We start from the raw sequence: 51,994 nt of genomic DNA, 5'->3' as shown, positions 1-51,994 counted from the left end.
ATGCGCTCGGTCAGGTCCTTGATCGCCGTGGGCTGGTCGCCCGACGGCCGGTACTCGCTGACGACCTCAAAGCGCCCCTCGGCGCGGGGAATATCAGGTGCTCCGCCCCGACGAACCGCGAACCGCGAACCGCGAACCGCGAACCGCGAACCGCGAACCGCGAACCGCGAACCGCGGGCGAAGCCCGCGGTGCGACCAATTCGGACATCCGGGCCGCCCCGTGACCGGGGGGTTCGCGGGGCGGGACGCGTTGGTCACACTCCGGGGTGTCGCGGGCCCGCGGGGTGTCGCGGCGGGGCGGGGGTGTCTACACTCGCGCCATGGAGAAACACACCTCTTCACCTGCGCAGGCGCCCGCGACCCGGTCGCCCGGCCGCCGTACCTACCTCATGTGCCGCCCCGCCTATTACGCGGTCGAGTACGCCATCAACCCCTGGATGGACACCACCACCCCCGTCGACGCCACCCTCGCCTGCGCGCAGTGGGAGGAGCTGGTCGACGTCTTCACCGGCCTCGGCCACGACGTCGTCCGCATCGAGCCCGAGCCGGGCCTGCCCGACATGGTCTACGCGGCCAACGGGGCGTTCGTCGTCGACGGCATCGCCTACGGCGCGAGCTTCCGCTACCCCGAGCGCCGCCCCGAGGCCGACGCCCACGAGAAGTGGTACCGCACCAGCGGCTGGACCTACGCCAAGCCCGAGTTCATCAACGAAGGCGAAGGCGACTTCACCTACCTCCCCGGCCGCGAGCTCATCCTCGCCGGGTGGGGTTTCCGCACCGACGCGCGCGCCCACGCCGAGGCCGCCGACGTGTTCGGCCGCCAGGTCGTCTCCCTGCGCCTGGTCGACCCCAGCTACTACCACCTCGACACCGCGCTCGCGGTCCTCGACGACCACCGCATCGCCTACTTCCCGGGCGCCTTCGCCCCCGGCAGCCGCCTCCTGTTGGAGCGGCTCTTCCCCGACGCGGTGATCGCCGACGCCGATGACGCCGCCGCGTTCGGCCTCAACTTCGTGTCCGACGGGCGCAACGTGGTGGTCAACGCCGAGGCCACCGGCATGGTCGCGAAGCTCAGCGACGCCGGGTACGAGCCGGTCCCGGTCGACCTCTCCGAGCTGAAGAAGGGCGGCGGCTCGGTGAAGTGCTGCACCGCCGAACTGCGTCGCTAGGGCGTGCCCGACGGCCGTTATCGGGCCCATTCGCCCGCTCGCTTCGTTGTCGGCCTTCCCGATACAGCACCGGTATCGGGAAGGCCTTCCGCGGCCTCGGCGACGCTTGCGAGCCGTAAATGAGCCCAGCGAGCGAACGAATGGACTCCGATACCGACTCGCCGCGAGTTCCCAAGCACGCCCTAGGCGGACACAGACAAAGGGCCGGTGCCGAGCATTGCTCGGCACCGGCCCCTTTGCATCGACCGCGGGTCGTCTTCGAAGGCGCGGGCCGCGTCCTGCCAAGGTCAGCGCCGCAGCGGTCCGCGCCCTGCGCTCCCGCCCGGCCGCGGCCCGGCGGTTCCGGGCTTACGCGGCGGCGAGTGTCGGCTCGAAGCCGGTGGGCGCCGCTATGGGGAGCGGCCGGTCCGCGTGGCGCGGCGGCTGCTGGGCGGGGACGGGGACCGTCGGTCGATCGGCCGACGGCAGCGCGCGGTGCGCGCCGCCGCGGGACGCGGCTGGGTTGATCGGGGCATCGGGAACGTGCGGGGCCACGGCCAGCGCGCGGTGTGCACCGGCGTCCGGGGCGGACGCGGTGAGCGCATCGGGCCGCGGCGGCATCGGGCTCGCCGGGTGCGTCTGGTTCGAAGGAAGCACCTGGTTCGAGGAGATCGAGGGGCGCGGACTCGCCGGAAGCGCCACCGAAGGGAACACCGAGGCCGCCGCCGGGATCGCGACCACTGGGAAGACCTCGCTGCGGGGATTGAGCGCTCGGCGGGCCGGGCGCGGGGTGGCCGAAGGCCGCCGGAACGTGCGCGCGAGCAGGGCGTCGACCCGCCATACCCGCTTGGCGTGGCTGGCCGGGAGCCAGAAGTGCCACCGGTGCGGTTCGCTCGCGCCCGAGCCTTCCAGGACCGTGAAGTTGAGTTCGACGCCGGGCCCGGCCGGGTCGGCCGACCAGCGCAGTTTCTCGATCGCCTCCACCGGGGCGTCGAGGCAGAGGCGGACGCGGCCAAGCAGGCGCGACTGCCGGGTGACGACCATCCGGGTGCCGGTGAGCATGAGGACGTAGTCCCCGCTCCCGAGCCCGTCGGAGCCGACGCAGCGGCTCAGCAGGGACACCTGGTCGCCGGGAAGGATGTTGCGGCGCAGCAGCGGCACGTGCCGCGACAGCGCCGTCGTGGTCAGGCCCGCCTCGGCCGAACAGGCGAGCATGCTGCGAGAGAAGAGATCCATTTGCTACCCCACCTAGATCCGTGTGCATTCGTCGCTCGGCGACGCGCTCTCAGTAGGGCTAACGGCAATCCGCATGTGCAGGTTACGGCTGCGGGGTGTCCTTCCCCACAACTCACTCCTTCGGGCGAGGGAGTGTCGGGGTAGCGGGGGCGGGGTGTTATTGAGGGGCTTTCACATCGGGTTCGGGGCGGTCATTCGGGGAGCGGGAGTTCGATCAGGTCCTCTGGGGTGAGGTCGCCCGGATGCTCGGAGTCGGACCGGTGGTCCTCGTGGCTCCAGTCCCAGTCCCAATCGCCGTGCCATCCGTGACCTGGGTGTTCGCCCCCGTCCTCGGGAGGCGGAGCGGGCGTCTCGTCCTCGTCCGGAACCTCCTCCTCGGGAGGCGGAGCGGGCGTCTCGTCCTCGCTCGGAACCCCGTCCTCGGCGGGCGGCACCGGGACCAGGTCCCCGCCCGGAGTCTCGCCGCATTCGGGACCGGACTCCTCGATCGGGACCAGCCTTGGCGGGTCCTCGACTTCCTCGAGTTCCTCGCCGCGCTCCTCCTCGCGCTCGGCCGGAGGCGGCGGTGCCGCGACCGGCTCGAGCACCGGGTCCTCGCGCACCGGCTCCGAGCGGGGCTCGACGGTCCCCGGACCTGCGATCGGCTCGGTCTCCGGTCCGGTCGGGACCGGCCCGGGCGGGTCCTCGCCGCTGGTCGCGGCCGATTCGTCGGCCTCGATGACGACCGTGCCCGGCTCCACGTTCGGCGGCAGGGCCGTCGCGGGCTCGTCCTCGTAGAGGCCGCTGGTGAAGGTCCACCCGACCGCCGCGAACGACGCCACGGTCCCCGCGCTCATCCCCACCAGCGCGAACCACAGCCCCACCGGCCAGCGTCCCCCCTGGTCGCTGCCTTCGACGCGCACCATGTGCTCCTTCCCGCCACCCCCGTGCGACGAAACGGCCGTTCAGGACCGATGATGTCGAATGCTCGACGGTACGACCCCGATCCGCCGCGTCACCGAGGCAGGTCGGCTACTAAGCGTCAGACTTCAGCCCCGAATAGTAATGGGGTGGGAGGTGTGACGCGCACCGCCCGGGTCTTTGGGATGCTTGGATACACCGGAATACGAATATGAGGAGGCAACTATGGGCGACACACAGCGTCCTGCCAAGAAGACGGCCAAGAGCCGTCCGAAACCCGCCTCAACGAACGAACCAGAGTTCGTGCAACTGCTGACTCCGGAGGGTCAGCGCGTCAAGCATCCCGACTACGACATCGACCTGACCGACGAGGAGTACCGCGGCCTGTACCGCGATCTCGTCGTCACCCGAGAACTGGACGCGCAGGGCACCGCCCTCCAGCGTCAGGGCCAGCTCGGCCTGTGGCCGAGCCTGCTGGGCCAGGAGGCCGCGCAGATCGGCTCGGGCCGGGCCCTCAAGGCCAACGACACGGTCTTCCCGGCCTACCGGGAGCTGGGGGTCCAGTGGGCCCGCGGCATCGACCTCATCTCGTCGTTCGCGCTCTTCCGCGGGACCGACCTGGGCGGCCGCGACGTGGCCGCCGACCGCTTCAACATGTACGCGATCGTGATCGCCACCCAGACCCTCCACGCCGCCGGCTACGCGATGGGCGTGGCCATGGACGGCGCGGTGGGCACCGAGGACGGCGAGGCCGTCATCGCCTACCACGGCGACGGCGCGACCAGCGAAGGCGACTTCAACGAGGCCCTGGTGTGGGCCGGGGTGTTCAACGCCCCGCTGGTGCTGTTCTGCCAGAACAACCAGTACGCGATCTCCGAGACCAACGCCCGCCAGTTCCGGCTGCCGCCGCACCGCCGCGCCGAGGGCTTCGGCGTGCCCGGGATCCTCGTGGACGGCAACGACGTCCTGGCGACCCTCGCGGTCACCAGGGCCGCGCTCGACCGCGCCCGCAAGGGCGAGGGCCCGAGCCTGGTCGAGGCCTACACCTACCGGATGCAGCCGCACACGACCTCCGACGACGCCACCCGCTACCGGGACGAGGCCGAGCTGGACTTCTGGCGCGCGAAGGACCCGATCGTGCGCTACCGCAAGTGGCTGACCGCCGAGAAGCTGGCCGACGAGGCCTACTTCGCGTCGGTCGACACCGAGGCCGGTGAGCTGGTGCGCGAGCTGCGCGCCCGCGTGATGGCGCTGACCGACCCGGAGGTCACCGAGATGTTCGACAACGTGTACGCCCAGATGCCGCCCGGCATCGCCGCCCAGCGGGCCGAAGCGCTCGACTTCCAGGCTTCTCTCGAGGAAGGGAGCGAGGTCCGATGACCACGATGACGATGGTGAAGGCCCTGAACGAAGGCCTGCGGCGGGTCCTGGAGGACCAGCCGAAATCCCTCATCATGGGCGAGGACGTGGGCCGCCTCGGCGGCGTCTTCCGCGTCACCGACGGCCTCCAGAAGGACTTCGGGTCCGACCGGATCATCGACACGCCCCTGGCGGAGTCGGGCATCATCGGCACCGCGATCGGCCTGGCGCTGCGCGGGTACCGGCCCATCTGCGAGATCCAGTTCGACGGGTTCGTCTACCCGGCGTTCGACCAGCTCGTGTCCCAGCTCGCGAAGCTCCCCAACCGCTCCGGCGGCCGCGTGCGCCTGCCCGTGGTCGTCCGCATCCCCTACGGCGGCGGCATCGGCGCGATCGAGCACCACTCGGAGTCGCCCGAGGCGTACTTCGCGCACACCGCGGGCCTGAAGGTCGTCACCTGCTCCAACCCCTCGGACGCCTACTGGATGATCCAGCAGGCCGCCGCCGGGGACGACCCGGTGATCTTCTTCGAGCCCAAGCGCCGCTACCACGCCCGCGGCGAGGTCGACACCGCAGCGCCCGAGCGGGACCTCTACCGGTCCCGGACCGTGCGCGAGGGCCGCACCGCGACCCTCATCGCCTACGGCCCCACCGTGGACGTGGCCGAGAACGCCGCCGCCGCGGCCGCCGAAGAGGGCCTGGACCTGGAGGTCGTCGACCTGCGGGCCCTGTCCCCGATCGACTGGGAGCCGCTGTTCGCGTCGGTCCGCAAGACCGGCCGGGCCGTCGTCGTCCACGAGGCCCCCGGCGAGGTGGGCATCGGCGCCGAGATCACCGCGCGATTGACCGAGGAGTGCTTCCACTCCCTGGAGGCCCCGGTGCTGCGCGTGACCGGCTATGACGTCCCTTATCCCGCGAGCCGTCTCGAAGACGACTACCTTCCGAACCTGGACCGGGTGCTCGACGCCGTCGACCGGTCCCTCGAGTACTGAGGAGCGGGACATGGGTCAGAGGATCACGTTCAACCTGCCCGACCTCGGTGAAGGACTCACCGAGGGCGAAGTCGCCGCGTGGCTCATCGAGCCCGGCGGCGAGGTCAAGCTCAACCAGCCGTTCGTGGAGGTCGAGACCGCCAAGGCCCTCGTGGAGGTCCCCAGCCCCTACGACGGGGTGCTCGCCGAGCACCACGCCGTCGCGGGCGAGACCGTCGACGTGGGCAAGCCCCTCGCCAGCTTCGAGGTCGAGGGCGCTGAAGCGCCCGAGCCGAAGAAGAAGGAGGAGCGCACCCCCAACCTCGTGGGATACGGGGCCCGCGAGGCCGGATCGAAGCGTCGCAAGCGGCGCGGCGGTGCCCCTGAGGCTCCTGCTCCGGTCGCCGCTCCGGCTCCGGTAGCGTCGCCTCCGGCTCCGGTAGCGCCCCCCGCTCCGGCCGCCCCGGCGGTGCCCGAGCGCACCGGTCCGGTGCTCGCCAAGCCCCCGGTCCGCAAGCTCGCCAAGGACCTCGGCATCGACCTCGCGTCGGTCACCCCCACCGGTCCCGGCGGCATCGTCACCCGCGCCGACGTCGAGGCGCACACGGCGGCCCCCGCCGCTGCCGCCCCGGTGAAGGTCGCAGCCTCGGCCGAGGACCAGCGCCTGCCCATCAAGGGCGTGCGCAAGCTGACCGCGCAGAACATGGTGGCCTCGGCGTTCACCGCGCCGCACGTCACGGTGTTCCTCACCTGCGACGTGACCGGCCTGATGGAGACGGTCAAGGAGTTCAAGGGCCGCAAGGAATTCGCCGACGTCAAGGTCACGCCGCTGCTGTTCGTGGCCAAGGCGGTCCTGCTGGCCGCCCGCCGCCACCCGATGATCAACGCGCGGTGGGACGAGGCGGCCCAGGAGATCGTCGTCAAGCACGACGTGAACCTCGGGATCGCCGCGGCCACCCCGCGGGGCCTGGTGGTGCCGAACATCAAGGCCGCGCAGGACCTGACGCTGGTCGAGCTGGCCGAGGCCATCGGTTCGCTCGCCCGCACCGCCAGGGACGGCAAGACCACCCCGGCCGACATGGCCGGCGGCACGGTCTCGATCACCAACGTGGGCGTCTTCGGCGTCGACACCGGCACGCCGATCCTGCCTCCGGGCGAGTCGGCGATCCTGGTGTTCGGCGCGGTCCGGCCCCAGCCGTGGGTACACGAGGGCGAGATCGCGGTCCGTCAGGTCACCACGCTCGGGCTCTCGTTCGACCACCGGTTGATCGACGGCGAGCAGGGTTCGAAGTTCCTCGCGGACGTGGGCGCGTTCCTGCAACACCCTGGGGAAACACTGCTCGCCTGGACGTGATCAAGCGCACCAGCGATTCGTTGGCGGATCTTGGTGTTCGGTGTTGTAATTGAGGCACGGAAACAACGGAGAAACATCACTTCGAAGTTTCCGATCGTCTCAGTGAACTGAGACCGCGAACTTTTCTCCTCCAACTGGTGGAGCGGACAGCGCCGAGTCCGCACACCGCGGAGACCCTCTCCAGGGGGTTCTCACACCGGCCGGGCGCCGCGTTTGCCATGAGGGGTGGGCAACCGCAGCGCCCGGCCTTTTTCTGTGCCCTCTTGCGCGTGCGCGGGGTTTTTCTTGCGGCTCTTTTTAACCCTGTCGAGTGATCGTTGGCGTCGCTGCGGTACCGTGTTGCCGTCTGGCGTGCCCCCAAGACGCCAGGCCGGAAGCAGCATTGAGGAGCAGCCGTGACCTCCGAGCAAGGCAACCCGCCAGCCAAGGGCGAGGCCCCTGACGACCAGAACGAGGTCGTTTCGAACGACGCCGCGCCCGCCGCGGACGCCGCCGCCCCCGAGGCCGAACCGGTCCCCGAACCGGAGGCGGCTCCCAGTCCCGCCGAGCCGGCGCCCACCCCCGAGGCGGCCCAGGAGCCTGCTCCCGAACCCGAACCCGAGGCCCCTGCCGCTCCCGCCGAGATCGAGGTCCAGGTCTCCCCGCCCGCCGCCGAGCCGAGCCCGCCCCCCGCGGCCGAACCGACGCCGCCGCCCGCGCCCGAACCCACCCCGCCGCCCGCGATCGACGAGGGCGCCACCCAGGCCATGCCGACTGCCGGCGCCGGTTTCGACGCCCCGCCCGCTCCGGCCGCCGACGCGCCCGCGCAGCAGCCGCCGGCCGCGTTCGAGCCCCCCGCCGCGCCGCAGGGCCCCACCGCCGGGCCCCAGTTCGACGACGAGGGCACCCAGATCCTGCGCCTGGGCCCGCAGTCCTCGCCCCCGGCCGCGCCGTCGGTGGACGAGAACACCCAGGTGCTGCCGCCGCAGGGCGTCTCGGGCTTCAACGCCCCCGCGCCCCACGGCGACCCGGCCGCCCAGCCGCAGAACCCGGCCTGGCCCTCGCCGCCGCCGAACCCTCTCGCCAACCAGGGCCAGCAGCCCCCGCCGCCTCCGGCCGCGCCTTACGGGCAGCAGCCGCCGCAGGCGCAGCCCCAGCAACCGCCGCAGCCGCCGTCGGCCTACCCGTCCGGTCCGCCGGTCCAGTCCGACGACACCCAGAAGCTGATCATCGGCGCGCACAACCCCTACAGCGAGCCGCCCGCCGCCCCGGCCTCGGCGTACCAGTCCGCGCCGCAGCAGCCGACGCAGGCCCAGTACACCCAGCCGCCGCAGGCGCAGTACACGCAGCCGACCGCGCCGGCCGGCCAGTTCCCGCCCCAGGTCCCGCCGGGCGGCAAGGACGGCAAGAAGAAGCCGCTCGTGCCGATCCTCGCCGGGGTCGCGGCCCTGGTGGTCATCGCCGCGGCCGTCGGCGTCTACTTCCTCATGTTCGGTCCCGCGAAGTTCGAGGAGGGCGGCTGCGTCCGCCACACCAGCGGCGACCAGGCCGAGGCCATCGACTGCGAGGACGCCGTCGACGGCGAGGACTACGAGATCGTCGAGAAGGTCGACAACGGCGAGAAGTGCGCCGAGGCCCAGCGCGAGACCCTCACCGTGGGCGAGGACGTCTACTGCCTGGCCCTTCGCGGCGAGCCCGCCGACGAAGGCGCCGACGAGGGCGCCGAAGAAGAGACCACCGAATAGACCGAGGCGGCCCGGGCCCGGAGAGTTCGCTCACCGGACCCGGGCCTCTTCTATGTCGTAGCAGCTCACCGGCAGTGAGCGAACGCTTCCACGCGTGCGCCCGAGCTAGGCTCGCTGCGTGACACAGGAGCAGACGGGGCAATCGCGGGTGCGCGCGGCGCGGCTCGAAGGGCGCGGCTGGTTGAACACCGGCGGGCGGACCCTCGACCTGGACTCCCTCAAGGGCAAAGTGGTCGTGCTCGACTTCTGGACGTTCTGCTGCATCAACTGCCTGCACGTCCTCGACGAGCTGCGCCCGCTCGAAGAGAAGTACGGCGACGCCCTGGTCGTCATCGGCGTCCACTCCCCGAAGTTCGAGCACGAGAGGGACCCCGAGGCTCTCGCCGCGGCCGTGGAGCGCTACGGCGTCGAGCACCCGGTCCTGGACGACCCCGACCTCAAGACCTGGGACGCCTACGCCGCCCGCGCCTGGCCCACCCTCGTCGTCCTCGACCCCGAGGGCTACGTGGTGTCCACCATGGCCGGTGAAGGCCACGTGCAGGCCCTCGACTCGATCATCGGCGGCCTTGTCGCGACCCACACCGCCAAGGGCACGCTCGAACCCGAAGGCAGCCCGTACGTGGCCGCACCCACGCCTGAGACCGCGCTTCGCTTCCCCGGCAAGGCCCTCGCCCTGCCCGGCGGCGACGTCCTGGTGAGCGACTCGGCCCGCCACCGCCTCGTGCGCCTCGCCCCCGACCTGGAGACCGTCGTCTCGGTGATCGGCACCGGGCGGCGCGGGCGCGCCGACGGCACCGAGCCCGAGTTCAACGAACCGCAGGGCCTCGCGCTGCTGCCCGAGGCCGTCGCCGCCGAAGTCGGCTACGACCTGGTCGTGGCCGACACCGTCAACCACCTCCTGCGGGGCGTGCGCCTGTCCGACGGCGCGGTGACCACCGTGGCCGGAACCGGCGACCAGTGGCGCAGCGACAACGGCACCGACAAGGCCTCGGGCGTCGACCTCTCCTCGCCGTGGGACCTCGCCTGGTTCGACGGGAAGCTCATCGTGGCCATGGCCGGGATCCACCAGCTCTGGTACTTCGACCCGCTCGCCGAGACCGCCGGGGTCTTCGCCGGGACCACCGTCGAGAGCCTCAAGGACGGGCCTCTGGAGCAGACCTGGATGGCCCAGCCGTCCGGGCTCGCCGCCGACGGCGACCGGCTCTGGCTGGTCGACTCCGAGACCTCCGCGCTCCGCTGGATCGAAGGCGGCGACATGCGCACCGCGGTCGGGCAGGGCCTGTTCGACTTCGGGCACGTCGACGGCCCCGCCGCCGACGCCCTCATGCAGCACCCGCTCGGCCTCACCGTGCTCGCCGACGGCCGCGTCGCGGTCGCCGACACCTACAACGGGGCCCTGCGCGCCTACGACCGGCGCACCGGCGAGGTCACGACCCTCGCGTCCGCCCTCGCCGAACCCAGCGACGTCCTCGTCCTCGAAGGCCGTGTGGCCGTGGTCGAGTCGGCCGCGCACCGCCTGACCGTCCCCGACCTGAGCGAGGCCGCCGTGGCCGGGCAGCACCACCGGGTCACCCGCAAGCGCACCAAGGTCGCGCCCGGGGCGCTGCGCCTGGACGTGCTCTTCGCGCCCGCCGAGGGCCAGAAACTCGACTACACGTTCGGGTCCCCGATCCAGGTCACCGTCTCGGCCGACCCGCCGCAGCTCCTCGCCCAAGGCGCGGGCCGCGGTGAGGAACTCGGGCGGGACCTCGTGCTCGCCGAAGGGATCGACCGCGGCGTGCTCCAGGTCGTGGCCCAGGCCGCGACCTGCGACGCCGAGGCCGAGCACCCCGCGTGCCACCTCACCCGCCAGGACTGGGGCGTGCCGATCGAGATCACCGAGGACGGCGTGCCGTCGCTGCGCCTGGTGCTTCGCGACTGACCCGGAAGTGTGACCGGTTGTTCACCAAGGGTGCGTGTCGCGAATCCGTGCAGCGCTCACGGAGGACTACGTTGTTCGAGTCGCACTCGATTCTGTTCCGATCAACCCATCGCAGGGAGGCAACGCTGTGACCGCCGAGGCACAGGTCAACGAACGCTACGCGGAGTACGAGCACTGGCTGGTGCTCAACGCCGCCGACCAGATCGTCACCGTCGGCAAACTGCTCGAACAGCAGGTCCGCACCCTCGAATACCTCACGCCGGAGTACGCGGGCGGCCTGGCCGCCTTCGAGCCCGACCTCACCGTCCTGACCGCGAACCGGTAGCGATCCGGCCGGGCGGCGCCCGCACGGCAGGCGCCGCCCGGCCCCGCCGCTACGCTGAAAGCGAAGTAGCGCCACAGCGGCTCGGCCCCTTGCGCCCGCGCTGATACCGTCGATGGGTGGAATTCTTCGAGAGGCCGTTCGGCGACGAGTCCGGCCCGGTCCAAGCCCCGATGCACCCCGCGTGGATCCGCATCATGCCGTGCAGCATCGAGTTGTTCCGCACCGTCCCCTCCGTGAACCCGTTCCCCGCGAGCTGGTGGGCCGACGCCTTCCCCGAGGACGACATCTGGAACGAGCCGGTCTGGTGCGATCCGGGCGACGTCGACGACTGGATCGCCGAGGCCTCCGAGCACCACCTCGGCGCCTCCCAGGAGGTCATCGAGAAGGAGGCCCGCGAGGAGTACGACCGAGCCACCGCCGAGCGAAGCGAGCGCATCGACACCTTCACCACCCACTGCCGGCGCGCCGGGCTCCCCGTCCCGCACACCGTGAGGGACCTCCTCGAATTCCTGCTCGCCCTGGGCCTGTACCGCTCCGAGACGCGCGAGGGCAAGCTCCACGTCGCCCCGCAGCTGTACATCAACCCGTTCGATGTGCTCGCCTTCGACAAGCTCGAAGCCATCGAAGAGGCCGCCGACCAGCGGGGCGATCTCGAAGAGCTCACCGCGATCGCGATCAGGCGCGTCGGCGGGGTCGACTACGAGTTCGACGAGGAGGGCCGCTTCACCCTCCCGGGGAACGCGAAGTCGGCCACGGTCCCGGTGAGCTTGGAGGCGCTCGCCGAGGACGCGGGCGTGCCCGCGCCGGTGATCCGCGGCATGCTCATGGAACTGGCCGAGGACGGCGACGTGATCGCCTCGGTCGAGCTCGGCTCGGTCCCGGTGGCCGAGGAGTTCACGCTCACCGCCTCCGACGACCTGCTCGGCGGCTACCCGAACGACGAGCTGCTGCCGCCTGAGCACGCCTGAGGGCCGTGACCGGGCCCGCAGCCCATTCACCGTCAGTTCACCTGAGTGTCCCCTGTCGTGCACCTCGATCGCGTTCGATGAGGACAGGACACGTTAACGGCGGTTGACATTCGGTGATAGGAGCTCGCGTGACCGTGAACGAGACTGGCCCCCGCACCCAGGCCCCCATCGGCGCGCTCGCGCCGCAGGGCCGCTCGGGCGGTTCCACCGCGACTGAGACCGTCATCGAGCTGCAAGGCGTGGGCATCCACTACGGGAAGGCGCACGCGGTCCGCGACGTCTCCCTCCCGGTGGCCAAGAACCAGATCACCGCCATGATCGGCCCCTCGGGCTGCGGCAAGTCGACGGTGCTGCGCTCGATCAACCGCATGAACGACCTGATCCCGGGCGCGAAGGTCTCCGGGAAGGTCACCTACCACGGCGAGGACATCTACGGCTCTGCCGTCGACCCGATCGCGGTGCGCCGCCACATCGGCATGGTGTTCCAGAAGGCGAACCCGTTCCCCAAGTCGATCTTCGACAACGTCGCCTACGGCCTTCGCATCAACGGCATGAAGGACGACCTCGCCGACCGGGTCGAGCAGGCCTTGAGGGGCGCGGCCCTGTGGGACGAGGTCAAGGACAACCTGAAGAAGAGCGCCCTGGCGCTCTCGGGCGGCCAGCAGCAGCGCCTGTGCATCGCGCGCGCGATCGCGGTGCAGCCGGAGGTCCTGCTCATGGACGAGCCGTGCTCGGCGCTCGACCCGATCGCGACCGCGCGCATCGAGGAGCTCATGAACGAGCTGGTGCGCGACTACACGATCGTGATCGTCACGCACAACATGCAGCAGGCCGCGCGCGTCTCCGACGCGACGGCGTTCTACTCCGCCGAGATCGACGACGCGGGCGAGCGGTACGGATTCCTGGTGGAGTTCGACGAGACGCAGCGCCTGTTCTCCAACCCCTCGGACCAGCGCACCGAGGACTACATCACCGGCCGTTTCGGCTAGGCGAACGTGAAAGCGGCGGGCGGCCTGAGGGCCGCCCGCCGCTGTTCGCTCGTCTTTAGACCTCTTCGGCGCAGATGATCGCCGAGGTCCGGCCCTGGGTGTCGGTGATCTGCCAGTACCAGCTGCCGCCGCAGGTCGCGGCCGTCTTGGCCTCCTCCTCGTCCATGGTCACCGGCTCGTCGAACACCACGGTGTCGACGACCTTGTAGGTGGCCAGGTCGGAGGAGCAGTCGACGCTCCACCACTCGGTGGCCTCGTCGAAGCAGGAGCCGGTGTCGGGCGTGTACGGCAGGTGCTCGGGCTCGGCGGGGTCGGCCGCGCCGGTGGCCTGGATGCAGTACAGCGAGTCGGTCGAACCGGACGAGTACACGTAGTGCCAGTTCGTCCACAGTTCGCCGAGGTAGTTGATGCCCCAGTCCTCGCCGCACAGTTCGAGCGCGGGCCCGGGGTCGGTGAGCTTGCCTTCGTCGTCGACGCCGATGGAGACGTCGTAGGACTGGGCGGTGATCTCCCAGAACGCGGTCGACGCGGAGCAGTCGACCAGTTCGAGGCCGTCGCCGTAGCCGTCGTCGGTGATGACCGGCTCGTAGGGCAGGCACTGGCCGACCTCGGAGTTCGCCTCGGTCTCGGAGGTGACCTCGTCGTCGGGGGTGGTCACGTCCTCGGACGCGGACTCGGATTCGGAGGTCTCCTCACCGGCGAGGTCGCCCTCGTCGTCCTTGTTGAGGTTCATGAACACCAGGAGGGTCGCGCCGAGCACGAGCACGGTGACGCCGACGATGATGCCGCCGATGAGCGCGAGGTTGCGCCTGGGCGGCTCGGGCGGCAGGCCCGGTGCGCCGTAGGCGGGGGGCTGCTGGCCGGGTGGCTGCTGGCCGAACTGCGGCGCGCCGTAGGGCTGCTGCGGCTGGCTCCCGTACGGATTCTGGCCGCCGTTCGAAGGCTGCCCGAACCCGTAGCCGGGCGTGTTCGGCTGGTCCGGAGGACCGTAGTTGGGAGGGACCGTCATAAGGCCACGCTATAGCGGGCCGTCAACCGCGATCAGAGAAAGCCTCGGATTCGATGGGGGAAATCGCAGTTGACAGGCCCGGTGCGGCTCCGATTGCCCCGGCTTGTCACGGGTGCGGCAGTGACGCACGCGACCTTTCAGAATCCCACCGGTGTGGTCAGAGGGTGTCGGGCAGGACCAGCACGCGCTCGACGGTGTAGTCGAGCATCGCCGAGCGGACCCCTTCGCGGCCCACGCCGGAGGCCTTGACGCCGCCGTAGGGCATCTGGTCGGCGCGGAAGGAGGGCACGTCGCCGATGATCACGCCGCCGACGTCGAGCGTGCGGTGGGCGAGCATCGCCTGCGGCAGCGACTCGGTGAACACGCCCGCCTGGAGCCCGTACCGGGAGTCGTTGATCGCAGCGAGGCCTTCTTCGAAGCTCTCGACGCTGGCCAGGACCAGCACCGGTCCGAAGACCTCTTCGCGCAGGACCTTCGCGTCGGCGCGCACGTCGGTGAGCACGGTCGGCTCGATGGAGGCCCCGTCGCGCGGGCCGCCGCCGCACAGGACCTTCGCGCCCTCGTCCACGGCCTCCTCGATCCAGGATTCGACCCGGGCGGCCGCGTCGGCGCTGATGAGCGGTCCGACCTTGCACGCAGGGTCGTTCGGGTCGCCCGAAGGGAGCGCCTTGACGCGTTCGACGATCCGGTTCGCCATGTCGGCGAACGCGGGGGCCTCGATGAACACCCGCTGCACCGCGATGCACGACTGTCCGGCCTGGTAGTTGCCGAACATCGCGATCCGCTCGGCGGCCCAGTCCCGGCCGGGGTAGTCGGCGGCCACCAGTGCCGCGGCGTTGCCGCCCAGTTCGAGTGTGACGTGCTTGCCGGGGATGCGCCGCAGGATCTGCTGGCCCACCGGCCCTGAGCCGGTGAACGAGACGACCGGCAGGCGCGGGTCGTCCACGAGCTGCTCGGCCCGGTGGTTGGGCACCGGCAGCACCGAGAGCATCGCGCCGGGCAGGTCGGTCTCGGAGAACAAAGCGCCCAGGTGCAGGGCCGACAGGGGCGTGGCCGGGGCCGGTTTGAGCACGATCGGGCAGCCCGAGGCGATCGCCGGGGCCACCTTGTGGGCGACCAGGTTGAGCGGGAAGTTGAACGGGGTGATCCCCAGGACCGGGCCGCGGGGGAAGCGCCGGATGAGGGCCATGCGCCCGTCGGCGGCCGGGTCGGTGTCGAGCCGTTGCGCCTCGCCGCCGAAGCGGCGGGCCTCCTCGGCGGCCCAGCGGAACGTCGAGACCGCCCGCTTGACCTCCACGCGCGCCCACGAGATCGGTTTGCCCGACTCGGCGGTGATGAGCTCGGCGCACGTCTCGGCCTCTTCGTCGAGGCGGCGGCGCACGTGTTCGAGCGCCTCGGCCCGCACATGCGCGGGCAGCGCCGCGCTTTCGGCCGCGATCGACTTCGCGGCGGCCATCGCGGCCTCCACCTGCCCGGCGGTGGCCCACGAGGTCGCGCCCACCGGCGACTCGTCGAACGGATGGGTGACGAAGAACTCCTCCTCGCCGTGCTGAGGGCGGCCTGCCACCCAGATCGGCGAAACGGGACGGAGACGTTGCGACATGGCTCCAGCCTACGGGTTGGGGGCCGATCGCCGCTGCCGTTGGGTGGCGCGAATCCGTCCGCGCGAACGCGATCGCCCCTCCCGCACCGGATCCCTGGTGGGAAGGGCCCGAACGGGGTGAGCGCCGCACAACCCGGATGCGCCCGTTTGCCCGTCCAAGGCATGATGAGGGCATGAGTGAACAGCAATCAGGTGCGGGGTATCCGCAGCAGCCCAGTCAGCCCCAGCAGGCCTATCAGCAGCAGGCCTACGCCTCGCCCCAGGCGCAGTACCAGGCCCAGCAGCAGTACGCGTACGCGCAGCCGGCCGGCCCGTCGCTGTTCGACAAGCTCGGCGTCCCCGCCGTCCCGGCGATCCTCGGCCTCTCGGGCCTGGCCGCGCTGATCCTCGCCGGTCTCATCGGCGGCACCAGCTCCGGCAGCGCCGACACCGCCGAATGGGCGGACCTGGACACGTCCGACCTGTCGAGCTATGTGCTCGGCCAGATCAGCGTCGACCTGCTCTCGATCCTCGCGGCGGTGATCGGCGGTTTCGCGCTCGTCCTGTTCACCGGTGAGAAGCTGCGGAACCTGTGGAAGGTCGTCGTCCTCGCGGGCGCCTCGCTCTTCGTGGCGAAGACCCTGTTCTACGTCCTGGCCCTGCCCGACCGCGACTCGGCCTCCGACGCCTCGGCCTGGATCGCCCTGCTCCTCCTCGTCGGTGCGTACGGCCTGTTCACCGCCGGCGCGCTCTTGGTACCCGGGAAGGGCGGCGAGGCTCCGCAGCCCGCGCAGCCGCAGGGGTACCCGACCGGTCAGCAGCCCGCGGTCCAGCCGCAGGCCCCGCAGGCGCCCCAGGCCCAGCAGCAGCAGTGGCCCCAGGCGCCCCAGCAGTAACCGCGCTCCGGGGTGCGTCCGGTGCACCGGACGCACCCCAGGCAGCCGAAACGGCGGCGAGACCTCATCGGTCTCGCCGCCGTCTCTTGTCCGTGGCTGGTGGTCCGTGCGGGAAGCCTGCGCGCCCGGCCTCCGCGTCAGCGTCCTCGCGCGAGCGCGAAACGCACAGGCGCCTCGAAAGGCACCTGTGCACGCTGGATGTGGAGGTTGCGCGGGTGGATCGGCGATGCGGCCCGCCTGGCTCACGATCGGGCCTGGAACGGTGCGCGAGCACCGTTCGCAAGCGCCGTCAGCCGGCTAACTGCTTCTTGTTCGGCGGGAGCCAGTCATCCTCGCGGAGATCGTCTTCGCCTCCGTCGTACCGATCGGCGTAAGCGTCATAGGGGTCCGGCTCCTCTTCAGGAGGCTCAACGTCGACCTCTACCTCGCGACCACTGGAAAGCTCGCGCTCGAGCGCGCGAATGTCAGTGTTCGGAGTGTGGTACTTGAGCTTACGGGCCACTTTGGTCTGCTTAGCCTTAGCTCGGCCTCGCCCCATACGGCTCGACCCCCTCGCACAGAAATCATCGGGGCGGCCATTGAGGCGCCCCGGAATGCTTGTAATCTCTTCGTGGGTCCTACGGTACAACCTCGCGGCGTCAGACCGCATCCCGGCCCATGAGTTGGGTGCCACAGATTACCGGCGATGACCACCAGATCGGGACGAACGTCCGGACTATTCGTGAGATTCGTTCTCACTGTCCGGATCGTAACGACCACTTTAAGTGAGCGCGGCGGACGGCTCCCGAGCCGCCCGCCCACGCGTACGTCTAGCGGAAGGTCCGCACCCGCTGGAGGCGGCCGATCGCGGCCATGCGCTCCTCGGCGAGCGCGTCGGCCGCGGCCACCGGCGTCACGCCCTCGCCCTTGGCCCGCTCCAGGATCCGAGCGGTGGTCGCGAAGATCCCCGCGGTGCGCCGCTCGGCCCGCTTGAAGTCGAACGCGCCGTCGTACTCGTCGGCGACCTGGATGACCCCGCCGGAGTTCACCACGTAGTCGGGGCAGTAGAGGATGCCCGAGCGCTCCAGCTCGTCCGCGATCCCCGGCTCGGCGAGCTGGTTGTTCGCCGCCCCGCACACGATCTCGGCGTCAAGGGTCTTGAGCGAGGCCTCGTTGAGCACCCCGCCGAGCGCGCACGGCGCGTACACGTCGATCCCGGCGCCGATGAGCTCGTCGGTGCCGTCCACGAGCCGCACCTGCGGGTGGTTGGCCGCGGCCCACGAGAGCGCGGCCGGGTCCACGTCGCACGCCACGACGTCGGCACCGGCTTCGAGCAGGTGCGGGATGAGGTGGCGCCCGACCTTGCCGAGCCCGGCCACGCCCACGGTGCGACCGGTCAGGTCGACCGCTCCCCAGCGGTGCTGCGCGGCCGCGCGCATCGCCTGGAACACCCCGAACGCGGTCAGGATCGAGGAGTCCCCGGCCCCGCCGGACTCGGGGCTGCGGCCCGAGACGTGGCGCGTCTCCCGGGCGATGTGGTCCATGTCCTCGACATAGGTCCCGACGTCGCACGCGGTCACGTACCGCCCGCCCAGCGACTCCACGAAGCGCCCGTAAGCCCGCAGCAGCGCCTCGGACTTGTCGACGCCCGGGTCGCCCCAGATGACGGCCTTGCCGCCGCCGTGGTCGAGCCCGGCGATCGCGTTCTTGTACGACATCCCCTCCGACAGGTGCAACACGTCGGTCAGGGCCTCCTCCTCGGAGGCGTACGGGTAGAAGCGGGTCCCGCCCAGGGCCGGACCGAGCGCAGTGGAGTGGATCGCGATGATCGCTCGCAGACCCGAATCGGGGTCGTGGCAGAAGACGACCTGTTCGTGGCCGCTGGCGTCGAAGATGCTCATGGCTTGCTCTCCAGTTCGTGTCACGGGGGATCGGCCCCGGAGATTGGCCGGGGCCCCGCCCCGAGGGGGCGGCCGGGTCTCGGCCGACTCGTCTCGCGTAGCGCGGGTATGCCTACGCCCCCAGCATAGGACTATGGAAGTATCTGCCTCGTGTACGCACCGAACGCGTCCTATCTGCGCGTCTACGAGCCCGCGGCGGCGCTGCCCGACGCCGATTACTGGCGCGCGTACACCGCCTCGGGCCGCGCGGTCGACCCGCTCGAAGGCCCCCGGCTGCGCCGCGAGGCCCTGTACGAGCGCATCGGCTGGCCCTGGCGCGGGGTGCCGAGTTTCCCCCGCGAGGCGTACGTCATCGACCGCGGGCCCGAACTCGACCCGCTCGTGTGCCCCTGGAACCTGCGCTACCGGATCGCCTCGGCCGCTTTGGAAGTCAAGCGGCTCACCCCCGAGGCGGTCGCCGAGGCGCTGTTCCCCCCGGAGTTCCTCGCCTCCGCCGAGGAGGTCGTGGCCCTCGACGAGGGCGCCGACCGGCACGAGGCCCCCGCCGACGCGCACGAGCACGTCGCGTCCTGGTCGGTGCCGCTGCGCTGGTTCGCGTGCGTGCGGCCAGAGGACCGCGAGCTGGTGATCGGGCCCGGCCACGTCCAGTTGCGCTACCGGACCCCGATCGCGCGCTCGCGCACCGACCTCGTGGTGGCCCGCAACCTGGTCCGCGCCGAGTTCGGGGAGGCCGACTTGGCCGAGGCGCTCGCCGAGACCGGGCGCTGGCTCGACGGGTTCCACCGCGACTCGGTCGTCGAGCTCGACTACGGCGGGCTGGTCTCGCGCCTGAGCGAGGACGAGCTGCGCGACGAGGACTCGGTGGACGTCACGTGGCAGGCCCTGGATCATCTCCGCGACTCCGAGCCCGAGGAGGCGCAGGAGTGCTACGCGCGCCTCATCGACCGCTGGCGTGATCGTCGTCTCGCCGAACGGTTGAACTGACCCGGTTCCGGTCCTTCGCCGCGCCAAGGCTTCTGCCTGGGGTTTCGCTTGTGGACTGATCACTCGGCTGAGTGAACCGAGCGGAAAGTCCAAGCAAAATCGGCCGTTCGGCCTATGTCGGACACCTAGGACAAGCCGGACGATTGGAGAAGGAACGAATCAAGGCTCGGCGCCGGTGATTCGCAGCCCGTGTGTGGAGGAGAAGAACGATGACGACAGACCTCAACCTTCCGGTGGAATCCGAGGCCCTGCTGACCCCCTCTGAGGTCGCCGCGATGTTCCGCGTCGACCCCAAGACCGTCACCCGCTGGGCCAAGGCCGGCAAGATCTCGGCCATCCGGACCCTGGGCGGCCACCGCCGTTACCGCGAGTCGGAGATCCGCTCGCTCATCAACGGCGACATCCCCGCTCAGCGCGAAGCCGCGGAGTAGCACCCGGCCCTCGCGGGCCGAAGGAACACCACCGAGGACGGCGCCGCCGAACAGGCGCCGTCGCGAGGAAACACCAGTGGAAACCGGCCGGACCACCCTTCCGGCCACCGACAGATCGAAGCCGCGGACGTCGGCGCCGCGGCGATGCCGATCACAGTGGAAGCGGGCCCTCCCTCAGGGCCCGCCCCCATGTCCAAGGCCCGCAGAGCGATCGGCCCGCTGCGAAATCCCGCCCCTGCACGAGCCGTACCCCGCGCTCGGGCGTGTCGCCACGCAAGCCCCCCCCGGTTCAAATGATCCCGCGAGCCACCGACACTCGCCGCCGCCGACCGCCCCGGTCCTCGCCCCCATGTGCGAGTGTCGCTCGCTTCGGGGCGATGTCGTACCTTCGCGCGATCATTGCAATCGGGGGCAGTCGAGTTGCGACACGCCCGACCGCAGGGACCAACCCCCGCACCCGGGCGTGTCGCCACGCAAGCCCCCCCCGGTTCAAATGATCGCGTGAGCCACCGACACCCCGCCGCCCGCGAGTGTCGCTCGCTTCGCGGCGATGTCGTAGCTTCGCGCGATCATTGCAGTCGGGGGCAGTCGAGTTGCGACACGCCCGACCGCAGGGACCAACCCCCGCACCCGGGCGTGTCGCCACGCAAGCGCCCCCGAATCAATCATCGCGCGAGCCACCGACATCCCGCCGCCCGCCCGTCGGCTCGGAACCCGCCCCGCTTCCGTCCGCTTCGCGTTTGCGAATCGCGGGCGGTTGGTTCGTCCGGCCGATTGGGCGACGTTCCCGATGCGTCCGCGCGGACGGCATGCCACGCTTGAGGCGTGACCCGCACTAGAAGCCTCGCCGTCGCCGCCGCGGTGTTCGCCGTGGTCGTGTTGTTCGCCCTCGGCGTGCCGCTGCTCAACAAGGCCGTGTCGCCCACGATCGACGTGGGCGGCGAGACGTTCGACCTGGCCGGAGTCACCATCGTCGCCCCCGAACAGACCCTCATGCGCCCCGGCTTCTACCAGCCCGGTTCGGGCCGGATCGAGTTCCTCGTGGGCGACGCCGAAGTGGACATCGCCGTCGCCGGTCCTTACGACTTCGACGCCGAGTACCTGGCCGAGGAGATGGCCCGCCTCCTCGAGACCCAACCGGGCGTGCGGCTCACCGACCCGCGCGCGTGCGACGCCGACGGCGTCGAGGGCGCGGGCCGCAGCTTCGTCACCGAGACCGGCGCGGGCTTCGCGTGCGCGTTCGTCCACGGCGACATCCGCGCCGAGGTCACCGCCACCGTCTCCTCGATCGGCTCCGGTTCGGGCGTCGCCGCGTCCCTCAGCTCCCGCACCGCCGAACGCGTCGACGAGCTCATCGCCCAGCTCGACTTCGAGACCGCCTGATGCGCCCCGACCCCACCTCCCCCACCCAGTGGACGGCCGCGCTGCTCATCGGCGCGGCCCTGATCCTGCTGCTCTACAACACCCTCCCGGTCGCCCTGGCCTACCCCAAAGCGGGCACCGCGGCCCTGGTCCTGTTCGCGCTCTTCGCGGTCCCGTTCTGGTGGCTGCGCGGCCGCCTCGCCGACCACCTCACCCTCCCCGCCGCCGCCCCGCTGCTCGGCCTCGCCTGGGGCGCCACGGTGGCGGTCATGACCTCCCTGTTCGGTTCCCGGGCCCTCTACGGGCTCTTCGCGACCGCTTGGGGCCCTTCGTGGGCCGAGCGGTGGTCGCCGGTCCTGGCCGCGCCCGTGGTCGAGGAGATCGTCAAGACCGCCGGGGTGGTCCTGGTGGTCGCGATCTTCTGGGGAAGGGTCCACGGGGTGCTCGACGGCGTGGTCCTGGGCGCGTTCTGCGGCGTGGGCTTCCAGATCGTGGAGGGCTACGCGTTCGCCATGTCGAGCACGGTCCTCAACCGCGCCGGGGACGTGGTCGAACCGGTCATCGCGGTGTTCATCGTGCGCGGCGTGCTCGCCGGGCTGTGGAGCCACGCGATCTTCACCGCCATCGCCGGGGCCGGCGTGGCCTACGCGGCCACCAGGCGCACCCCGCGCTCGGTCGGGGTCGCGGCCCTCGCGCTCGCGGGCGTCACGTTCCTGCACGCGGTCTGGAACTCGCCCCTCCTGCGCGACGGCCTGGGCCTGGGCGCGCTCGGCGTCCTCGCGGGCGTCCTGCTCAAGGGCCTGCCCGCGGTACTGGTGCTCTGGTGGATCGTGCGCTGGGCCCGCAGGAACGAGCCCCCGGTCGCCGAGGCGAGCCTTCGTGAGGCCGAGGAGCACGAAACCCCCGGCCGCCGGGGCGGCCGAGGGTTACCCGGTGGCGGTGCGGGAGTGCACCGCCGCCTTCTCACGCGTAGCAATGCCGCCGAGATCTGAGCGCGCGGTACCCCGGCGGCATTGCAGTTGCCCGGTCGCGTGCGCCGCAGCGCCCGCTCACGCCGGCCCGCTTCGTGCGGTCGGTCCGCGGTCGACGCGACGGTAGTTGGCGCGAGCCGCGTCGTCGTGTTCCGGCCGACCGCTCGGGGGCGGCCCGCGGTAGGCGATCCGGTCCCGGCACCGGTGGTGAGCCGGACCCGAGGGTCCGCCCGATGCCTCGCTCGGTGACGGAGCGAGGTTCGACCCGGGACCGCCGATCCGAGGATCGGCGCCGACCGAGCATCATCAAGATCAGCGCTTCAACGCATGACCACTGGATGCTTCATGAAGTTCTCTCAAATCCCACGCTAGCAGCGGCCGGACCGTTTGTCACCGACTCGGGAGTTCGAACCGCCCCGATTCGTCGGTGCCGATCAGACCCTCCGCGAGCAGCTGCGCGACCGCCTCGGCCCGCATCCGCTCGTCGGGCCACACCGCGTCGACCCTCGCCTGCTCGACCGGCCCGTCGGCGTCCCTGAGCAGGGCCATCACCTCGCCCCTCACGTGGCGGTTGGTGCCCTTGTAGCGCTGGCGTTTCCGGCTGGGGCCCTCGGGGATCTCCTGCCCGGAGAACGCGCACGCGTCCGAGACCGGGCAGGCCCCGCACTCGGCCTTGCGGGCGGTGCACAGCAGCGCGCCGAGCTCCATGAGCGCGAGCGAGAGCCGCGCCGCGGTCGGCGCGTCGGCGGGCAGCACCGCTTCGGCCGCGACGAGGTCGGCCTTGGTGGTGGCCGCCCCGGCGTCGCTGCGCCCGCCGAGACGGGCCACGACGCGGCGCACGTTGGTGTCCACCACCGCATGACGCCCGCCGTAGTGGAAGACCGCCACGGCCGCGGCCGTGTAGTTCCCGATCCCCGGCAGTTTTTCGAGTTCGACCGGGTCGGAGGGCACGACCCCGCCGTGCTTCTCGGCCACGATCGCGGCGCACTCCTGGAGGCGCAGTGCTCGCCTGGGGTAGCCCATGCGGCCCCACATCCGCAGCACCTCGGCGGTGGGCGCGGCGGCGAGGTCGGCGGGCGTGGGCCACTTCGCCATCCAGGCCTCCCACACCGGCGCGGCCCGCGCGACTTGGGTCTGCTGGCTCATGACCTCGGAGACGAGCACGCCCCACGCGGTGGTGCCGGGCCTGCGCCAGGGCAGCTCCGTGCGGTTGTTGGCATCGAACCAGGGGAGCAGGCGTTCGGCGAGGAGTTCGGGGGAGGGAAGCCCCTCGGGTGCGGCGCGCATGCACCCATTGTGGGGTGCGGGTCCGACACGACCCCCGCGGGGGCGAATCCTATAGGATATATCCTATAGGATCTGGATTTGTGGCAGCGCTGCGCGGAGTCCGGAGCGATGGGCCCCCGGTAAATACCCTGACATGGGGGTCCGACATCGAACGGTGCCGAGGAATGTTCGCGAGGCGAGGTCGGTGGGGTGAGGAGCGCTCGGGGGATGCTTCGCGTGTAATTCCCCTCGCGGAGCGTCCGGCTGCGTTAGCGTCCCGGCGTGCAGGGTTTCAAGGGCAAGTTCGTGAAGGGCAGCGAGCCCGAGTCGGTGTACTGGAAGCGGCGGGCCATCGTGGCCGCGGCCGTGCTCGCTGTGGTGCTGGTGATCGTGTTGGGGCTCAGCGCCCTCGGCGGCGGCGACGAGGAGAGCCCGCAGGGCACCGAGGCCGCCGCGACCGCCGGGGAGTGGGAGGCCCCCTCGCCGACTTCCACGATCCAGCGGCCCTACATCCCCGAGACCCCCACCGCCGAGCCCACGAGCGAATCGCCCTCGCCCACCGAGCCGGAGGTGGTCGCGTGCGAGCCGGGCGAGCTCATGCTCCAGGTCGTGGCCGCGTTCGACGAGGTCCGCTCAGGCGCCCAGGTCCCGGTGAGCGTCCTGGTCGCCTCGAGTGCCGACACGCCCTGCCTGGCCGACCTCAAACAGGTCGCCGTCGAACTCGCCTCCGGCAAGGACGTGGTCTACTCCAGCGCCCACTGCGAGACCCCCAAGGGCGAGGAGGTCGAGCTCAGCGGCGGCCAGGGCCAGACCGTGGAGATCACCGTCGACGGCCTCGCCTCCGAGGCCGCGTGCGAAGGCGCCCGCCGCGAACTGCCCGCCGGGGACTACGAACTCACCGCCCGCCTCGGCGACGCCGTTTCCTCGCCCACGGCCCTCAAACTCACCTGAACGCGCTCCTAGGGGGTGTTCACGAACCCCCACCGGCCGCTAGCGGGCCCATTCGCCCGCTCGCTTCGTTGTCGGCCTTCCCGATCCCGGTGTTGGATCGGGAAGGCCTTCGGCCTCCCGAGCGAACGAATGGACTCCGATACCGACTCGCCGCGAGTTCCCAAACACCCCCTAGAGGGCATCGAGCCTGGCGCGGACGGCGTCGGCGTCGGGATGGTCGAGTTCGTCGAAGAGCTCCAGCGCCCGCAGCCATGAGCGCCGGGCCCCGGCCAGGTCGCCGATCGCTCGCTGCGCCTCGGCGAGGCCGTCGAGGATGGTCGCCTTCTGCGCGGGGAGGTCGAGGTCGCCGAGCAGGTCGAGGGCGAGCCGGTAGCGGGCGACGGCCTCGTCGTGGCGCCCCAGGCGCCGCAGCGCGTAGCCGAGGCTGTCGAGCGTGGCGATCTCGCCGAAGCGGTCGCCGACCTCGGCCATGAGGACCAGTGCCCGTTCGCAGTGGTCGAGCGCCTGAGGGTACTCGCCCAGGAGGGCGTGGAACCATCCGATCGAGTTGAGTGCGCTGGCCTCGCAGGCGCGTTCGCCCGCGGCCGCGTAGAGCGCGAGCGCGCGGCGATTGCAGTCGAGCGCTTCGGCGTACCGTTCCTGGCTCTGGTGGACGTGGCCGCGTCCGCGGAGGGCGTGGGCCTGTCCGACCAGGTCGCCCAGTCGCGCGGTGTCTTCCATCGCCCGGTCGAGGTGGGCGTGCGCGTCCGCGAAGCGGCCCAGCCGGGTGCAGGCGTAGCCGAGGAAGCGGTGTCCGCTCGCCTGGGCCGCGAGGTCGCCGGCTCGGCGGGTCGCCGCGAGCGCGGTCTCCCAGACCGCGGCCAGGTCGTGCCAGCGGCCGTGCCGGTCGAGGTGGGTGGGCAGGCCCCACGCCAGCCGCCAGCATTGGCGGTCGAAGCCGTGCGCGGCGGCGTGCTCGACGGCGGCGAGGAGCACCTCGAGTTCGGCGGCGAACCAGTCCTGGGCCGCTTCGGCGTCCGGGGGCGTCGCGGGGGCGACGTCGGTGGGGTCGAGGTCGAGCGGTGTGCGGGAGGGGTCGAGCCGCCGGTCGGCGGCGTGGGCGGAGTGCACGTAGTAGTCGAGCATCCGGTGGCGCGCTCGGCGGCGGTCCTCGTGGTCGTCGTGGGCCTCGGCGAGTTCGGCGGCGTAGGCGCGCAGCAGGTCGTGGAAGGCGTATCGCCGCGGTCGCGATTCGATCAGGAGCACCGCGTCGGCCAGTTCGGTCAGCAGCGCGGTGGTCTGGGGGAGCGGGAGGCCGGCGAGCGCGGCGGCGGCGTCGGGGGTGAGGTCCGGTCCCGGGTGGAGCCCGAGGAGCCGGAACAGCCGGGCGGCTTCGGGGCTGAGCGCCTGGTACGACCAGGAGAACACGGCGCGGACGTCGACGGCGGGGTCGGGGTCGGCGAGCGCGTCGAGCCGGGTGTCGACGTCGTGCAGGTCCTTCGCCACGGCGGTGAGTGGGAATTCAGGTCGGGCGGCGGCGCGCGAGGCGGCGACGGCGAGGGCCAGGGGCAGGCCCGCGCAGGTGTCGATGATCTGCCGCAGCGCCGCGGGTTCGGCGAGCGCGCGTTCCTCGCCCAGCCTGAGGGCGAGGAGGCGCTCGGCTTCGGCGGGGGTGAGCAGGTCGAGCGTGATCGGTTGCGCGCCTTGGACGAGGAGGCCGGAGAGCCGGGCCCGGCTCGCGGCGATGACGAGGTTGCCGGGGCCGCCGGGGAGCAGGGGGCGGACCTGGTCGGCGTCGCGGGCGTTGTCGAGCACGAGGAGCGCGCGCCGCCGCGCCATGAGGCTGCGGTATAGGCCCGCCTGGGCTTCGCCGTCGGCCGGGATGCGCGAGTGCGGGACGCCGAGGGCGGTGAGGAGTGTGCGCAGGGCCTCGGTCGGTCGCACGGGCCGGTGGGTGGGGTCGAAGCCGCGCAGGTCGAGGAAGAGCTGGCCGTCGGGGAAGCGGTCGGCGACGCGATGGGCCCAGCGGACGGTCAGCGCGGTCTTCCCGATCCCGGCGGTCCCGGTGAGGACGGCGACGGGGACGACGCCGGGGTGTGCGGCGGTGTGCCCCGACAGCAGCTCGTCGAGTCGGGCCAGTTGCGGTGCGCGGCCGGTGAAGTGGCCGGGTGCGGCGGGGAGCTGTCGGGGCACGACGCCGAGGTCCGGCGGGGGTTGAAGCGCTCCCAGCGCATGGGGGCGCGTGCCGGTCGGCTCGCTGGCGGGCTGGGGGTCGGCCGATCGCGCGGCTTCGCGGCGGGCGGTGGGGGTGTTCGCGACGGCGTCGTCTTGGCGGAGGATCCGGCCGTGCAGTTCCTTGAGTCCGGGTCCGGGTTCGACGCCCAGTTCGTCGGCGAGGCCGCGCCGGGTCCGGTCGTAGACGGCGAGGGCGGCGGCGGGGTTGCCGGACCGGCACAGGGCGAGCATCCACAGCCGTACGAGGTTCTCGGCGAACGGGTGCTCGGCGACCGCCGCGGCCAGTGGCCCCGTGGCCGCTTCGTGGCGGCCGAGCCGCAGTTCGGTCGCGAACAGCTCGGCGAGGATCGTCACGCGTTCCTCGCGCAGCGCTCGGCGCTGGCGTTGGGCCCAGTCGCCGGGCAGGCCCGCCAGCGGCTCGGCCGTCCACAGTGCGGCGGCTTCGCGCAGGAGCGGGGCCGAGCGCGCCGGGTCGGCGGGGCGGCCCGGGAGCGGCCGGGCGCGCTCGGCGAGGGCGCGCGCCCGGTGGAGGTCGATCGTGTCGGGGTCGACGTCGAGCAGGTAGCCGCCGTGGGCGCGGCGCAGCGGCTGGTCGGCCGGGCCCGCTTGGAGGGGCCGCAGGCGGGCGCGCAGTCGCGAGACGAGGCTGTACAGGGTGGCGCGGACGTTGTCGGGCGGCTGTTCGCCCCAGACGCGGTCGATGAGGGTGTCGCTGCCGACGGGGCGTCCGACGTCGACTGCGAGGGCGGCCAGGACGGCCCGCTGCCGGGGTGGTCCGAGGTCGATCCGGGCCGGTCCGCGGCGCAGCTCGACCGGGCCCAGGATGCGCAGTTCGGGCATGGCGTCTCCAGTGTGCGGCCGCGTGGTCTGATCGATTGCGGCGCATGGTGGGTCGTAGTCTCAAACATACGGTGCGCCGTGCGGGCCGGGGAGGGGGCGCAGCATTCGTCAAGGTTTCGGTCAAGGCGCCTCGCTTAGCGTGGGGGCGGCCCGCGGCCGAGGTGCGGTCGCGGTGGCCGACAAGGAGAACCATGCGAAACCCCTCAGCGCGGCGAGCGCTGCGCCACGTCGTCGTGCTCGTGGCCGCCTTCATGCTCGTGGTCGGCGCGGCCCCGAGCTCGGCTCATGCCGCGAACAACTACAAGGCCTGGGTCTGGGCGCAGAACCCTCAGGGCACCTACAACGCCGGGCTCGCCCAGACCTGGAGCCAAGGCGAGAACATCCTGCTCGAAGACTTCCACGCCGACGGGTGGGGCGTCCGCGCCCAGTTGCAGACCCTCGAATGGGACCCCGCGGGCTACCGGTACTGGAAGAACCACGGCGGGGTGTGCTTCGACGACACCAGCACCTCGAACGCGCCGGGCGGGCGGACCCTGTGCGACCGCAACGTGGCCGAGGGCAAGGAGTACCGGATTCACATCTGGGCGTCCAAGAGCGGTGCGACCAAGTGGCACAACTACAGTCCGGGCATCCCCGCTTAAGACCCGTCGAGAAGTCCCCGTGGACCTGCGGGCGCGCCCGTCGCGGCGCGTTCGCAGGCCGCGGTCGTCGGGCTCAGAGGTACCGGTCGAGGATCGAGACTTCCGCGAGGCGCGTGAGCGATTCGCGGATGCTCTGCGCCCTGCCCGGGCCCACCCCGTCCACGTCCTGCAACTGCTCGACCGTGACGCCCAGCAGTTCCGGCAGGGCCCCGAAATGGCCCACGACCCGTTCGATCACGGCTTCGGGCAGGCGCGGCACCTTCGCGAGCATCCGGTACCCGCGCGGGCTCACCCGCCGGTCGAGCACGTCCGGGGAGTACGGGTACCCCAGCGACCGCGCGACCGCGACCAGGTCGAGCAGCTCGGGCGAGCCCATCTCGTCCACGGCGTGCAGCGCCTTGCGGTGGTCGCCGCCTTCGGGCAGGTAGTCGCGGACGATGAGCTCGCGGTCGGCGTCGACCCCGGCCATGAGCTCGTCCAGTTGCAGCGCGAGCAGCCGCCCGTCGGTGCCCAGCTCGATCACGTGGCCCTCGACCTCGTCGGCGATGTGCCGGGCCATCTCCAGCCGCTGGAGCACCGTGACCGCGTCCCGCACGGTCACCAGGTCCTCGATCTCCAGGCTCGACAGGTTCCCCGCGACCTCGTCGAGCCGCAGCTTGTACCGCTCCAGGGTCGCCAAAGCCTGGTTGGCGCGCGAGAGGATCTGCGTGGAGGGTTCCAGCAGGTGGTGGATGCCGCCGAGGTACAGCCCGAGCGTGTGCATCGACTGGCTCACCGAGATCACCGGGAGCCCGGTCTGGATCGCGACCCGCTCGGCCGTGCGGTGGCGGGTGCCCGATTCGTTGGAGTGGATCGAGGGGTCGGGCATGAGGTGGACGCCGGCGCGCACGATCCGCGACCCGTCGGTGGTCAGCACCACCGCACCGTCCATCTTGCACAGTTCCCGCAGCCGGGTCGCCGAGAATTCGACGTCGAGCTCGAAACCGCCCGTGCAGATCTGCTCCACCAGCGTGTCGCAGCCGACCACGATCAAGGCGCCGGTGCGGCCCCGCAGGATCCGCTCCAGGCCGTCCCTCAGCGCGGTCCCGGGCGCCATCGTGGCCAGGGTCGCCCGCAGGCCCTCGTCCCGGATCGCCGCCACTGGTGCCCCCAAGCGCTGGTCGGTCCCCCGGCGCTGGAGCGCCGAGGCGTTGAAGGAACCTCGCGCCAGGGGTGGGCGCCAGGTGGCTTCCAGTGTACGGACGACCCGGGCCCGGCAGGGACCGGCATTTACCGCAAGCTACGCAAGGCGCCCGTTCCGGGTTGTGACCTGCGCCCGGCCGCTCAGAGCCGGTCGACGACCTGCACGTGCCCCGGCGCGTACGAGGCCAGCCGCGCCAAGAGCTGCTGCGCTTCGGGTTCGAAGTCCTTGCACCGCACGGCCAGGTCGAACCCGGCCACGAGGCCCTCGGTGGCCCGGTTGGCCTCCCGCAGCACCGACCGCCCGATGAACCCGGGCCGGTCCGAGCCCCCGCGCCCCAGGTACACGTCGGCCGCGAACAGCAGATACGAGGTTCCCCGCCGCCGCGACCCCACGTGGATCGCGGCCAGTTCCTCGACGTTGCTCCAGGGGATCAGGAGGTTCTTGCCGAACCCCGGGCGCACCCGCAGCCCGAAATGGTTCACGCTCAGCTTCGGAGGCCGCACCAGCGGCACGAGGAAGCACACCGCTCCCAGCGCCCCTATCGCGGTGAAGAACCCCGGCAGCGCCGCCACCGGGTTCGGCTCGCCCGAGTCCAGGGTCGAGGGCTCGGTCCGCACCAGAGCGGCCAGCGTCCCGATCACGACCGCGCACGCGAGGGCGTACAGCACCAGCGCGGAGATCCGGCGGGTCGGTGAACTGCGCTCGACGACAACCCATTCCGAACTTCTGCGCACGGCTCACCTCCGAGACGCAACTGTAGCGAGAGGCGTCGATGCGCGCCACGATCACGAGTTGTCGGTGCCGCCCTCTAAGCTCGCGGCCATGACTGCGAACCCCGACTTCAGCGCCTTCACCCACGCGAAACTCGTCGAGCACGACGACAGCGTCTCGATCATCTACAGCCCCGGCGGCCCCGCCGACGCCCACCTGAGCCCGGTCTTCGCCGCCCACAGCCTTGAGGGCAGCGGCTACGACTGGCAGTCCGCGATCCACGCGAGCCTGCTCGACTCGCCGGTGTTGGAGCGCTTCGGATTCGACTCCGAGGGCGGCATGTTCTGCGCCTACGGCACCGACCGCGCGGCCCTGCACGAGGTGGCGACGCTCCTCGAAGCCCTGCTCGCCGACCCCGAACGACTCGCGGCCGCGCTGGCGGTCGCGGTGGAGCACGACCTCTTGGACTGACCGCGCGAACGGCGGCGCCCCTGGTGGCCGCGTTCATGTCCCCTGATTGGAACGAACAATTCCGTTCTGCTAATCTCGAGGCATCATCACGGACTAGCACAGGAGCCGACATGACCACCGTCAACTTCCAGCCCGAGGGCTACACCACCGTCACCGCCTGGGTCGTCACCGAGGACACCGCGAAACTGCTGGACTTCGTCACCGAGGTCTTCGGCGGTGTCGAGACCGCCCGCGTCCCCACCGAGGACGGCGGGATCGGCCACGCCGAGATCAAGGTCGGCGACACCATGCTCCTCGCCTTCGACAGCCGCCCCGACTGGCCCGAACTGCCCTCGCTGCTGCGCATCTGGGTCGCCGACGCCGACGCTGCGGTCGAGAAGGCCGTGGCGGCCGGAGCCACTGTGGTCACCGAACTGGCCGACGCCGCCTGGGGTGACCGAGGCGCCCGCGTCCGCGACCCCTTCGGCAACATCTGGTGGGTCATGTCCCACATCGAGGACGTGCCCGAAGAGGAGTTCTGGACCCGCATGAACGCCCCCGGCTACGCCGAGCACATGGCGAACGCCCAGAAGACCCTCGACGCCGAACTCACCGGCCGCACCGGAAGGTCGAGCCGCCCGGTCAAGCCGTCCGACCAGTAGCAACCCGGCCGCCCGGTCCGGCCGCCGCTCCTCCACGCGTGGGCGGTTCGGGCGATGCGGGGGCCGCCGAGGGCGTTCTCGCCTACGATCCGAAAATGACTACTGCGCTGATCATCGGCCTGGGCGACATGGGGGAGCGGATCGCGGCGGGCCTGGCCACGGGCGGTCGGGTCGAGCGGCTGGTGCTCGCCAGCAGATCGCTCCACAATGTCGAAGACGCGGCTGCCGCGATCGCCGCCGCGTCAGGCTCCCTTGTCGAGCCCGCGCAGGTGGACGCGACCCGGCTCGAAGACGTGGCGCACCTGATCGACCGGGTGCACCCGCACCTGATCGTCCAATGCGCGTCGCTGCGCAACCCCTCGGCGCTCGCGGGCCGCACCGACGCCGCCGCGCGGGGCGTGGTCGCGGCCGGGTTCGCGCTGCGGCTGCCGTACCAGCTTCCCGTGGTGCTCAACGTGATGCGCGCGGCCGAGCAGGCCGGTTTCACCGGTCCGGTCGCGAACCTCTCCCTGCCCGACGTCACCGGCCCGGTCCTCAAGGCCGTGGGGCACGCCCCGCGTCTCGGGCTCGGCAACGCGGGCATGATGATGCTGCGCGCGCGGGCCGCGCTGCGCGTCCAGGCCCCGCAGGCCGAGGTGCCGCTGGTGCGGGTGCTCGCCCACCACCACCAGCTCGACGGCGTGATGGAGGCGAGGCCGCCTGCGTCCCCGCAGGACCGGTGCCGGGTCTTCCTCGGCGAGGACGGGACGAGGGACGACGATCTCGCCTACCGCCCGCCGGGCCTGGAGCCCCACGGCCGGGGCAACTTCGTCACGGCCGCCGCCGCGATCCCGGTGCTGGAGGCGCTGCTGCCCGAGGGTGGGACGCTCCGCTGGTCGGTCCCGGCCCCGGACGGCCTGCCCGGCGGCTACCCGGTGCGCATCGAGGCGGGCGAGGTCGCGCTCGACCTTCCCCCCGACCAGCCGCTCGACGAGGCGATCGCGTTCAACGAGCGCATCGCGAAAGGCGACGGCGTCGAAAGGATCGACCCCGACGGCACGGTCCACTTCACCGACGCCGCTCGATCGGCCGTCGCCACGTTCGCGCCCGACTTGGCAGAGCCGCTGAAGGTCGCCGACCTGGACGCCCGCGCCGAGCTGCTGGACGAAGTCCTCGGCTGAAATCCTATATCATATAGGATATATCCTATCGGATATGCGGCGGACTAGCGCTTGCGCGGTGCGGCCGAGCGCGGCGGCTGCTCCCTGATGTGGTCCCTCACGCGGGCCATGATGTCGCCCAAGCGGCGCAGGTCCTCGTCGGAGAGCGCTTCGTAGAGCAGGCGGCGGGTGACCTGGACGTGGCCGGGGAGGACCCGGTGCACCACGTCGATCCCGGCGTCGGTGATGGTCACGAGTGTGGCGCGCTCGTCGTCGGGGCTCGGGCCGCGGGTCACGAGCCCGGCCTTCTCCAGTTGGCCCGCTTGGTAGGTGAGGCCGCTGCGGCTGTAGACCACGCCGTCGGCGAGCTCGGTCATGGTGGCCCGACGGGTCTTGAACAGGTGCATGAGCACCTCGAACTGGACCGAGGAGATGTCGCCCGCGGCGCGGAGCTGCTGCTCGACGTGGTGCTGGAGCAGGGTGGCCGATTCCATGAGCGCGAAGTAGGCCTCCAGCTGCTCCGGGTCGGGCGGGTCGAAGGCCGTGAGGTCGAATTCGGCGTCGGTCACCTCCCCATCCTATCTACTTCGAATTCGAAGCATTGTGTCGATCGTCACGCGCTTCGATCATTGCGCTTCGAATTCGAAGCAGTTTACGGTGAACAAGTACTTCGAACTCGAAGCACTTGACTGAGAGGGGCCCATCATGAAGGCCATGCGATTCCACACCCACGGCGGCAGCGACGTCCTCGCCTACGAGGAGGTCGACCGCCCCCAGGCCGGGCCCGGACAGGTCGTCGTCGCGGTCGCGGGCACCGCGCTCAACATGCTCGACGTGGTGATCCGCGCTGGGCTGGTGACCGAGCTGTTCCCCGTCGACCTCCCGCACATCCCCGGGTTCGACGTGTCCGGCACCGTCGCCGAGATCGGCGAAGGCGTGACCGACTGGCGCGCAGGGGACGCCGTGATCGCGATGCTCCCGTTCACCGGCCTCGGCTCGTCCGCCGAATACGTCGCGGTCCCCGCCGACCACCTCGCCGCCGCCCCGACCTCGATCCCCCTGGCCGACGCGGCGTCGCTGCCGGTCTCGGGCCTCACCGCCTGGCAGGCCCTGTTCGAGAACCTGGAACTCGCCTCGGGCCAGCGACTCCTGGTCAACGGAGGCGGGGGCGCGCTGGGCGGCTTGGCGATCCAACTCGCGGTCCGGGCAGGCGCGAAAGTCACGGCGACGGCGAGCCCGGCCAGCAGGGAAGCCGTCATCGAGGCCGGGGCGGAGGAGATCGTGGACTACACCGAGAAGGCGGTCACCGAAGCCCTTGCGGGCCAACGGTTCGACGCGGTGCTGCAACTGGTCCGCACCACTGCGGAGGACACGGCCGCGCTGCTCGACCTGATCGAAGACGGAGGCATCCTCGCCTACGCCACAGTCCCCGCATCACGGGAGCCCGAACGCGGCATCCGCACGAGCCGGGTCGAAGTCCGAAGCGACGCAACGCAACTGGCCGAACTCGCAGCCCTGGTCGACGCGGGAGAGCTGCACTTGAGAATCACCGACCGCCGCCCCCTCGCTGATCTGGCCCAGGTCCACGACCTCGCCTTCAGCGGAGGCCTCCACGGCAAGATCATCCTCACTCCCTGACGTACCCGACCGGCTAAGCGCCGGTGCCGCCTGCTGTCTGATCGGTCATGGCCGGTAGAGGGAAACGAGTGCCGGTGAGGCGTTCGGAGAGTTCCCAGAGCCGGCGGGCGAGGTCGGGGTTCTTCGCCTCGGCGGACGGCTCGGTCACCGCGGCCGGTCCTCGGATGCCGCCGAACCGGCTCGGGCCGATGAAGCTGCCTCCCGGGACGTCACCGACGGCCGCCAGCAGCGTCGGCAGCGACCCTCCCTCGGGACCGTGGGCGAGAGCGGGCGTGCATGCCGCGGCGAGTGCGTCGAGGAGTCGGCTGCCACTGGTGATCCGGAAGCCGGTGGCAGCCCAACCGGGGTGGGCGGAGGCGGCGATCACCGGCGACCCGGCCGCGATCAGGCGGCGCTGCAATTCGAAGCTGAAGAGCAGGTTCGCCAGTTTGGACTGACCGTAGGCGCCGAACGGCCGGTACTTGCGTCGTTCCCATTGCGGGTCGTCGAAGTCGATCCGTGCGGAGCGGTGCGCGGTCGAGGAGACGGTCACGACCCGTTCGGTGATCCGGTTCAGCAGCAGGTTCGTCAGCGCGAAGTGCCCCAGGTGGTTGGTCCCGAACTGGAGCTCGAAGCCGTCCGCGGTGCGCCGCAACTCATCGGTCATGGTGCCGGCGTTGTTGATGAGCACGGAAAAGGAACCGTCGATGCCCGCGGCGAATCGTCGGATCGAGGCCAGCGAGGCGAGATCGAGCGGACGGACGTCCACCTCGCCGTCCATCGTGGCCGCTGCGGCACGGCCCTTGTCCTGGTCCCTGACGGCGAGAACGACTCGCGCTCCCTTGGCGGAGAGCGCGGCCGCCGCGGCGCGGCCGATGCCGCTGCCGCCGCCGGTGACGATGATCGTGCGGCCGGTTTGATCCGGCATCTGTGAAGGTGAGGCGAGCGTAGACATACCCTCAATGTATCCGCTGGAAACAATGTTGTCAACGGGTACATTGATAGACTCCCGTCATGACGTCCTACCGCCCTTATCACCACGGCAACCTGCGTCAAGCGGTCTTGGACGAAGCTTCGGCGGTGGTGCGCGACAGGGGCGCCGCCGAGCTGTCGTTGCGCGAGATCGCGGCGACCATCGGTGTCACCCACGCCGCGCCGCGCCGGTACTTCTCCGGCAGGCAGGAGCTTCTCGACGCTGTGGCGGTCGAAGGCTTCACCCGACTCGGCACCCGGTTGCGGAAGGCCTCTGGCGAGCGCGACCATCCCGGGCGGCTTCGAGCGGTCGCGCAGGCCTACCTCGACTTCGCGGTCGCCGAGGCGAACCTCCTGGAGTTGATGTTCGCCCACAAACGCGGACCGGGCGGCGAAGCGGTGAGCACGAGTGCCGAGTCCGCCTTCGCTCCGATACTCCAGCTGTTCCAACGCAGCGAGGCCGAGGGGCTGCTGCCGGACGGGGGCGCGGTACGGCTCTCCGTGGTCTTCCTCGCCACCCTTCAGGGTCTCGCGGGGCTCGTCAACTGCGGTGTCGTCCCCCTCGACCAGGTCAGCGAACTGGTCGACGAAGCCGTCGCCCGGTTCAGCGACTGAACGCGGGCTTGGGGACCTTCGGCGAACCATCGCACGGCCCGGCGGTCGCGCACCGGTCGGCCCGCCCGAGACCCGGCTTCGTTGGCGGGCCACCGTTAGTGTGGAGCGTGTCACTCCCTTCTGCGGGAGCGGCCGTCGTTGTGCCCCCCAGAGATGCGGAAGCCCACATGTCCACGCCCTCATCGGAAGTCCCGCCCCCGGGCCAGCCCGCCCCGGGCGAACCGCCGCAGCCGCCTGTCCCCGGCGTGCAGCCGCCCCACGTTCCCAGTCTGCCGCATCCGGTTCCCGTGCCGCCGCCTTCCGGCAGCGTCCGAGCGCTCGTCGGGTGGTTGCTTCTCATCGTTCCCGTCGCCGCGCTCGTGGTCGCCTACGTCATGCCCACGATCCGCACCCTCAACATGAGCCTGGAAACCGGCTCGCCCTTCGGCGACGGCGAGTTCGTCGGGGCTGAGAACTTCTCGAACGTCCTGGGCGACACTCGATTCGCCGAGAGCCTCGGCCTGGGGCTCGGCCTCGGGTTCGGTGCGGCCGTTTCCGGCGCCGTCCTCGCGTTCCTCGTCGCCTGGTGCGTCCACAAAGCCGGTCGCGGGATGCGGACCGCCACCAATGTTGTCGCCGCGCTCGCACTCGTCGCGTTCGCGCCCGCCGCCTGGGTGATCGCCCGCCAGATCGCCGCGTTCGAGAGCTACCGCGACAACGGCGGCGAGCTCGCCACGGCGGACTGGAGCACCTGGGGCTCGCTCGTCGGCGGCGTCGTCTTCGGCGCAGGGCTCCTCGTGGGCCTCGCCGCCTTCCGCGGCGGCGACGACACCCATCGTCGTTCGCGCACCGTCCTCACCGCCGCCGGACTCACCGCCCTCGCGCTCGTCGCCGCCGGAGTCCAGACGTTCGCGTTCAGCTCCATCACCGGCGTGCAGCCCTTCTCCCCGCTGCTCTACCTGTACCAAAGCGGCTTCGTGATGATGGACTTCGGCCGCTCCTCGGCCATCGCGGTCCTGCTTCTGGCCGGGCTCGCGGTCCTCGGCCTCGGCGCGGCCGTCCTGTTCGCCGCCGCCCGCGTCCGCCTCGACGTCGCCCCCGGACCAGGCGAGCCCCGCCCGTTCAAGATCGGCACCGGCATCGCCTCGATCCTCCTTATCGGACTCTTCGCGGCCGGGACGCTGATCAGCCTGTGGCCCTGGCTCAGCCGCATCACCGAAGGCGCCTCCGAACGGTTCGAAGGCACCACCCCGACCCTCGACACCTGGGTTCCGGCCCTGATCACCACCGTCGTGGCCGTCGCGTGCGCCGCCGTCGGAGGCTACGCGATCGGTGCCCTGCGCCCCGCCGGGGAGGCCTCCCGCTGGCTGCTCCTGCCGTTCGCGCCCTGGCTCTTCGTCGGCACCGGCCCGCTCGGCCTCGCTCACTACCAGGCCCTGCGCGAGGCCGAGACCCTCGGCACCTTCGCGGCCCTCGCCCCGCGCGCCTGGCTAGCCGTACCCGCGCTGTTCCTGTTCACCGCCCTGTTCTGGGGCCTCGAGGACCGCAAGAGGGCCATGACCGCGGGCGGCCTCGCCCCCGGGGCCGCCCGCTGGACGCTCACCCGCGCCGCCTGGCCGATCGGGGCCCTGTTCTTCCTCGCGGTCCTCATCGCCAACGCCCAGGACGTGTTCTGGCAGGCCCTCTCGGCCCCCAGCCCCGACCACGCCACCGCCTGGTTCGTGATGGTCACCAGCATCTCCGACCACTTCGGCAACCTCGGCGAGACCGGCATCGGCACCGCCTACCCGCTCGCGCTCCTGGTCCCCTTCGCGGCCGCCGCCGCAGCCGCGGCGATCTGGGTCCTCCCCAAGACCGGCATCCGCACCGGCCGCTGATCCACGGCGAGGCGGCCCTCGTGGCCGAGCCCCGCCGCACCCGCGAAAAAACGGGCCCCGGCGTAGCCGGGGCCCGTTTCGCTTGCGCTGCTAGATCATCGGGTGGCGGATGATGTTCTCCTCGCGCCCTGGGCCCACGCCCACGACGCTCACCTGCGCGCCGCACAGTTCTTCGAGGCGCTCGATGTACGTCTGCGCGTTGCGCGGCAGCTCGTCGAACTTGCGGCAGTGGGAGATGTCCTCGTACCAGCCGTCGTGGTACTCGTAGATCGGCTTGGCGTGGTGCACGTCGGTCTGCGTCATGGGCATCTCGTCCACGCGCTCGCCATCCACTTCGTACGCCACGCAGATCGGCACGCGCTCAAGCTCGGACAGCACGTCGAGCTTGGTCACGAACAGGTCGGTGATCCCGTTGACGCGCACCGCGTACCGGCCCAGGACCGCGTCGAACCAGCCGCAGCGGCGGCGCCGGCCCGTGGTCACCCCGTACTCCCCGCCGCGCTTGAGCAGGAACTCGCCGAACTCGTCGAACAGCTCCGAGGGGAACGGCCCCGAGCCCACGCGGGTCGTGTAGGCCTTGATGATGCCGATCGCGGTGGTGATCTTCTGCGGCGCGATGCCGGTGCCCACGCACGCCCCGCCCGTAGTCGGGTTCGAGGAGGTCACGAACGGGTAAGTGCCGTGGTCGACGTCGAGCATCGTGGCCTGCGCGCCTTCGAGGAGCACGTTCTTGCCCGCTTCGAGCGCCTTGTTGAGCAGGAGGCGCGTGTCGGCCACGTACGGCTTGAGCCGCTCTGCGTACCCCAGGTACTCCTCGACCACGGCGGCCGGGTCGATCGCCTTGCGGTTGTAGACCTTGACGAGGATCTGGTTCTTCTCCTTGAGGATCTGCTCCAGCTTGATCGTGAGGATCTTGGGGTCGAGCAGGTCCTGCACGCGGATGCCCTGGCGCGCGACCTTGTCGGCGTAGGCCGGACCGATCCCGCGGCCGGTGGTGCCGATGCGGGCCCCGCCGAGGTACCGCTCGACCACGCGGTCGAGAGCCCGGTGGTGGGGCATGATCAGGTGCGCGTCGGCCGAGAGCTTGAGGTTCGAGACGTCCACGCCGCCCGCGGTGAGCTCGTCGAGCTCGGAGATGAGGAACTTCGGGTCCACCACCACGCCGTTGGCGATGACCGGGACCACCCCCGGGGTGAGGATGCCCACCGGCACCAGGTGGATGGCGTACTTCGTGCCGTCAGGGACGACCACCGTGTGGCCCGCGTTGTTGCCGCCCTGGTAGCGCACGACGTAGTCCATCTCGGCACCGAGCAGGTCGGTGACCTTGCCCTTGCCCTCGTCGCCCCACTGCGTTCCGACGACCGCGATCGCTGGCATCTGCCCATCCTCCCGGGAAGTTGATCACCCGATTACCTGGTAAGCCTACTGGCAAGGGCTTATCCGGGGTCTCAGCAGGGCTGAGCAGTATGAATCGGGTCCCCGTCACACCGTAAGGTGGCGGCTGTGAACGTTGTGGTGTTGACACTCCTTGAGGCGAACTGCGCCAACCCGGGGCCGCGCACGCAGGCGCTCCACCTGGCCGACGAGCTGCGGTCGCTGGGCGCGGCCGTGCGCACCGTCGAGGCCGCCAAACCCGAGGAGATCGACCCGGTCCTGGACGACCCCGACGAGCGGATCGTGCTCGCCGCCGAATCGGACGAGCAGGTCAACGCCGTGATCGCGCGCCTGGTGCGGCGCGTCATGCCCGCCGCGAGCAAGCGGCCCGAGGGCCTGCCCGAAGGGCGCACCATCCCCGACCTGCCCGCCGTCGCGGTGCTGCCGCTGAGCGGCGTGCCCGGGATCGTGACCCGCCTGGGCCTGCCCGAGAAGCCCGCCGAGGTCGCTCAGGCCGTGGTCGGCGGCGCGGTCCTGCGCACCGACCTCATGAGGCACGACGGCGGCGGCGTCGCGGTCGACGGCGTGCGCCTGGGCGGCGGCGACCGGCCCTGGCGCGGCGTGGTCAACCTCGACGACGTGGTGCTCGCCGACGGCAGCGAGCAGATCCTCGCGTGCGTGGTCGCCAACGCCGACGGCTACGCGGCCACCGACGACATGGTCCTGGCCGAGCCCGACCCCGCCGACGGGAAGATCGACGTGGCCGTCGCCGTACCGGTCACCGTCGGCCGCCTGCGCAAGAAGCTGCGCATCGAGGTGCGCCGGGCCCGCGGCCGGGCCGTGGCCGTCCACCCCGAGGACGCGGTCACGTTCATCCAGGACGGCCTGGTGGACGAGCTGCGCCGCAAGCGCACCTGGTGGGTCGAGCCGGGCGCGGCCCTCTGGTACACGGGAGCCTGAGGCAGGCTCGGCTTCCATAGTGGACAGACGATGCCCCCCTCGCAACAACCCTGACCTACGGGTACGACAGTTTTCGCAGATGAGCGATCCTCGCCCGCGGGGAGGTCGAGGGGATCGTGAGCGTCGATCGCGTCGTATCGGATAGACGACTGTGGCCGTGCTCGCCACCTGATCGAAATCCGATCGTTATCTCAGTGAGCCATGCTGGCTAGCGCCCGTGCGGTAACGGGTTGGCGGACGGCGACATCGGAGGTGGGGCATTGGCGGCGGAGTACAAGAATTTCGTGGCCATCGGCGACAGTTTCACCGAGGGGCTCGGTGACCCCGACCCTCACGGCGACCGGTTCCGAGGCTGGGCCGACCTGTTCGCCGGGTGCGCCGCCGAGCGGTGGCCGGGCTTCTCCTACGCCAACCTCGCCATCCGCGGCAGGCTCTTCGACCGCATCGTCGACGAGCAGGTCGTCCCCGCGATCAAGCAGAGCCCCGACCTGGTCTCCTTCGCCGCGGGCAGCAACGACGCCCTGCGGCCGGGCTTCAACCCGGTGCCGCTGGCCACGCGGGCCCACGAGGTGGTGCGTCTCCTCAAGGCCTCGGGCGCGCAGGTCATCCTCTTCACCGCCGCCGACGTATCGCCGCACATCCCGGGCATGGCGATGATCCGCAAGCGCTTTGTCACCATGAACGACGCCTACAAGCGCGTCGCCAAGCGCCACGACGCGATCCTGGTCGACCTGTGGGAGGACCGCGCGTTCGACGACCCGCGCCTGTGGTCGGTCGACCGCCTCCACATGAGCACCCTCGGCCACCAGCGCGTGGCCCAGAACGTGTGCCGCGCGCTCGAGGTCGATCCCGACCCGTCCTGGCTCCAGCCGCTCCCCGACCTGCCCAGCCCCCGCCGCGAGATGAACGGCGTCCAATGGGCTGGCAAGCACCTCGCCCCCTGGGTCAAGCGCCGTCTCACCGGCAAGTCCAGCGGCGACGCGATCACCCCCAAGCGCCCCCACCTCACCAGGGTCGAACGATGACCACCCCCGACGCCACCGAGGTACCAGCATGATCGTCTTCAAACTCCTGATCATCCTCGTAGTGATCCTGACCTGCGCCTTCTTCTTCGGCCTGCTCTTCAAACGAGGCCGCGGCCGCTAGGCCGCGATCCTCGGGGCGAAGTCGATGACGAGCTCCACCTCGAGTGCGTCGGCGAGCCGTTCGAGCAGCGGGATCGTCGGCGTCGCGCCGCCCCCTTCGAGCCTTGAGAGCTGCGGCTGCGTCATGCCCGCCCGTTCGGCCAGCTCGACCTGGCTCAGCCCGAGTTCCTTGCGGCGCTGGTAGACCAAGCGTCCCAGCAGGAACGCGCGACGCGCGTCCTCGTAATCCTCGGAGTGGCCGCCGGAGCGGCGCCACTCGGTGTGATCCCCAGACCCTCGCATCACTGCTCCTCCCAGTCTCGATCGTAAACGGCGGCCGCGTGGTCGTGCCACGACTCGCACACGACCTGCGCCAGTCGCGCCCGCTCCACCTCCGACCGCTCCCGCGGCAGGGTCTTCGCGAAGACCGTGAGCAGCACGATCCGGCGCTCCGGGGCCAGCCAATAGGTGATCCGAACCTGCCGCTGCGGCAAGTGGAACCGCAGCTCTCTGAGCTTCCCGCCCAAGTGCCGCGTATAGGGCTCGCCCAAGTCCTCGCCGTGCTCGGCGAGGAGATCGCCGTAGAACTCGACCCGGTCGTATTCGGATCTGGGCAGCGTCTCCAGCCACTTCCTCACCTCTGGTTCGAGCTCGATCGAGAACGGGATGCTCATGCATTCGACGGTATATGCCTTCGATGGTATTACCGATGAGCGACACTCGCAACGAAACTCTTCATCGAATCGGGGGTGGGCGTGGCGTTCGGGCGGGGGACAGGGCATCATGGTCAACTGTGGGACTTCTCCAGCGTCTGTTGGGGCGCCGGGACACGCCAGATTCTGTGCCAGATCCCGCCGCCCAACCCTCATCGACCCCTGAACCCGAGTCCGCGGCCGATCCCGGTCCGTCCTCGGGTGCCCTCGACGATGCCGCCCCCGACGAGTCGAGCCCGGACACCTCGCCGGAAGCTCGCGACGAGGAGGAGGACAGCATCGTTTCCGCAACGCCGGTCGCCACCGGCCTCAGGCTCGTGCCCGACCCGGAGCCCGAGCCTGAACCCGAGATCGAAGCGCCGCAGCCGCATCTGAGCGTGGTGCCCGAACCCGAGCGGTCGGGCGACATCTTCGTGCCCGAGCGGCCCCGCCGCGAATTGCTCACATTGGACAAACCCGAGCCGCCCCGCCAGGGGACCGGCCGGGACGAGATGATGCCGCGCATCGACTCCGAGGAGCTCGACATCGCCGGGTCGCCCCGCGGCGACCTGCGCGCCGCAGGGCTCGCCGTCCCCAAGATGCACCAGCTGGTGCGCCGCGGCGACACCGCGATGTGGGCCTTCGGCGTCCGAGCCTCCGAGGCCCTGCGCTGGTGGCTCGACATCCGCCAGGCCGCCGAGCAGACCGGCTGGATGCCCGTCCTCCTCGGCGCGCCCGAGGAGTGGCGCGACAACGGCGAGGCGATCATCCACGAGGGCGACGACGAGCTCGCCCGCGCCGAGGAGATCGACGCCCCCCAGCTGCTGCACGACAAGGCCGCCGAGGCCGGCGAGCCCGCCCGCGGGGTCCCGATCCTGCCCCGGAGGGGCGACTCCGACTTCGCGACCCCGCAGTCCGAGGGCCTGCTCGGCCTGGTCGAGGCCGACGCGGGCTGGAAGATCCCGGCCATGTTCCCGTGGAAGGGCTCGACCAACTGGGAGCTGTACGGCGCCGAGCACGCGGCCGTCCTGCGCAGCTGGAACCGCCGCTTCGAGGCCGAGCTGGTCGCCATGACCTACGACGTGGTCGAGCTGTACGTCCCGCGCCCGCCCGGCCCCGAGGAGGCCCTCGCCGTCGCGAGCGAGGCGTACGCGTACTGCCCCGACCTGCTCGACTCCGGCGTCCCGACCCTCGAAGACCTCGCCGAGCACATGATCCGCTCCAAGGCCTGGTACTTCAGGTGGACTTAGGGATCCGGCTCGCCTCCATGCGGGGGGCGATGCCGTCCAGGTAGGCGTCGAGGGCGTGCTTCACGGCCATCTCGGCGGTGATGTCCCACGCGGCCTCCTGCTCCATGCGCGCCATGCGCGGGAACTGCCCGGACTCCATGGCCCGCTGGAGGTAGGGGAGCTGCACCTCCCACCACTCCTCCTCGGAGGAGACCGGCCCGCCCTGCTCGGTGGGCGTGTCCTGGATCAGGTACGACAGCGCGATCCCGGTCGCGATGCCCCACACGGCCGTGACGATGAGGATCTGCTCGCGGTCGGGCAGGTCGTGCCCGTCGAAGGCCCCCAGCGCGTAGTCCAGGCCCCGCAGCGACTCGGGTCCCAGGACGGGGCGCCGCTGGTTGATCTCCAGCATCCACGGGTGCGCGGTGTAGAACTCCAGGCTGCTGGTCGCGAGGTATTCCAGGACGCTCCGCCAGCCCAGGGCGCCCGTTTCGAGTTCGGGGTTGCCCCTCCCGGAGACGGTGTCGACCATGAGGTCGAGCAGTTCGCCTTTGCCCGGGACGTACCGGTAGAGGCTCATCGTGCCCACGCCCAGTTCGGTGGCGACGCCCCGCATGTTGACCGCCCCGAGCCCCTCCCGGTCGGCCAGCGCGATCCCGGCGTCCACGATCTGCTCGACCGAGAGTTTCGGTTTGGGTCCTGGCCTGCTCTGTTGCGGTCCGAACGCTCGCCAGAGCAGTTCTGAGCTGCGCTTGGGGTCGCCCGCCCCGGTCTGTGCTGTCGCCATAGGGACCTCATCTTAAACCCGGTTGCTAACCGGGTACGTTGTACTCTATTATTGAGTACATCGTACCCGATTAGGAGGGAAGCATGACCACCACGACTGTCGAGGCCCAGAACCTCGGCAAGCGATACAAGGACACCGTCGCGCTCGAAGGCTTCGATCTGGCCGCCGAGTCCGGCACCGTCCTGGGACTCCTCGGCCCGAACGGCGCGGGGAAGACCACCACCGTGCGCATCCTCACCACGCTCCTGCGCTTCGACACCGGCACCGCCCGGGTCGCCGGGTTCGACGTCGGCCGCGACGCCCGCCAGGTCCGCCGCCGCATCGGCCTCACCGGCCAGCAGACCGCGGTGGACGAGGTCCTCACCGCCCGCCAGAACCTCGTCCTGTTCGGCAAGCTCTTCCGGCTCAACAAGCATCAGGCCCGCGAACGCGCGGACCGGCTCCTCGACCAGTTCGGCCTCACCGAAGCGGCCGACCGCCAGGCCAAGGGCTTCTCCGGCGGCATGAAGCGCCGCCTCGACCTCGCCGCGAGCATGATCTTGGCCCCGCAGGTCCTGTTCCTGGACGAGCCCACGACGGGCCTGGACCCGGCGGGGCGGCGCGAGGTCTGGGACGCCGTCTCCGGCCTGGCCGCCGACGGCACCACCGTCGTCCTCACCACCCACTACCTCGACGAGGCCGACCGGCTCTGCGACCGCATCGCCGTGATCGACCACGGCCGCAACCTCGTCGACGACACCCCGGCCGGGCTCAAGCGCCGCATGGGCCACGACCGGCTGGAGATCGTCGCCGCCGACACCGCCGACCTCGAAGCGCTGCACGGCATCGTCGCCGCCGTCGCCGACGGCGAGATCGCCGCCGACGAGACCGCCTCCAGCGTCTCGGCGCCCGTCAAGGAATCGGTGGCCGCTTTGACGGCCGCCGCGACCGCCGTGCGCGACCGGGGCCTCACCGTCGCCGACATCGGCCTGCGGCGTCCGACCCTGGACGAGGCCTTCCTCGAACTCATCGGCACCGAAACGAAGGAGGGACGGCAGTGACCACCCTCGCCCCGCTTCCCGACGAGACCCTCGCCGGGCGCTTGAAATGGACGCTCCACGACTACCGGACCATCGTCGGCCAGGAGTTCACCCACCTGTGGCGCCAACCGGTCAACTTCCTGTGGCAGCTCGGCTTCCCGATCGTCATGGTGCTCCTGTTCGTGTACGTCTTCGGCTCGGCCATGGACGTCACCGGCCAGGGCGCGGGGGTCGACTACGTCGCCTACGCCATGCCGGGCCTGTTCGCCATGACGATGGCCTTCGGGTTCATGAACACCGCCATGGCCGTCGCCTCCGCCAAGGAGAAGGGCTTCATCGACCGCGTCCGCTCCATGCCCATGGCCTCCTCGGCGGTCGTGGTGGGGCGCAACATCGCCGACACCATCCACGCCGCCATCGACCTGCTCGTGCTGTTCCTCATCGCTCTGGCGATCGGCTGGCGCTCGGAGGGCACGGTCATGGAGACCCTCACCGCGTTCGTGCTGCTGCTGTGGCTGCGGTTCGCGCTCATCTGGGTCGGCGTCTGGATCGGGCTCCTGGTCAAGAACGTCGAGCAGGCCGGGAACCTGTTCGCGCTCGCGTTCCCGTTCGGCATGGTCTCCTCGGTGTTCACCCCGCCCGAGCTCATGCCCGGCTGGCTCGGCACCATCGCCGCGTGGAACCCCGTCTCGGCCACCGCCACCGCGATCCGCGAGCTCTTCGGCAACCCGGTGGCCGCCGGGAGCTCCTGGCCCGAGCAGCACGCGCTCATGGCGGCGGTGATCTGGCCGGTCGTCATCACGGTGATCTTCCTGCCGCTGGGGGTGCGCCGCTTCCGCAACCTCGGCCGCTGACCGGACCGGAACCAGGAAAGGGCCCGCACCGCCACCCGAAACGCGGTGCGGGCCCGCTCATGCGCCCGCTACCAGGCCACCCAGGCGGTCTGCGCGTAGTCGCCGAGCGCGTTCGCCTGGAGCCCCGAATTCGACACCGTCCACAGCTGCCCGTCGATCACCAGGGCGCGCGTGATCTCCAACTGGTAGTCCTGGGCGCCGGACGCGTTGCCCGCGTGGCTGATCGCGGCCTCCTCGGCCAACGAGTCGTCGCCCACGGCCAGCACCACCGCGCCCGTCTCGTAGGTGTAGTCGGAGTTCCACTGGGTGTACGGCATCACGGCTACGGACTCCTCGGCCCAGTACAGGAACGCGTGCGGGTCGTACTCGATCGGGGAGTACGCGTCGGCGCGGAAGTACTGGTCCAGCACCGTCGCCTCGGCCGCGCCGGTGTCGAACAGGCTCACCTGGAGGCCCGTGGCCCGGCCCTCTTCGGTGGCCTCCTGGCCCACCCCGAGCAGCCTCCCGGGGGCCACCGGGTGCAGGTACGCCGAGTAGCCGGTGATCTTCAGCTCCCCGGTCACCACCGGCTCAGCCGGATCAGACAGATCCACTGTGTACAGGGGATCGGTCTGGCGGAACGTCACCACGTACCCCACCGGCCCCATGAACCGCACCGCGTAGATCTGCTCGCCCACACCCAGATCGGTCACCGAACCGGTCTCGGTGAGCTCGCCCGCGCCCACCGCGAACACTGTCACCGTCGACTTCGACGGCGCGGCCTCCTCGGCGAAATCGCCGCCCCACACGCACGACGCGTTCGCCGGGCAGGCCCAGCCCCAGTTCGGCGACTCGGTCGAGGCCACCCGAAGGTGCCCGTCGTACTCGCTCAGCGAGTACTGGTTCAGCAGCGAACCGGGCACGGCCGCCTCGCCCGCCAGACGCGGCGATCCGTCCTCGAAATGGAAGCGGTAGATCTCGGTCTCGCTCTGCGGCTCCTCAGGGGCCCAGGAGTAGTCGAAGTGCGCCACATAGAGACTGTCCACAGTGCCGTGCACGGTGTCCCCGTCGGCCATCACGGTGTGCGGCTCGACCGACTCCCACGCCCCGTCGGCCGGCAGCGCGAAGACCGTCACCGACGAGCCCGAGAACCGCTCGGGGTGAGCGACCTCCCCGCAGTCCACCACGGCGTCCTCGCCGTTCACCGAGTACGACGGCAGCCAGTCCTCGATCTCCGTCTCGCGCAACGCTTCTGCGACATCTTCCTCGGTGGCGTCCTGCCTCCACATCACGTCCCACACCTCGTCGATCCGCGGCTGCGTCGACACCGCCAGGCGCACCTCGCCCTCGACCAGTCGCGCGTCGACCATCGAGCCGTCCATCGCGAACGCGTCGAGCACCTCCAACGTGGTCGGATCGAGGCGCTCGATGCGGAACTCGTCCGAATACTGGGTGAGGTGCTCACCGCCCAGCTCGTGGTACTCGGAGTACATCAGCAGCAGCTCGTCGTCCCCGAGGAACAACTGGTGGCCCCACTGGGACTCATCGAACGGCCGCTCGGCGACCACCTCGCCCGACCGGGTGTCCACCACCCGCAGCGCAGTCCCGGCCACCGCGTACACGAACACCCCGTCGGTCTTCACCAGGTCCGGTTCGTCAACGCCCGCAACGGCGTTGTTGGTCTCCGAGAACGAGCCCGGATCGGCCTCGGCGCTGGAAGCGCCCGCCGAATCGGCCCCCAGCGGCGCGGCCTGGTCCCCGGTCGCGGCCTCTTCGCGCCCGTAGGCGTTGCTCTGGTCCCAACCCTCGGTCGCGGCGACCGCGGCGTCCTGGATGCCCTTGAGCGCGTCGTCGCACGACTCGTAGGCCGCCAACTGCGCCGAGGCCGGCACCCAGGGCACAGGAGGAGAGGAATCGTTGTTTTCGGCACTTGACGTGCACGCGCTGGCGGCGAGGACCGCGGCGAGCGCGATGAGGAGTCTCGGTTTCATGCCCTTGAGACGCCGAGGCCCCCGAACCGGTTCCCCGCGAACGAAGAAGCGGACGCGAAGCGCGCTTCGCGTCCGCTTTCCCCTCCGACGCGGGTCAGCCCTTCGTACTGCCCGAGGTCAACCCGCTGATCAGATGCCGCTCGGCGAACGCGTAGAACAAGAGCGCCGGCAGCATCGCGAGCATCACGAACGCCAGCACCTTCGCCGTGTCCGACGCGTACTGGCCGCTGAACTGGGTCACGCCCAGAGGCAATGTCCACCACGTCGGCTTCTGGAGCACCACCAACGGCAGCAGGAACGAGTTCCACGACCCGACCAGCGCCAGCACCGACACCGTGGCCAGCACCGGCCGCGCCATCGGCAACAGGATGCGGGTGAAGAACAGCCACGGGCCCGCGCCGTCGATCGTGGCGGCCTCCTCGACCTCGCCGGGGATCGAGCGGAAGAACGTGCGCAAGATGATGATCGTGATCGGCAGCCCGAACGCCGCCTGCGGCAGGATCACCCCGAGCGGGCTGTTGAGCAGCTCGAACGTGCGCAAGATGATGAACAGCGGCAGCACCGCCACCGCGAACGGGAACATCATCCCGGCCGCGAACAGCGTGAACAGCCCCTCGCGGCCGCGGAACGCGAAGCGCGCGAACACGAACGCGACCATCGCCGAGCAGCCCACCACCAGGAAGGTGGTCACCAGGGCGATGAACACCGAGCTGAAGACCTGCCGCCAGAACGAGTCCGACGCGAGCACGTCGGTGTAGTTCGCGACGTTCCACGGGCTCGGCAGGCCCAGCGCGTTCTCGCGCAGCTGCTGGTTGTCCTTGAAGCCGCCCAGGAGCGCGAACAGGATCGGGGTGGCCACGAAGATGAGCGTGATGAACGCGGCCACGTAGAAACCGGTGTTGCGCAGGAAGCGCGCGCGGCGCGTGATGACCTTCATGAGCGGTTCCCTCCGGCGGTGGTGAGCGAGCCCTTGAGGTCGCGGCTGAGCACCAGGCGCTGGTAGAACAGCGCGAACACGAGGCTCACCAGGAACATCGCGATCGACAGCGCCGAGGCGTAGCCGATCTGGCCCCGTTGGAACCCTTGCTCGTACATGGTGATCGCGAGGGTCTCGGAGGCGTGGAACGGCCCGCCGCCGGTGAGCACGTACACCAGGTCGAACAGCTGCACGGTGCCGATCACCGACAGGAAGATGATGAGACGCACCGTGGGGCCCATGAGCGGCAGCGTGATCGAGCGGAACGCCTGAGCGCCGGTCGCGCCGTCGATCGCGGCGGCCTCGTACAGCTCGTCGGGGATGTTCTGGCGACCGGCGAGGAACAAGATCATGTGGAAGCCGAAGAACTTCCAGGTCAAGATCCCGAAGATCACGAACAGGACGATGTCCCGGTCGGAGAGCCAGCCGATCTGCGCGTCGATGCCCAGGTTGGCCATGATCGAGTCGGCGAAGCCGCGCCGCGGCGAGAACACCAGCCGGAACAGCACGGCCGTGACGGCCTCGGTGAGCACGTACGGCACGAAGAACAGCAGCCGGAACGCGGTGCGGCCGGGGAAGCGCTGGTGCAGGAGCATCGCCAGCCCGAACGCGAGCGGCAGCTGGACCAGGATCGACAGGACCACGATCAGGCCCAGGCGCCACAGGTCGCCGAGGAACACCTCGTCGCCGAGCATGGCCCGGAAGTTGTCCAGGCCCACGAAGTCGGTGGGCACCCCGCCGAGTCCGTTCCAGCGGAAGAACGAGACGTACGCGGCGAACAGCACCGGCAAGATCACGAACAGCAGGAACAGGACCAGGCTGGGCGCGATGAACGAGGCCAGGACCCCCGGGCCGGGGCGCCCGGCCCGGCGCGGGCGCGAGCCCGCACCCAAGGCCGGGCGCCTTACCGGGGAGTCCGGTGGCGAAAGCTTCACGCTCACGCTTCGGCTGCCCAAGCGGCGTTGACCATCTCGATGAAGTCCTCCGAAGTGATCTGACCGAGGATCAGGCCTTCGGTGGCCTCGTTGATGACGCCGCCGATCGCGGGCGGGTAGGCCTGGTCGAGGTAGAGCTGGGTGCCGGTCGCCGTGGCGAGGGCTTCGACGACCTTCTGCGCGTCCGCGTTCAGGTCCGGGGCGACCGCTTCGGTGTCGGCCGCGACCGGGGTGAGGTTGCCGTCCACGATGGCCCTCGCGTAGTTCTCGGGCTCCATGAGGTAGCACAGGAACTCGACGGCCTCGTCGGGCGCGTCGGCCGCCACGGCGTAACCGTTGCCGCCGCCGAGCCATTCGGTGCCCGCGCCCGCGCCGCCTTCGACGGTCGGGAAGGGGAAGAACCCGAGGTTGGCGGGCCCGTCGGTGCCCGAAGCGTCGCGCTGGACCTGCGGGGCCCACTGGCCCATGAGCTCCATCGCGGTCACGCCTTCACCCATGTTCGCGGCCTGGCCGTCGGCCTCGCCGTAGCTGGCGGACTCGAAGCCTGGCTGGAAGGGTTCGAGCGCGGCCAGTTCGGCGACGAGGTCGCCGGCCTGCTCGAAGCCCTCGCCGGAGAAGTCCCCGGCCGCGGCGGCCTGCTCCAGGCCGTCGAGCCCGACGATGCGCATCGCCAGGTAGGTCCAGTAGTAGTGCCCGGGCCACTGGTCGGCCCCGGCGAGGGCGATCGGGGCGATCCCGGCGGCCTTGAGGGCCTCGACGTCGGCGAGGAACTCGTCCCAGGTCTGGGGCGGCGCTTCGATGCCCGCCTCGGCGAACAGGTCGATGTTGTACCAGAACCCGACCACCCCGGCGTCGAACGGCATGGCGTAGAGCTTGCCGTCGATCGTGTAGGCCTCCAAGGCGATCGGGTTGATCGAGTCGATGCAGTCGAGCTGGCCGGTGAGGTCCTTGACCAGCCCGGCCTCGACCTGCTCGGCCAGGACCCCGCCGCCCCAGGTGTGGAAGACGTCGGGCACGTCCCCGGACTGCGAGGCCGGGCCCATGCGGTCCTTGAAGGACTGGTTCTCGATGGCCTGGACGTCGAAGCTGAGGTCGTGCTCGTCGCCGAAGTCGTCGGCGAACTCCTGCCAGGTGGACATGAGCGGGTCCTGGTTCTGGATGTGCCACCAGGTGATGTCGGCGTCGCTCTCGCCGCTGTCGCCGCACGCGGCACCGCTCAGCGCGAGAGCGGTGGCCGCACCTGCTGCGAGCAGGGCTTTCGGCCGACCCAAGGGGTTTCGCATCGGAGTGTTCCTTTCGAGGGATGAACACTTGTCCCGCCCGAGACGGCGCGGAGGGGACGGCTGCGGCCCAAGGGAGGCCACGACCGAACCACACCGAAACTTTCGGAACAAATATCGGAAACTTTCGATGCGGTCATAGTACCCGCGGCTCCCAGGAAAGTGAAGAGGGTCTCTATCGGCATCTCACGGGCGCACCCGTATCGACGCATAGATGCAGGTGGATGGCGAAATCACGCGGAAGCGGCGGAACAGAACCAAAAACGACCGCCCCGATACCGGGACGGCCGTGCAAATCTGGAGCGGGTGACGAGAATCGAACTCGCCTCTCAACCTTGGGAAGGTCGCATTCTACCAATGAACTACACCCGCGAACTCTGTCGAACCAGAGCCGCCCCGAGTATACAAGGACGGCCGAAGGGTTGCGAAAGCCCCCGAGACCGGGCGTGGCGCGGGCGGGACCTCTCGGTCCCGCCCGACGCGTCTGGCTGTTCAGCGCGGCCCGCTCCTGCCGGGGCGGCCCGCTGTCGACTTAGAGCTCGGCACCCCAACCCGCGACGACCTCTTCGATGGTGGGCACGAAGGTCGCGACCTCCGAGTAGACCCCGGGGTAGCCGGGCTCGGCGCAGCCGTAACCCCAGCTCACGATCCCGGCCAGGACCTGCGATCCGTCCTCGGCCCCAGCCATGAGCGGGCCGCCCGAGTCGCCCGAGCACGCGTCGATGCCGCCCGAGGCGAGGTCGCCGGCGCAGACCATCGAGGCCGCGTCGTGCTCGTCGGGGTAGGCCTCGGCGCACTGGGTGTCGTCCACGAAGGGCACTTCGACCCAGCGCGCGAGGGTCGGGTACTCGTTCTCCTCGGTCAGGCCCCACCCGGCGGTCTCGAACGCGTCGAACTCGGTGAGGTCGGCGTTGAGCGCGATCGGCTCGACGTCGACCGGTTCGGCCAGGAGCAGCAGCGCCCAGTCGTTCGCGAACTGCGTGGGGCTCTCGTAGTCCTCGGCGACGTGGATGTCGGCCACGCCGGTGGTGACGATGTCGGGGCCTTCGAGGTCGACCGAGCCGGAGAAGACCGCGAGGTCCTCGGGGGCGTCGCTCTCGACGCAGTGCGCGGCGGTGAGCACGACGGTGGGTGCGATGACCGAGCCGCCGCAGAACTGGTTCTCCCAGGGGGTGCCCGACCCGGCCGAACCGAGCCCGACGAGCCAGGGGTACTGGCCCTCTTCGGCTTCCTGCCCGCCGATGACCTGGGCTTCGAAGTCGCTTTGGGTGGAGTTCTCTTCGGCTCCGGCAGAGGCGGTGCCCGCCCAGACGAGCGCGACGGCACCGAGCCCGGCCGCGACGCCCGCGCCGAGCCGGATCAGGTGCTTCCGTTTGGTGTCCACTGTGATCCTTTCGGGGTGGATGTGAGGGATGAACCGTTTGGTCACCCTAGACCGAAAGACACCATGAGTGGGCATCCAAGTTGCTTGGCCGGAAAAGCAACTATTCACTGAATTACCGCAAATCACCCAAAATGGACGGACGTCTCACCGGGGAAACCCGGCGCGGCCTGCGAAAGCGGCTCGCGGTGGCTCGCGGTGGCTCGCGGTGGCTCGCGGTGGCTCGCGGTGGCTCGCGGTGGCTCGCGGTGGCTCGCGGTGGCTCGCGGTGGCTCGCGGTGGCTCT

48 protein-coding genes and 1 tRNA gene are annotated in these 51,994 nt (G+C 70.8%); 27 read left to right on the top strand and 22 right to left on the bottom strand.

Features of this window, described 5'->3' with window-relative positions; translation table 11 throughout:
- The first annotated feature begins 320 nt into the window (after window positions 1-320).
- Window positions 321-1,169 carry a dimethylargininase gene (gene ddaH, locus AB0B28_RS05465; protein WP_360116913.1) on the top strand — a complete coding sequence of 283 codons (849 nt, stop codon included), beginning with the start codon at window positions 321-323 and terminating at the stop codon, window positions 1,167-1,169.
- Between the two features lie 348 nt (window positions 1,170-1,517).
- Here the strand turns inward: ddaH and AB0B28_RS05460 are convergent, their stop codons facing one another.
- Together AB0B28_RS05460 and AB0B28_RS05455 are read right to left on the bottom strand one after the other, a co-directional pair.
- Entirely contained in the window at window positions 1,518-2,384 is an 867-nt protein-coding gene (locus AB0B28_RS05460) for a hypothetical protein (RefSeq protein ID WP_360116910.1), read from the bottom strand.
- A 191-nt stretch (window positions 2,385-2,575) separates the two neighbouring features.
- Window positions 2,576-3,289: a hypothetical protein gene (locus AB0B28_RS05455; RefSeq protein ID WP_360116907.1), complete on the bottom strand. Its 714-nt coding sequence runs from the start codon at window positions 3,287-3,289 to the stop codon at window positions 2,576-2,578.
- 220 nt (window positions 3,290-3,509) lie between these two features.
- Between AB0B28_RS05455 and AB0B28_RS05450 the strand changes: the two genes are divergently transcribed.
- The 8 genes from AB0B28_RS05450 (at window position 3,510) to pstB (ending at window position 12,895) form a co-directional block, all read left to right on the top strand.
- The gene (locus AB0B28_RS05450; RefSeq protein ID WP_360116904.1) at window positions 3,510-4,664 is read left to right on the top strand and encodes a thiamine pyrophosphate-dependent dehydrogenase E1 component subunit alpha; all 1,155 of its coding nucleotides are present in this window, start codon (window positions 3,510-3,512) and stop codon (window positions 4,662-4,664) included.
- A complete protein-coding gene (locus AB0B28_RS05445; protein WP_360116901.1) occupies window positions 4,661-5,635 on the top strand; it encodes an alpha-ketoacid dehydrogenase subunit beta in 975 nt (324 codons plus the stop codon). Before AB0B28_RS05450 ends, AB0B28_RS05445 begins: the two co-directional genes overlap by 4 nt.
- Before the next feature lie 10 nt (window positions 5,636-5,645).
- Window positions 5,646-6,968 (top strand): dihydrolipoamide acetyltransferase family protein, encoded by a 1,323-nt coding sequence (locus AB0B28_RS05440; protein ID WP_360116898.1) that lies wholly within the window; start codon window positions 5,646-5,648, stop codon window positions 6,966-6,968.
- Window positions 6,969-7,363: 395 nt separating this feature from the next.
- Entirely contained in the window at window positions 7,364-8,692 is a 1,329-nt protein-coding gene (locus tag AB0B28_RS05435; RefSeq protein ID WP_360116895.1) for a hypothetical protein, read from the top strand.
- Window positions 8,693-8,810: 118 nt separating this feature from the next.
- Window positions 8,811-10,613, top strand: coding sequence for an NHL domain-containing thioredoxin family protein (locus tag AB0B28_RS05430; protein ID WP_360116892.1), 1,803 nt, complete (start codon window positions 8,811-8,813; stop codon window positions 10,611-10,613).
- A gap of 127 nt (window positions 10,614-10,740) precedes the next feature.
- Window positions 10,741-10,938, top strand: a complete 198-nt coding sequence (locus AB0B28_RS05425; protein ID WP_360116889.1) for a hypothetical protein — start codon at window positions 10,741-10,743, stop codon at window positions 10,936-10,938.
- A gap of 116 nt (window positions 10,939-11,054) precedes the next feature.
- Complete coding sequence (locus AB0B28_RS05420; RefSeq protein ID WP_360116886.1) at window positions 11,055-11,906, top strand: hypothetical protein; 852 nt, start codon at window positions 11,055-11,057, stop codon at window positions 11,904-11,906.
- Between the two features lie 167 nt (window positions 11,907-12,073).
- Entirely contained in the window at window positions 12,074-12,895 is an 822-nt protein-coding gene (gene pstB, locus AB0B28_RS05415) for a phosphate ABC transporter ATP-binding protein PstB (protein ID WP_360116946.1), read from the top strand.
- Window positions 12,896-12,950: 55 nt separating this feature from the next.
- Here the strand turns inward: pstB and AB0B28_RS05410 are convergent, their stop codons facing one another.
- Entirely contained in the window at window positions 12,951-13,904 is a 954-nt protein-coding gene (locus AB0B28_RS05410; RefSeq protein WP_360116883.1) for a hypothetical protein, read from the bottom strand.
- Window positions 13,905-14,061: 157 nt separating this feature from the next.
- Window positions 14,062-15,507: an aldehyde dehydrogenase family protein gene (locus tag AB0B28_RS05405; protein WP_360116880.1), complete on the bottom strand. Its 1,446-nt coding sequence runs from the start codon at window positions 15,505-15,507 to the stop codon at window positions 14,062-14,064.
- 173 nt (window positions 15,508-15,680) lie between these two features.
- Here AB0B28_RS05405 and AB0B28_RS05400 point away from each other — a divergent pair, with 173 nt between their 5' ends.
- Entirely contained in the window at window positions 15,681-16,382 is a 702-nt protein-coding gene (locus tag AB0B28_RS05400) for a hypothetical protein (protein ID WP_360116877.1), read from the top strand.
- A 289-nt stretch (window positions 16,383-16,671) separates the two neighbouring features.
- On the opposite strand, the gene AB0B28_RS05395 is transcribed toward AB0B28_RS05400, so the two are convergent.
- Together AB0B28_RS05395 and AB0B28_RS05390 are read right to left on the bottom strand one after the other, a co-directional pair.
- Window positions 16,672-16,920, bottom strand: a complete 249-nt coding sequence (locus tag AB0B28_RS05395; RefSeq protein ID WP_360116874.1) for a DUF3073 domain-containing protein — start codon at window positions 16,918-16,920, stop codon at window positions 16,672-16,674.
- A gap of 271 nt (window positions 16,921-17,191) precedes the next feature.
- A complete protein-coding gene (locus AB0B28_RS05390; RefSeq protein WP_360116871.1) occupies window positions 17,192-18,262 on the bottom strand; it encodes a Glu/Leu/Phe/Val dehydrogenase dimerization domain-containing protein in 1,071 nt (356 codons plus the stop codon).
- Between the two features lie 150 nt (window positions 18,263-18,412).
- On the opposite strand from AB0B28_RS05390, the gene AB0B28_RS05385 reads away from it, so the two are divergent.
- The 4 genes from AB0B28_RS05385 (at window position 18,413) to AB0B28_RS05370 (ending at window position 22,031) form a co-directional block, all read left to right on the top strand.
- On the top strand, window positions 18,413-19,246 hold the full coding sequence (locus tag AB0B28_RS05385) for a hypothetical protein (protein WP_360116868.1): 834 nt from the start codon (window positions 18,413-18,415) through the stop codon (window positions 19,244-19,246).
- Between the two features lie 209 nt (window positions 19,247-19,455).
- Window positions 19,456-19,677, top strand: a complete 222-nt coding sequence (locus tag AB0B28_RS05380) for a BldC family transcriptional regulator (protein ID WP_360116865.1) — start codon at window positions 19,456-19,458, stop codon at window positions 19,675-19,677.
- Between the two features lie 825 nt (window positions 19,678-20,502).
- Entirely contained in the window at window positions 20,503-21,060 is a 558-nt protein-coding gene (locus tag AB0B28_RS05375) for a hypothetical protein (protein WP_360116862.1), read from the top strand.
- Window positions 21,060-22,031, top strand: a complete 972-nt coding sequence (locus AB0B28_RS05370; protein WP_360116859.1) for a PrsW family intramembrane metalloprotease — start codon at window positions 21,060-21,062, stop codon at window positions 22,029-22,031. Before AB0B28_RS05375 ends, AB0B28_RS05370 begins: the two co-directional genes overlap by 1 nt.
- A gap of 369 nt (window positions 22,032-22,400) precedes the next feature.
- Here AB0B28_RS05370 and AB0B28_RS05365 read toward each other — a convergent pair whose 3' ends face one another.
- Window positions 22,401-23,297, bottom strand: a complete 897-nt coding sequence (locus AB0B28_RS05365) for an A/G-specific adenine glycosylase (RefSeq protein WP_360116856.1) — start codon at window positions 23,295-23,297, stop codon at window positions 22,401-22,403.
- Window positions 23,298-23,558: 261 nt separating this feature from the next.
- On the opposite strand from AB0B28_RS05365, the gene AB0B28_RS05360 reads away from it, so the two are divergent.
- The gene (locus AB0B28_RS05360) at window positions 23,559-24,227 is read left to right on the top strand and encodes a hypothetical protein (protein ID WP_360116853.1); all 669 of its coding nucleotides are present in this window, start codon (window positions 23,559-23,561) and stop codon (window positions 24,225-24,227) included.
- Window positions 24,228-24,398: 171 nt separating this feature from the next.
- On the opposite strand, the gene AB0B28_RS05355 is transcribed toward AB0B28_RS05360, so the two are convergent.
- Window positions 24,399-27,281 (bottom strand): BTAD domain-containing putative transcriptional regulator, encoded by a 2,883-nt coding sequence (locus AB0B28_RS05355; protein WP_360116850.1) that lies wholly within the window; start codon window positions 27,279-27,281, stop codon window positions 24,399-24,401.
- A 191-nt stretch (window positions 27,282-27,472) separates the two neighbouring features.
- Between AB0B28_RS05355 and AB0B28_RS05350 the strand changes: the two genes are divergently transcribed.
- Entirely contained in the window at window positions 27,473-27,922 is a 450-nt protein-coding gene (locus tag AB0B28_RS05350; RefSeq protein ID WP_360116847.1) for a hypothetical protein, read from the top strand.
- A gap of 73 nt (window positions 27,923-27,995) precedes the next feature.
- On the opposite strand, the gene disA is transcribed toward AB0B28_RS05350, so the two are convergent.
- Together disA and AB0B28_RS05340 are read right to left on the bottom strand one after the other, a co-directional pair.
- Window positions 27,996-29,018 carry a DNA integrity scanning diadenylate cyclase DisA gene (gene disA / locus AB0B28_RS05345; protein ID WP_360116943.1) on the bottom strand — a complete coding sequence of 341 codons (1,023 nt, stop codon included), beginning with the start codon at window positions 29,016-29,018 and terminating at the stop codon, window positions 27,996-27,998.
- Between the two features lie 227 nt (window positions 29,019-29,245).
- A complete protein-coding gene (locus AB0B28_RS05340; RefSeq protein ID WP_360116844.1) occupies window positions 29,246-29,839 on the bottom strand; it encodes a hypothetical protein in 594 nt (197 codons plus the stop codon).
- A gap of 88 nt (window positions 29,840-29,927) precedes the next feature.
- Here AB0B28_RS05340 and AB0B28_RS05335 point away from each other — a divergent pair, with 88 nt between their 5' ends.
- The 3 genes from AB0B28_RS05335 (at window position 29,928) to AB0B28_RS05325 (ending at window position 32,088) form a co-directional block, all read left to right on the top strand.
- A complete protein-coding gene (locus tag AB0B28_RS05335; protein WP_360116841.1) occupies window positions 29,928-30,287 on the top strand; it encodes an Imm51 family immunity protein in 360 nt (119 codons plus the stop codon).
- Window positions 30,288-30,397: 110 nt separating this feature from the next.
- Window positions 30,398-30,928: a VOC family protein gene (locus AB0B28_RS05330; protein ID WP_360116838.1), complete on the top strand. Its 531-nt coding sequence runs from the start codon at window positions 30,398-30,400 to the stop codon at window positions 30,926-30,928.
- A 95-nt stretch (window positions 30,929-31,023) separates the two neighbouring features.
- Window positions 31,024-32,088, top strand: a complete 1,065-nt coding sequence (locus AB0B28_RS05325; protein ID WP_360116835.1) for a KR domain-containing protein — start codon at window positions 31,024-31,026, stop codon at window positions 32,086-32,088.
- A 44-nt stretch (window positions 32,089-32,132) separates the two neighbouring features.
- Here AB0B28_RS05325 and AB0B28_RS05320 read toward each other — a convergent pair whose 3' ends face one another.
- Entirely contained in the window at window positions 32,133-32,561 is a 429-nt protein-coding gene (locus AB0B28_RS05320; RefSeq protein ID WP_360116940.1) for a MarR family transcriptional regulator, read from the bottom strand.
- 211 nt (window positions 32,562-32,772) lie between these two features.
- Here AB0B28_RS05320 and AB0B28_RS05315 point away from each other — a divergent pair, with 211 nt between their 5' ends.
- Window positions 32,773-33,705 (top strand): NADP-dependent oxidoreductase, encoded by a 933-nt coding sequence (locus AB0B28_RS05315; RefSeq protein WP_360116832.1) that lies wholly within the window; start codon window positions 32,773-32,775, stop codon window positions 33,703-33,705.
- A 13-nt stretch (window positions 33,706-33,718) separates the two neighbouring features.
- On the opposite strand, the gene AB0B28_RS05310 is transcribed toward AB0B28_RS05315, so the two are convergent.
- Window positions 33,719-34,612, bottom strand: coding sequence for an oxidoreductase (locus AB0B28_RS05310; RefSeq protein WP_360116829.1), 894 nt, complete (start codon window positions 34,610-34,612; stop codon window positions 33,719-33,721).
- Between the two features lie 86 nt (window positions 34,613-34,698).
- On the opposite strand from AB0B28_RS05310, the gene AB0B28_RS05305 reads away from it, so the two are divergent.
- On the top strand, window positions 34,699-35,271 hold the full coding sequence (locus AB0B28_RS05305; RefSeq protein WP_360116826.1) for a TetR/AcrR family transcriptional regulator: 573 nt from the start codon (window positions 34,699-34,701) through the stop codon (window positions 35,269-35,271).
- A gap of 329 nt (window positions 35,272-35,600) precedes the next feature.
- Window positions 35,601-37,127, top strand: coding sequence for a hypothetical protein (locus tag AB0B28_RS05300; protein ID WP_360116823.1), 1,527 nt, complete (start codon window positions 35,601-35,603; stop codon window positions 37,125-37,127).
- Window positions 37,128-37,217: 90 nt separating this feature from the next.
- Here the strand turns inward: AB0B28_RS05300 and AB0B28_RS05295 are convergent, their stop codons facing one another.
- The gene (locus tag AB0B28_RS05295; protein WP_360116820.1) at window positions 37,218-38,504 is read right to left on the bottom strand and encodes an adenylosuccinate synthase; all 1,287 of its coding nucleotides are present in this window, start codon (window positions 38,502-38,504) and stop codon (window positions 37,218-37,220) included.
- A 126-nt stretch (window positions 38,505-38,630) separates the two neighbouring features.
- Here AB0B28_RS05295 and AB0B28_RS05290 point away from each other — a divergent pair, with 126 nt between their 5' ends.
- Together AB0B28_RS05290 and AB0B28_RS05285 are read left to right on the top strand one after the other, a co-directional pair.
- Window positions 38,631-39,461, top strand: a complete 831-nt coding sequence (locus AB0B28_RS05290) for a hypothetical protein (RefSeq protein WP_360116817.1) — start codon at window positions 38,631-38,633, stop codon at window positions 39,459-39,461.
- A gap of 260 nt (window positions 39,462-39,721) precedes the next feature.
- A complete protein-coding gene (locus AB0B28_RS05285; RefSeq protein ID WP_360116814.1) occupies window positions 39,722-40,486 on the top strand; it encodes an SGNH/GDSL hydrolase family protein in 765 nt (254 codons plus the stop codon).
- Window positions 40,487-40,603: 117 nt separating this feature from the next.
- Here the strand turns inward: AB0B28_RS05285 and AB0B28_RS05280 are convergent, their stop codons facing one another.
- Together AB0B28_RS05280 and AB0B28_RS05275 are read right to left on the bottom strand one after the other, a co-directional pair.
- The gene (locus AB0B28_RS05280) at window positions 40,604-40,888 is read right to left on the bottom strand and encodes a helix-turn-helix transcriptional regulator (RefSeq protein ID WP_360116811.1); all 285 of its coding nucleotides are present in this window, start codon (window positions 40,886-40,888) and stop codon (window positions 40,604-40,606) included.
- Window positions 40,888-41,259, bottom strand: coding sequence for a type II toxin-antitoxin system RelE/ParE family toxin (locus AB0B28_RS05275; protein WP_360116808.1), 372 nt, complete (start codon window positions 41,257-41,259; stop codon window positions 40,888-40,890). Before AB0B28_RS05275 ends, AB0B28_RS05280 begins: the two co-directional genes overlap by 1 nt.
- Window positions 41,260-41,426: 167 nt before the next feature.
- Here AB0B28_RS05275 and AB0B28_RS05270 point away from each other — a divergent pair, with 167 nt between their 5' ends.
- A complete protein-coding gene (locus tag AB0B28_RS05270; protein WP_360116805.1) occupies window positions 41,427-42,527 on the top strand; it encodes a DUF4253 domain-containing protein in 1,101 nt (366 codons plus the stop codon).
- Here the strand turns inward: AB0B28_RS05270 and AB0B28_RS05265 are convergent.
- The gene (locus AB0B28_RS05265) at window positions 42,514-43,293 is read right to left on the bottom strand and encodes a TetR/AcrR family transcriptional regulator (RefSeq protein ID WP_360116802.1); all 780 of its coding nucleotides are present in this window, start codon (window positions 43,291-43,293) and stop codon (window positions 42,514-42,516) included. The two genes, AB0B28_RS05270 and AB0B28_RS05265, sit on opposite strands and share 14 nt — an antisense overlap.
- A gap of 83 nt (window positions 43,294-43,376) precedes the next feature.
- On the opposite strand from AB0B28_RS05265, the gene AB0B28_RS05260 reads away from it, so the two are divergent.
- Entirely contained in the window at window positions 43,377-44,333 is a 957-nt protein-coding gene (locus AB0B28_RS05260; RefSeq protein WP_360116799.1) for an ATP-binding cassette domain-containing protein, read from the top strand.
- Complete coding sequence (locus AB0B28_RS05255; RefSeq protein ID WP_360116796.1) at window positions 44,330-45,166, top strand: ABC transporter permease; 837 nt, start codon at window positions 44,330-44,332, stop codon at window positions 45,164-45,166. Before AB0B28_RS05260 ends, AB0B28_RS05255 begins: the two co-directional genes overlap by 4 nt.
- A gap of 68 nt (window positions 45,167-45,234) precedes the next feature.
- Here AB0B28_RS05255 and AB0B28_RS05250 read toward each other — a convergent pair whose 3' ends face one another.
- The 6 genes from AB0B28_RS05250 to AB0B28_RS05225 all read right to left on the bottom strand — a co-directional run bounded on the left by AB0B28_RS05250 (window position 45,235) and on the right by AB0B28_RS05225 (window position 51,711).
- Window positions 45,235-47,136 carry a beta-propeller domain-containing protein gene (locus tag AB0B28_RS05250; protein ID WP_360116793.1) on the bottom strand — a complete coding sequence of 634 codons (1,902 nt, stop codon included), beginning with the start codon at window positions 47,134-47,136 and terminating at the stop codon, window positions 45,235-45,237.
- 94 nt (window positions 47,137-47,230) lie between these two features.
- Window positions 47,231-48,073, bottom strand: a complete 843-nt coding sequence (locus AB0B28_RS05245) for a carbohydrate ABC transporter permease (RefSeq protein WP_360116790.1) — start codon at window positions 48,071-48,073, stop codon at window positions 47,231-47,233.
- On the bottom strand, window positions 48,070-49,005 hold the full coding sequence (locus AB0B28_RS05240) for a sugar ABC transporter permease (protein WP_360116786.1): 936 nt from the start codon (window positions 49,003-49,005) through the stop codon (window positions 48,070-48,072). Before AB0B28_RS05240 ends, AB0B28_RS05245 begins: the two co-directional genes overlap by 4 nt.
- Before the next feature lie 44 nt (window positions 49,006-49,049).
- Window positions 49,050-50,330 carry an extracellular solute-binding protein gene (locus tag AB0B28_RS05235; RefSeq protein WP_360116783.1) on the bottom strand — a complete coding sequence of 427 codons (1,281 nt, stop codon included), beginning with the start codon at window positions 50,328-50,330 and terminating at the stop codon, window positions 49,050-49,052.
- Between the two features lie 295 nt (window positions 50,331-50,625).
- A tRNA-Gly gene (locus AB0B28_RS05230) sits at window positions 50,626-50,699 on the bottom strand.
- Between the two features lie 160 nt (window positions 50,700-50,859).
- A complete protein-coding gene (locus AB0B28_RS05225) occupies window positions 50,860-51,711 on the bottom strand; it encodes a serine protease (RefSeq protein ID WP_360116780.1) in 852 nt (283 codons plus the stop codon).
- Window positions 51,712-51,994 lie beyond the last annotated feature (283 nt).

The sequence above is a fragment of the Glycomyces sp. NPDC046736 genome, assembly GCF_040645615.1.
Taxonomy (GTDB): Bacteria; Actinomycetota; Actinomycetes; order Mycobacteriales; family Micromonosporaceae; genus Glycomyces.
Note: the sequence above shows the minus strand (reverse complement) of the source record. Positions and strands in the feature narration are given on the sequence as shown.

Bases quoted from the DNA above. Each gene is read 5' to 3' on its own strand.
- AB0B28_RS05325 (WP_360116835.1), top strand. From the start codon at position 31,024: ATGACTACTGCGCTGATCATCGGCCTGGGCGACATGGGGGAGCGGATC.
- AB0B28_RS05260 (WP_360116799.1), top strand. From the start codon at position 43,377: ATGACCACCACGACTGTCGAGGCCCAGAACCTCGGCAAGCGATACAAG.
- AB0B28_RS05450 (WP_360116904.1), top strand. From the start codon at position 3,510: ATGGGCGACACACAGCGTCCTGCCAAGAAGACGGCCAAGAGCCGTCCG.
- AB0B28_RS05365 (WP_360116856.1), bottom strand. From the start codon at position 23,297: ATGCGCGCCGCACCCGAGGGGCTTCCCTCCCCCGAACTCCTCGCCGAA.
- AB0B28_RS05440 (WP_360116898.1), top strand. From the start codon at position 5,646: ATGGGTCAGAGGATCACGTTCAACCTGCCCGACCTCGGTGAAGGACTC.
- AB0B28_RS05245 (WP_360116790.1), bottom strand. From the start codon at position 48,073: ATGAAGGTCATCACGCGCCGCGCGCGCTTCCTGCGCAACACCGGTTTC.
- AB0B28_RS05445 (WP_360116901.1), top strand. From the start codon at position 4,661: ATGACCACGATGACGATGGTGAAGGCCCTGAACGAAGGCCTGCGGCGG.
- disA (WP_360116943.1), bottom strand. From the start codon at position 29,018: ATGGCGCCCGGGACCGCGCTGAGGGACGGCCTGGAGCGGATCCTGCGG.
- AB0B28_RS05380 (WP_360116865.1), top strand. From the start codon at position 19,456: ATGACGACAGACCTCAACCTTCCGGTGGAATCCGAGGCCCTGCTGACC.
- AB0B28_RS05355 (WP_360116850.1), bottom strand. From the start codon at position 27,281: ATGCCCGAACTGCGCATCCTGGGCCCGGTCGAGCTGCGCCGCGGACCG.
- AB0B28_RS05410 (WP_360116883.1), bottom strand. From the start codon at position 13,904: ATGACGGTCCCTCCCAACTACGGTCCTCCGGACCAGCCGAACACGCCC.
- AB0B28_RS05265 (WP_360116802.1), bottom strand. From the start codon at position 43,293: ATGGCGACAGCACAGACCGGGGCGGGCGACCCCAAGCGCAGCTCAGAA.
- ddaH (WP_360116913.1), top strand. From the start codon at position 321: ATGGAGAAACACACCTCTTCACCTGCGCAGGCGCCCGCGACCCGGTCG.
- AB0B28_RS05310 (WP_360116829.1), bottom strand. From the start codon at position 34,612: ATGCCGGATCAAACCGGCCGCACGATCATCGTCACCGGCGGCGGCAGC.
- AB0B28_RS05315 (WP_360116832.1), top strand. From the start codon at position 32,773: ATGAAGGCCATGCGATTCCACACCCACGGCGGCAGCGACGTCCTCGCC.
- AB0B28_RS05370 (WP_360116859.1), top strand. From the start codon at position 21,060: ATGCGCCCCGACCCCACCTCCCCCACCCAGTGGACGGCCGCGCTGCTC.
- AB0B28_RS05305 (WP_360116826.1), top strand. From the start codon at position 34,699: ATGACGTCCTACCGCCCTTATCACCACGGCAACCTGCGTCAAGCGGTC.
- AB0B28_RS05280 (WP_360116811.1), bottom strand. From the start codon at position 40,888: ATGCGAGGGTCTGGGGATCACACCGAGTGGCGCCGCTCCGGCGGCCAC.
- AB0B28_RS05275 (WP_360116808.1), bottom strand. From the start codon at position 41,259: ATGAGCATCCCGTTCTCGATCGAGCTCGAACCAGAGGTGAGGAAGTGG.
- AB0B28_RS05350 (WP_360116847.1), top strand. From the start codon at position 27,473: ATGCGAAACCCCTCAGCGCGGCGAGCGCTGCGCCACGTCGTCGTGCTC.
- AB0B28_RS05395 (WP_360116874.1), bottom strand. From the start codon at position 16,920: ATGGGGCGAGGCCGAGCTAAGGCTAAGCAGACCAAAGTGGCCCGTAAG.
- AB0B28_RS05250 (WP_360116793.1), bottom strand. From the start codon at position 47,136: ATGAAACCGAGACTCCTCATCGCGCTCGCCGCGGTCCTCGCCGCCAGC.
- AB0B28_RS05330 (WP_360116838.1), top strand. From the start codon at position 30,398: ATGACCACCGTCAACTTCCAGCCCGAGGGCTACACCACCGTCACCGCC.
- AB0B28_RS05400 (WP_360116877.1), top strand. From the start codon at position 15,681: ATGAGTGAACAGCAATCAGGTGCGGGGTATCCGCAGCAGCCCAGTCAG.
- AB0B28_RS05405 (WP_360116880.1), bottom strand. From the start codon at position 15,507: ATGTCGCAACGTCTCCGTCCCGTTTCGCCGATCTGGGTGGCAGGCCGC.
- AB0B28_RS05335 (WP_360116841.1), top strand. From the start codon at position 29,928: ATGACTGCGAACCCCGACTTCAGCGCCTTCACCCACGCGAAACTCGTC.
- AB0B28_RS05460 (WP_360116910.1), bottom strand. From the start codon at position 2,384: ATGGATCTCTTCTCTCGCAGCATGCTCGCCTGTTCGGCCGAGGCGGGC.
- AB0B28_RS05295 (WP_360116820.1), bottom strand. From the start codon at position 38,504: ATGCCAGCGATCGCGGTCGTCGGAACGCAGTGGGGCGACGAGGGCAAG.
- AB0B28_RS05390 (WP_360116871.1), bottom strand. From the start codon at position 18,262: ATGAGCATCTTCGACGCCAGCGGCCACGAACAGGTCGTCTTCTGCCAC.
- AB0B28_RS05235 (WP_360116783.1), bottom strand. From the start codon at position 50,330: ATGCGAAACCCCTTGGGTCGGCCGAAAGCCCTGCTCGCAGCAGGTGCG.
- AB0B28_RS05320 (WP_360116940.1), bottom strand. From the start codon at position 32,561: ATGGAATCGGCCACCCTGCTCCAGCACCACGTCGAGCAGCAGCTCCGC.
- AB0B28_RS05455 (WP_360116907.1), bottom strand. From the start codon at position 3,289: ATGGTGCGCGTCGAAGGCAGCGACCAGGGGGGACGCTGGCCGGTGGGG.